Raw genomic sequence first — 57,198 nt, 5'->3', positions numbered from 1 at the left:
CACGCGCAAGAGATCTGACAGATGATGAATCTCGACGATTACAATGCCGCCTGTTGCAGCACGCGCAAGAGACCTGACAGATGATGAATCCTGACGATTACAAAGCCGGCTGTCACGCCGCGCACGCACGAGACCCGTCTTATATTATGTATGCATATACAGAACCACCTGAATCTGAAAGGAGGATATCAGATGAAATTCGGACACTTTGACGACGCGAACAAAGAGTACGTGATCAGCACTCCCCGTACTCCCCTTCCCTGGATCAATTATCTGGGTTCGCAGGATTTTTTCAGCCTGATTTCAAATACGGCTGGAGGATATTCCTTCTATAAAGACGCGAAGCTCCTGCGTCTAACCAGATATCGCTACAATAACTGTCCTCTCGATAACGGCGGACGTTATTACTATATTAAAGACGGGGATACCATCTGGAACCCCGGCTGGCAGCCGACACAGACTGAACTCGACAGCTATTCCTGCCGCCACGGTCTGGGATACACCATTATCACCGGCAGCAAAAATCAGATCGAGGCTACGCTTCAGGCATTTGTACCGATTCATGATAACTGTGAGATCAACCGCATCATTCTGACGAACAACTCCTCTTCCCAGCGGCATCTGGATCTGTTCAGCTTCGTAGAGTTCTGTCTCTGGAACGCACAGGATGACGCTTCAAATTTCCAGCGCAATTTTTCCACCGGTGAGGTGGAGGTACTCGGAAATACGATCTACCACAAGACCGAATATCGTGAACGCCGGAACCACTATGCCGTCTATTCTGTGAACCGCGATATCGACGGATTCGATACCAGCAGAGAGGCTTTCATCGGACTCTACAACGGCTTTGCCAATCCTGAGGCAGTGCTTGCAGGAAAAAGCAGGAACAGTATCGCACACGGCTGGCAGCCGGTCGGAAGTCACCATCTCAAGGTCGATCTCGCCCCGGGTGCCTCGGAGAGCTTTATTTTTGTTCTGGGATACTGTGAGAATCCGAAGGATCAGAAGTTCGAGGCCCCGAATGTCATCAACAAGAAGCCGGCAAATGAGCTTCTTGCAAAATATCAGACCGATGAACAGGTTGATCAGGCTTTTCAGGAACTGAAGGATTACTGGAACCGGCTGTTATCCACCTATACCGTGCACACCGATGATAAAAAGCTGAACCGCCTTGTGAACATCTGGAACCAGTATCAGTGCATGGTGACCTTCAATATGAGCCGCAGCGCCAGCTATTTCGAAAGCGGTCTCGGGAGAGGAATGGGATTCCGGGATTCCTGTCAGGATCTTCTGGGGTTCGTTCATCTGATCCCCGAAAGGGCACGTGAACGAATTATCGATATTGCGAATACTCAGTTCGAGGATGGCAGCACGTACCATCAGTATCAGCCTCTGACCAAAAAGGGAAACGCCGACATCGGCGGGGGCTTTAACGACGACCCTCTGTGGCTGATTGCCGCTGTCTGTGCATACATCCGCGAGACCGGCGATTTCTCAATTCTGGACGAAAAATGCGCCTTTGACTGCGATTTTTCCAGGGCCGTTCCGCTGATGGAGCACCTGAGAAGAAGCTTCCGCTTCACCTCAACGCACCGGGGGCCCCACAGCCTTCCGCTGATCGGCCGCGCAGACTGGAATGACTGCCTGAATCTGAATTGTTTCTCAGAGGAACCCGGCGAAAGCTTTCAGACCTTCGGTCCGAGCGAGGGACCGGTGGCAGAGTCTGTTTTTATCGCGGGAATGTATGTCAAATACGGAACGGAATATGCGGAACTGTGTGATCAGACCGGTCTTGATGAAGAAGCTGCGGAAGTCCGCAGGAATGTGAAGGAAATGGAGACCGCCATCGAAGATGCCGGATGGGACGGCAGCTGGTTTATCCGTGCATATGACGCATATGGCAAGCCTGTCGGGAGCCATACCTGTGAAGAGGGCCAGATCTATATCGAGCCTCAGGGCATGTGCGTAATGGCAGGTGTCGGAGTAGAGGACGGAAAGGCCGAAACCGCACTCAAAAGCGTTGAGCAGAAGCTCGAGACAAAATACGGCATCGTCCTGCTGCAGCCGGCTTACACAAAATATCATGTCGAGCTCGGTGAAATTTCCTCTTATCCTCCGGGGTATAAGGAAAACGCAGGGATCTTCTGTCACAACAACCCTTGGATTGCCTGTGCGGAGACCGTTCTCGGCCACGGCAACCGCGCCTTTGAGGTGTTCCGCAAGACCTGTCCGATCTACCTGGAAGATATCAGCGAGATTCACCGCACAGAACCATATGTGTACTGTCAGATGGTCGCCGGCATTGACGCGCCAACCTTCGGAGAGGGCAAAAACAGCTGGCTCACCGGCACCGCCGCGTGGACCTTCACGGCCATGAGTCAGTACATCCTCGGTGTTCAGCCTACCTTCCACGGATTGAAAATCGATCCGTGCATTCCTGACAACATGGAGGGATACACCATTGACCGCACCTTCCGCGGCGTCAGATACCACATCACCGTGGACAACTCCGCTCACGTACAGAAGGGTGTGAAATCCATGACGATAGATGGCAGTCCGGTCAAAGGCAACGTGATTCCGCCTGTTCAGGATAAAACTGACGTAAATGTCGTCGTGACACTCGGGTGAATTGTATATACCGTTTAAGCAGCGAAGGGGGAAATGCCTGTTCTGGCGGACGGTTTGGTGCACGGATGAATTTTATAAGGCTTTTAAGCAGCGAAAGGGCTGTCGCATCAGATGACGCGACAGCCCTTTCGCTGCATTGCAATTCATTTCACTGCCATGCATTGCTGTTAATTTTTACCAGGCATATTTATCACCGGATTTAATGCCTGAATTTTATCGATGGATCTGATTGTCTGATTTACGAGAAGTTTGTAACCAGAGATACAATCCTCAGGCAGAACAGAACGAATACCACCCACATTACCGGGCTGACATCCTTTGCCTTCTTCTCGAATACCTTCAGAATAACCCATGACAGGATACCGAACATGATACCTGTCGCGATGGAGTACGCCAGCGGCATCATCAGCATCGCCATGTACGCGGCTGCCGTATCGGCGATATCTCCGTCAAATTCAATCTTCTTCGCTGACGAGATCATCAGCATGCCGACATACAGAAGAGCCGGTGCTGTAGCAAAGCTCGGAATTGCAAGGAAGATCGGGCTCAGGAACAGGGACAGGATGAACATCACGCCGGTTGTAACCGCGGTCAGACCGGTGCGTCCGCCTGCAGCGACACCTGCGCTGGATTCTACGAAGGAAGTAATCGTGGATGTACCAAGGCAGGCACCTGCAACAGTACCAATAGCATCAGACAGAAGTACACGGCCTACACGGGGAAGATTTCCATCCTCATCCAGAAGTCCCGCCTTGTCTGCAACGCCGACAACCGTTCCAACGGTATCAAAAAGATCTACATACAGGAAGCTGAACATAATCGCGATGAACTGAATCAGATGCTGTCCTGCCCATGCGAAATTAAACTTGAACGCCGTGTTCGCGATGCCTCCGAGCTGAAGACCTGCGGAGAAGTTCGGGAATACACTGTAGACGCCCGCGTCAACGTCAACAACATACCAGCCGGCTGCCTGTGCGATCATTCCGAGAACCCAGGTAACGATAATGCCGATCAGTACAGAACCCTTTACATTGTAATGCACCAGGATCAGGATGATGATGAATCCGATCAGCGCCAGGGCGACATCCGGTTTGCTGAAGTCTCCAAGGCCAACCTTTGTGGAATCATTTGCAACGACGATGTTCGCGTTCTGAAGACCGATGAACGCTACGAACAGTCCGATACCTGCGGAGATACCGTTCTTCAGGTTTGCCGGGATTCCGTTGATGATCTGCTCACGTACCTTGAACAGGGACATGATGATAAAGATAATGCCCTCAATAAATACAGCAGTCAGACAGATTGTGAATGCATCTGCCTGTCCTCCAAGTTCGCCCAGACATACGGTATAAGCAAAATACGCGTTCAGTCCGAGACCTGCGGAAAGAGCAATCGGGTAATTTGCGAAGAATCCCATGATGAAGGTAGCGATCGCCGAAGCAAGAGCTGTTGCAACGAATACGCCGCTCCGATCCATAACCGTACCCAGAATATTCGGGTTGACGGCAAGGATGTAAGCCATCGTCAGGAAAGTTGTGAGACCAGCGATGATCTCAGTTCTCACGGTTGTGCCGTGCTCTTTGAGTTTGAAAATTTTCTCCATCTCCACTCGCCGGAATAACCGGCTCCTCCTTTTGAAAAAATTTTAAATAGTTGATTTATGATTCATCCGAAAGGCAGATTCTGCCTCTGCGGAACAATCATCCTGATTTATTAACCACTCAATCATATTCATCATTTATTCCGCGGCGCGCATCTCAGCAATCCACCGCATATACGCGTGCCTGCCGCATCAGAGTGAAAAATCAAACGCGTCGCTTCCGATCTCCTGATTCTTCCAGTTCATCAGCCAGAGCATCATTTCTCTCTCACCGGCTCTTTCGAGAGTTTTAATGCAGCCCTCAATATTTGCCGCATTGAAAAATCCCTCTTCCGCCAGAAGTTTCAGCACCGGGAGATTCCGGTCAGCCGCGAGATGACGCAGAATTTCCTCCAGCTTTTCATTGATTCTGCCGCGGTACTCCGCCGCCTTCTCCGGGGCGAGATCCTCCGGATATTTCAGACGCATCAGAATCATTTCCACTCTCCTGGAATCCATCCAGGTACGGTCGAGCACCCTGTCATAGACCGAGAAATCATACTCCTTCCCGTTTCTGCCGAACCCGGTGAGCAGATCATTCATCATGTAGGTATTCTCAACCGGAAACACAAGAATCGTGCCGGAATTCTGAAGTTTTATTCTGTCTGTCTCGTTTTCTCCCGCGCTACGTGCATATTTTAACAGAATTGCGTCTTTTTTTAAATACTTATCTATCGATACCATGCGCTATTCCAATCTGCTTCACAACACATTCACTTCCCGGCACCATTTTTTCTCGCATTGCATTCATTTTCCCGGTACCATTCTGCCTTAAATCGCATTCACTTCCCGGGAAAGTTCCTTTTCCCTCTCGGAAAGCATGAACTTTTTATGATAGCGGAAATATTCCTCATTCCCGTGCGCACTGAGAAAACGGACGCTGTAATCATTGACTGTAAGTTCTGTCACCAGGAGAAGCATTTCATTCCCGTCGCCAAAGGCGCGGCTGACAAAATCGAATACGTTGGAAATTTCCCTGCTGATCCGGGAGGTCTCCTCCTTCATAGAGCTGACGCGCCCCGCGAAAATTCTTTTTACAATTTCAAATTCCTTATCGGATCCCGCAGGCTTTTCCAGACGAAAATCCTTCAGACACTCCCCGGCAAAGGCGATGGGGTACTGCCTCCGGAGTCTCTCATCGTCTGTGATCCCGTTTGCCGCCGTCAGCTCCTCCAGCTTCTGCTCTTCTTTCTGCATAGCTTCTGTCAGAAGCTCCGAGACGGACCGCGCATTTTTTTCCTGTATCCCGGCACCGATCTCAGCCAGTCCGGCGTGCAAACCCTTCAGGCAGTCTTCCTCCCGCACGTTCTGCCGGATTTCCGGCAGAAGCGCCTCCGTCAGAAGCCCAAGAAGCGTGATTCTCTCATCAAAGGGTGCCTTCCCCGCTCTCGCCACGATCTGGCTCTCCGCGGTCCCGTCCAGAATGCGGCGGACCTGGTAGTCTTCCCGGTACTTCCGGTACAGCTGATAATACGTCGCAAATTCTGCGGCAATTCTCGGATGGTGCAGATACTGTCCGATCAGCATCTCATCAACCGGGAAACTCTGTTCCTCATAGAGAAAAATTGCCTCGGACAAATCTTCCCAGCCGCGCGCCGTCACATAGTTCTTGCCGTCAACCGTCGTCTCGATCGAATAGAAATCATCCGGATTGATATCCAGATAAGACTGAATCGCCTTGTGAATTCCCTGCTTTTCTGCATAGGTCTTCCATGTGGCATAGTCCGGCTCCGCCTTCAGGACCTTAAGGCGGTCCAGTGTGACGATATCAAACTCATGCACCGAGCGGTTGTACTCCGGCGGATTGCCGGCAGTTACCACGACCCAGCCCCGCGGAATCTGATGATTGCCGAAGGTCTTGTACTGTAAAAACTGAAGCATGGAAGGACCGAGCGTTTCCGATACACAGTTGATCTCATCCAGAAACAGGATGCCCTCCTTTTTCCCGGATTTCTCCATGTTTTCATACATGGAGGCGATAATCTCACTCATCGTATATTCGGAAACATTGCAGGCTTCGCCCTGATAGCTCTTGCGGGAGATAAACGGCAGACCGAGCGCGCTCTGTCTCGTGTGGTGTGTCATGGAATATGAGACGAGGGAGATATCAAGCTCCCTCGCGATCTGTTCCATGATTGCAGTTTTTCCGATTCCCGGCGCGCCGATCAGGAACACCGGTCTCTGCCTCTCCAGAGGAATTCTGTAATTTCCATATTCATCCTTCATCAGATAGATCATCACTGCCTGACGAATCTGTTCCTTTGCCTGCTGTATATTCATTCCTGACTCTTTCTGTATCTCTGACTCTTTCTGCGTCTCCGTTTGTGTTCCGGTTCGTCGCCCCGTCTGCGTCTCCGTTTGTATTACGTTTTCTTTTTCAGGGCCAGTTCCGCCAGCCTGTCAGCACGATTGCGATGCATGCCCGGCGGACGCGGCTTACTGCTCACGCATCTTCATCTTTGCTTCCGCTAACCAAGGTCTTCCGCGTCCAGAACGAGCCTCATCGCCCACGACGGCACCTTCGGAATCTCAAATCCCTCTCTGACAAAAATAAACGCCGTCTGATACTCTGGTTTCCGCAGTGGAAACGTCCCGTATCCGTCCGTGAAATAAAGGAGTCCCCGGAGATTTCTCAGTTCTCCGGAAGATCTCATCTGGTCTACCCGTTCAAACACGGGCCGGAAGTCCGTTCCTCCGGACCCGGAAATCTCAATGCTCTTCATGTACCGCTCAAACTCTTCATCGGAGGTTATCTTTCTGTCCTCCTGTATGTCGCTGTCACATTGTATAATATGAAGATTCATCCGTTCTGTAAAGCTTTCTGTCGTTTTCAGCACGGACCAAGTCTTGTGGAGAAAGTTCCGGATCGTCGATCCCTGGCAGGATCCAGAGGTATCCAGCGCGATGACAAAATCACGGATCTTCATGGTCTCCCGATATTCAAGCGGCTCGATCAGCGGCATATTCCGGTACAGCTGCATGCCATAGGTATAATAGATATAGTCAAATTCATCCGGGTTGACGTGAATCTCTTCCGCCGATCTCGCAAACTTCCGGAGAAACGACTCATACTCTCCGCTTTTCCGGTACTGCTCGTGAAAAACCTTTTTCAATCCACCCGGAACTCTTGCCTGGTTCTTCTCGAAGGATTCCATGTCCTTCTGCACGCCGCTGCTGATGGTCTGCCACTTCTGTCCCACCGAATCTCCGCCCCGGCGGATGATCATCTCCTTCCAGACATGATCTTCCATCAGCCATGGCTCGTGCAGATCAAAATGGAAAAGCTCACGGAGTTCCTCTGCTCCATTCTCTCTATGAGCATTGCCATCTCCCGAGGCCAGATTTTCTCCCGGAACATTACCATCCCTCGAGGCCAGATTCTCTCCCCGAACATTGCCATCCTTCGTGACCTGATTTTCTCCCGGAACATTGCCATCCTTTTCCGGTACGGATTCTCCAAGGAACAAACGATAAAGGCTCTCGGCGGTCATCTTCTCTGTGTATCTGCGCAGCTGGCGGATCCGGTTTCTGCGCTCCCAGTCTTCCGGGAGCTCCAGATCACGAAGGCCGCACTCCTCCACCGCGTTTTCCGCGGCGATATCGGCAGCCATGTCCCACAGCCCCGTCTCCAGTCTCGCATACCGGAACGGATGCCGAAAGAGACAGTGGAAAATCATGTGAAGGCAGGTTCGGATCAGTCGGATCCGATCCTCTCGAAACAACCGGATCACCGTTTCCGCGTCGCAGTATATGTAGCTGCCGTTGGTTCCGATGCCCGCAGGAAGATCCGCCAGACGGTACCCGCCGGCATCAATACCGAGCAGACTTCCGGCGAGCTTTTCCCCGATGGTCTTCTTTTCGTGATCGCCCTTCAGAGCCGGATTCGTCCTGTCTCCCGTCAGTTCGCCCTTCGGAGCCGGATTCGTCCTGTCTCCCGGTTCATCAGCTTTCTCTGCGGACGGTGTATAAAAGACCACCGGCATAGTCAGCAGCGCCCGGTTCAGATATGGCATCTCCGTGATCAGCTTGTCCCGCACGAACTGCAGAATCTGCCCGGCAAGCGCCTCCCGCGAATCCGGATACGCGGTTTTATCTCTTTCAGTTTTCTGCGTCTCATCTGTTATCATTCACTTACTCTTCTTCGCACAGTCCTGCATGCTGCGCCGGTTCGTTTGTTTGTTTTCTGAACGCTCTGTTTGGGTTTGTTTATTTTCTGAGCGTTCTGAACGCGCTATTCTGGTCTGTTTATTTTCTGAGCGTTCTGTCAGCTTATACCAGTTCTGCCAGCTCGCAGATCAGCTTCTCGGACTTCTCCCAGCCAAGGCAGGGATCTGTGATTGATTTTCCATAGATACCCTCACCGATCTTCTGGTTTCCATCTTCCAGATAGCTCTCGATCATGAGTCCCTTCACCATCCTGTGAATGTCTTCAGATACATGCATGCTGTGAAGAACGTCCTTGGCAATACGGATCTGCTCAATGTATTTTTTGCCGGAATTCGCATGATTGCAGTCCACGATCACCGCCGGGTTCTTCAGATCCCGCTCCGCATAGAGCTCGCAGACATTCCGAAGGTCCTCATAATGATAATTTGGCATACTGTTGTTAAATTTGTCAACATATCCGCGGAGAATAGCATGTGCCATCGGATTTCCGGTTGTCTGAACCTCCCATCCCCTGTAAAGGAACTTCTGTCTGGACTGAGCCGCTGTGATGGAATTCATCATAACCGTCAGATCGCCGGAGGTCGGATTCTTCATTCCTGCAGGGATGCCGATGCCGCTCGCCACGAGGCGGTGCAGCTGATCCTCCACGGAGCGCGCGCCGACCGCCACATAGGACAGCAGATCCGACAGATATCGGTGATTCTCCGGATAGAGCATCTCCTCCGCGCAGGTGAAGCCGGTCTCCCGGATCACTCTCGTGTGCATATCCCGGATCGCGATGATGCCCGCGAGCATATCCTCCTTGCCCTCGGGATCCGGCTGATGCAGCATTCCCTTATATCCGGTGCCGAGCGTTCTCGGTTTATTCGTATAGACACGGGGAATGATGAAGATTCTGTCCTTCACCTTTTCCTGTACTTTTGCCAGACGGTTCATATAATCCAGAACAGCATCTTCATTGTCCGCCGAGCAGGGGCCGATAATCAGAAGGAAGCGGTCATCCTTCCCGGTAAAGATAGCTTCGATCTCCTGGTCTCTCTGCTCTTTGATATCCTTCAGCCTCTGGTCAAGCGGAAACTCCGCCTTCAGCTCCTGCGGTGTCGGAAGTTTCCGGATAAAATTCATCTGCATTTCCATAGTGTCTTTTCTCCTTGTTTCATGATCGGATCGTTCCGAATCTATTTTCACGCTTTAAAGTGTAAAAGAAGCGTGTCTTTATATGATACCATAAATACACATCAAATCAACCCGGCACGATATTTTTTTCACATCCTGCCAGATATTTCACATTTTCACCCTGTTGTCGCACACATATGACCAAATTTTCTCTCCGCCCCTGGCTCAAGTCACCTTGACCTGCGTTCCATGTTGCTGAACAGAACCATTCATCCTTTGAAAAAAATCCCTCCGGATACATTCCTTTCAGATATCTTTTCCTGTACAATAGAGCTGTAGAAATTCGATATCCTTCAGATTACGAATCGAAGGAAGCAAACGAACGAGGAGAACCGCCATGACTGAAAACAAAATATTTACCAGAAGAAATATGTTCTCTCTGGGCGCCATGATTCTTTCCTCTTTTATCATGGCCTGCGGCAACAACCTGCTGATTGAAGAAGCCAACCTGCTCCCGGGCGGAGTCATGGGCATCTCCCGTCTGACACATGTCATCGCCGGCTTGTTCCATGTAAATATTCCCCTGATCGTTGTGTATCTGGGGCTGAATATTCCGGTTGCGCTTTTCTGCATCCGCCATATATCAAAGCGATTTGTACTGCTGTCCCTGATCCAGATTCTGATGCTGTCTCTATTCATGCATCTGTTCCCTCACTACCGGATCTTCGACCAGGAAATTCTCAATGTAATCTTTGGCGGTGTGATCTGGGGTGCGGGCACCACGATTGCCCTTCAGGGCGGCGGTTCCACCGGAGGAACAGATTTCATCGCCCTCTATGTATCAAACAAGACGGGGAATGAGATCTGGATGCAGGTCTTCTTCTTCAACTGCCTGCAGCTGGCGATCTTCGGATCGGTCGCAGGATGGGGCCAGGCCGGCTATTCGATTATCTTCCAGTTTATATCCACCCGGATGATTAATACCTTCCACAACCGCTACAAACGGGTCGTGCTTCAGATATTCACCAAGCACAAGACCGATGTCACAAACGCCTATCTCCGGCGCTTCGACCATGGCGTCACCATTCTGGACGGCACCGGAGGCTATACCGGTGAAAAGACCAGTCTCCTGCTTGCCGTCACATCCAGCTACGAGGCGAGCGAGGCAATTGAAGTGATTCGCCGGGCAGATCCACACGCCATCATAAATGTCGTGAAATCCGAAAAGCTCGTCGGCAACTTCAAGCAGCCCCGGCTATGATTCGAAACGAGATAAAACACGCTGCGCGAGTTTTATCTCGCTATCGCGACGCTCGCCGCACACGAATACTTCGCATTCGGCTGCGGCTCTCTGTTCGCGTAAATCAGACCTGCTCCGGGATTTTTTCCCGGCCGCAGTTGCCGCAGTGTAGTATTCTCCCAAAAAAATTGAAATTCATTCACGTTTCGTATATAATCATGGAAGTGTTTTCCGCGTTAAACTGTTGCGCTGTAAACCAGCGCAATCACCAAACTACTGCGCTGTAAACCGGTGCAATCACTAAACTGTTGCGCTGTAAACCGGCGCAGTCACTAAACTGTTGCGCTGTAAACCGGCGCAATCACCGTTTTCAGTAAACTGCCATGCGATACTCAATCGACCGAAATTCCAGACAGCCCGCCTATATGCAGCTCTATCTGCAGATGCGGGAGGACATTGTGACAGGAGCCTATCCCTACGGTACGAAACTGCCCTCCAAACGACTGGTCACCTCCGAGGTAGGAGTCAGCATCATCACCGTCGAGCACAGCTACGCGATCCTGTGTGACGAGGGCTATGTTGAGTCGAGAGAGCGAAGCGGCTATTATGTCTGCTACCGGGAAGCGGACGTCGTTCCTGTGGCGGGAATGTCAGCCCGCGAAGGTGGTGCCGGAGGGCATGCGCATCCGTATCCGCCACGTTTTTCCGAGAAACGACTGAAACGCCAGGAACGTGATGTGCTGGATGAGACGACACGCTCCGGAGTTTCGGACAGCTCTGACGGCATTCCGTACAGCATCCTTGCGCGGACCATGCGCAGGGTTCTGACCTGTCAGGGAGAGAAGGTTCTGGTCAAGTCTCCGGGAAGCGGCGTCCCCGAGCTGCGGATTGCGATCGCATCCTATCTGGCCAGAAGCCGCGGCATCCGCATCGAACCGTCTCAGGTCATCATCGGATCCGGAGCGGAATACCTGTACAGCCTGATCGTTCAGCTGCTCGGCCATGACCGGATCTACGCTCTCGAAGATCCCTCTTATGAGAAAATCCGCCGCATGTACGCGGCGAACGGTGTCGTCTGCGATATGCTCAAAATGGGACCCGAGGGTATCCTGAGCACCGAGCTCGCGGCCACAAGGGCCACCGTTCTTCATGTGACGCCCTTCAACAGTTTCCCGAGCGGCATCACAGCTTCTGCCTCCAAGCGGAGGGAATACATCCGGTGGGCGGCAGACAGAAACGGAACCATCATCGAGGATGATTTTGATTCGGAATTCACGGTATCCTCCAAGGCCGAAGACACGCTCTTCTCCCTGGAGCCCATGAAGACCGTGATCTATCTGAACACTTTTTCCAAAACCGTCTCACCCTCCATCCGTATCGGATACATGATCCTGCCGGAGGAGCTTGTGGGACAGTTTCAGACGAAGGTCGGCTTCTATTCAAGCACCGTCCCCACCTTTGAGCAGTATGTCCTGACAGACCTGATCAACAGCGGAGACTTCGAACGGCATATTAACAGTGTGCGCAGAAAACGCCGGAAGGAAAGGGAAACAACTGAACTTCTATAATTTTATCATTTACACTTTGGGGGAAATATGGAAAAAAGAGAAACGCTTGGATCCAGACTTGGATTCATTCTGCTGTCGGCGGGCTGTGCCATCGGAATCGGCAATGTGTGGCGATTCCCCTACATAACCGGTAAGTACGGCGGCGGATTTTTTGTGCTGATTTACATCGTCTTTCTGCTGATTCTCGGAATTCCGATCATGACCATGGAATACTCCATGGGCCGGGCCAGCCGCAGAAGTATTCTTCCCGCGTACCGCATGCTCGAGAAAAAAGGAACGAAATGGCATCTGATGGGCTATCTGTCCATGGCAGGAAACTATGTGCTTCTGATGTTCTACTCCGTCGTATCGGGATGGATCCTCTACTATGCGGTGCAGATGGCCGCCGGGCGCTTTGATGGAAAGAGCACCGTGGAGATCACATCCGTCTACGCCCACATGATCTCCTCACCGGCGATTCTGACGGGCTTTATGCTCATCATTGTTCTTATAACCGCCGTGGTCTGCAGCAACGGGCTTCAGGGCAGTGTTGAAAAAATCACGAAAATCATGATGATCGCCCTGATCCTGATCATGATCGTTCTCGGAATCCGCAGTCTGACTCTTCCCGGCGCCGGCAAGGGCTTTTCCTTCTATCTGAAGCCGAGCATCAGCAACATCAAGAAGGCGGGCGTGTGGAACGTCATGTACGCCGCGCTGAATCAGAGCTTCTTCACGCTGAGCATCGGTATGGGTGGCATGGAAATCTTCGGAAGCTACATCGACAAGACCAAGCGCCTCGCAGGGGAAGCCGTCATCGTGACATGCCTGGACACCTTTGTCGCCATCACGGCGGGTCTGATCATCTTCCCGGCATGCTTTGCCTACGGCATCTCTCCGGACGCCGGTCCGAGCCTGATCTTCCTGACCCTGCCGAGAGTCTTCTCCTCGATGGCTCTGGGCAGACTGTGGGGAACACTGTTCTTCATCTTCCTGTTCTTCGCGGCGCTCTCCACGATGATCGGTGTGTTCGAGAACCTTCAGGCATTCGCCATCGATCTGCACCACACGCCCCGCAAAAAAGCCGGACTGATCAACGGAATCATTATTGCGCTGGGCTCGATTCCCTGCGCACTCGGCTTCAACCTCTGGAGCAGCTTCCAGCCGCTGCGGGCAGGCAACACAATCATGGACATGGAGGACTTCTTCGTCAGCAACATCTGTCTTCCGGTCGGCTCCTTTGTCATCATTCTCTTCTGTACCTGGAAATACGGATGGGGCTTTGAGAATTACCTCAGCGAGGTCAACGAGGGCTCCGGCATCCCGGTTTCCGGAAAACTTAAGTGGTACTTCAAGTATGTGCTTCCGGTGATCGTCGGATTCCTGGTTGTGTACGGTATCGTGACCTACTTCTGAAATTTAAACGAGATAAAACACGCTGCGCGAGTTTTATCTCGCTATCGCGACGCTCGCCGCACACGAATACTTCGCATTCGGCTGCGGCTCACTATTCGCGTAAATAAGCAGTTCGCCATTCGCGAACATCAAATAGCCAGCGTCTTTTTCAGAGGCGCTGGCTATAATGTATTTTACATATATATGTTTAATCCTTCAATGATGCCGGAAGAGATCCCCTGTCAAGCCTGTCCGGTAGTCTGCTTCTCTTACCTGTCAGATCTTCATCGAAAGTCCGATCCGTTTTTTCTCGAGATCTACGCTGATGACCTTGACCTCCACGACATCTCCCACGGAAACCACGTCGAGCGGATGTTTAACGAACTTGTGATCGGACATCTCGGAGATGTGCACCAGACCGTCTTGATGGACGCCGATATCTACAAACGCGCCGAAATCGATGACATTCCGGACGGTTCCCTTGAGAACCATTCCGACCTTCAGATCTTCCATGCCGAGGACATCGCTCCGGAGGATCGGCTTCGGCATATCTTCACGTGGATCCCTTCCCGGCGCATTCAGCTCCTTTACAATATCGCGCAGGGTCGGCTCGCCGATTCCGAGCTTTTCCGCCATGGAAGGATAATCCTTTACGACCACCTTCTGTCCGGATTTCCGGGTCTGTCCGGCTCCGGTAACCGCGGTCGACGCAAAGAGTTCTTCCTTGTTCAGACCGAGCTCGTCCACAAGGGCGTCCGCCGCGCCGTAGCTCTCCGGATGAACACCGGTATTGTCCAGCGGCTCGCTGCCTCCCGCAATCCGCATAAAGCCCGCGCACTGCTCGAAAGCCTTCGGTCCGAGCTTCGGAACCTTCAGCAGCTCCCTTCGGCTGACGAAACGGCCGTTCTGCTCACGGAACTCAACGATATTTTTTGCCAGCGTCTTGCTGACGCCGGACACATGCTCCAGAAGAGGAGCAGATGCGGTATTCAGATCCACGCCCACGCGGTTCACACAGTCCTCGACCACGCCGCCGAGCGCCTCTCCGAGCCGCTTCTGATTCATGTCATGCTGATACTGTCCCACTCCGATCGCCTTCGGATCGATCTTGACAAGCTCCGCCAGCGGGTCCTGCACACGTCTTGCCATGGAAGCTGCGCCTCTCTGTTCCACGTCAAAATCCGGGAACTCCTCGGCCGCCAGCTTGCTGGCGGAGTATACGGACGCGCCCGCCTCATTTGTGATCATGTACTGCACCTTGCAGTCCGGAATCTCTTTCAGAAGATCCACAATGACCTGCTCGGACTCTCTGGACGCGGTTCCGTTTCCCAGTGAAATCAATGTGACATGATACTTCTGGATCCAGTTCTTGACCAGCTTTTTCGCCTCCTCCAGCTTCCGCTGATTCGGCTTCATGTTTGATGAAGGCGGAACCGGATAGATGATCGCCGTATCCAGCACTTTTCCGGTTTCATCCACAACCGCCAGCTTACAGCCGTGCGCATATCCGGGATCCCAGCCGAGAACGACCTGTCCGGCAATCGGAGGCTGCATCAGAAGCTGCTCCAGGTTTTTGTCAAAGACCTTGATCGCGCCGTCCTCTGCTTTTTCCGTCAGCTCACTGCGGATCTCCCGCTCAATTGCCGGCCCGATCAGTCTCTTGTAACTGTCCTGCATGGCCGAGATCAGAACCGGCATCGTATACTGGTTGTTGCTTTTGATCAGCGTATGACCGATGAAGAGGATGATTTTCCTCACATCCACCTCGATTCGGACGGTCAGAATGTTCTCCTTCTCTCCGCGGTTGATTGCGAGTACACGATACCCCGTAATCTTCGACACCGGTTCCTGAAAATCGTAATACATCTCGTAAACCGACTTCACCTCCGGATCCTTCGCCTGAGAAACAAGGATACCTGTCTTTCTCGTGAAGTTGCGGATTCCGGTGCGGAAATCCGCATTGTCGGAGATCATCTCCGCGATGATGTCTGAAGCGCCGGCAATTGCCTCCGCAGCGGTTTTCACACCTTTTTCCTCGCTGATAAAGGCCTTCGCCTCTTCCTCAACCGGCCGGGTAATCTTCTGCTCCAGGATGATCTGCGCCAGAGGCTCCAGTCCCTTCTCCTTCGCGACTACCGCGCGCGTCCGGCGCTTCTGCTTATATGGCCGGTAGATATCCTCAAGAGACACCAGCGTTTCCGCGCCGTCAATCGCCTTTGACAGCTCGTCCGTCATCTTGCCCTGCTCTTCAATGGAAGACCGTACAGCTGCCTTTCTGTCCTCCAGATTTCGCAGATACCCCAGTCTCTCGCTCAGATTACGAATCTGCTCGTCATTCAGCTCCCCGTGCTTTTCCTTCCGGTAGCGGGCGATAAAAGGGATGGTGTTCCCCTCGTCAATCAGGCTGATCACCGCCTCCACCTGCCACGGCTCAATCTCCAGTTCCTTCGCAATCTGCTTTGCAATATCCATCGGTTCAATACTCCAATACTATTTTTTACTTTCTTTACATGATACGCCTGTCAAAAGCATCACTGCTGACAGAACAATCCTCAACATACCTTACTAGAAAACTCAGCGGTCGGCAAGTCCCTTACCGGATTCCTTCTACGGCAATCCAGTTCTCCCCGTCCTTTGTGTGAATCAGAACATCGGAGAAGCCGGCGTTACGGAACAGCGTCCGGTACTCTTCTGCCGTCGGGACTGTCATCTGATACCTGCGGATGTTTTCCTTCGCGCTTTCCGGCAGTTTTCCATTGTCGTAGATGTCCGCGATCAGCATAAAGTGACCTCCCTGCTTCAGCACTCGTCTGACCTCCTTCAGACTCTCCTGCGGATCCGGCCAGAAATAGAAGCTTTCCACCGTTGTAATCACATCAAAAAATTCATCATCAAAAGGAAGTTCCTCCACAGACGCCTGCAGCACACACATTTTTCCATCAGAGACGTCTTCCTGATTCAGCTCCAGCGACTGATGCACAGACACCGCCGAATAGTCCACGCCCACGACATAACCGGCTCCTCTCACCGAAAGCCTGTGCAGCGTGGCCCCGCCCCCGCAGCCGATATCCATGACAACGTCCCGGGACTGCAACGTCAAAAAGTCCAGACCCCAGTTTGTCACGGCGTCATGACTTTCATTCATCCGGTGCAGCATCTGCGCCCCGGCCTTGCCCGAAGGCTTCGCCGGATTGCCCTCCTCCGTAATTCTCTGCTCCTCTATACTTTTTCCCTGATCCTCACTGTATTGCTTATTGTCTTCCACTATCATTCATCTGACCTTCTTTACATCGCTTATAATGTTTGTGTTTGCTCTTGATACGTTCTGGAATCGCATATGCTCTCCCGGGACGTTTTCTCCCGGAACACTCTGATTTACATCATCCTCTGCCGGTCTCCCGGCGGCACCCTGATTTGCATCATCTGCAATGAGACCGGCTTCTTCCCTGCCTTGCAGGGTATTTATCAGACCATCACCACATTGTACTGCCTGTTCGTGATCATCAGGGCAAGGCACTCTTCGTCATCTGTGCGGAATCTTTCATTGACATAACGCGGTGGAAACCAGATGAAATCTCCCTTCGTGCACACACCGAAGGAGGTCACCAGTCTCCCCCGGATGATGTAAAGCCCGTAAGCACAGGTGTATCTGTGGGCAGGTCTCTCAAAATCCGCCGGGAACCGGATATATTCCACGGTCATCCCGGTCTCGTGATCGATCAGAAGCGGCTTTGCGTAGAACCGGCTGCCGATCGGCTCCTCCTTTTCACACCAGATCTCGCTGTCGAAGGCAGGAAAAACTCTCAGCTGATTTTCCTTCTTATTCAGCTCCTGGATGACACGTTCCCTCCGGGATTCCTCTTCTCCCAGAAACTCGATGTCAAACGGCCGGTTTGCCACAAACAGAAAATGACAGTCCTTTCCCGGTGCCGCCCCGTGGCCGCACGGATAACCGGCAGGATTCCAGATAAAGGTCTCCGGCTTAAAAACAGACTCACCCATCTGGAGGGCTCCGTCGATCACATAGATCCCGTGAGCACAATTGTGCCTGTGATCCGGCTTCCAGTACCCTTCCGGGTAATGTGAGAACCAGATCACCGCGCCGTTCAGCGTATCATTGATCATCGGATTGTACTCTGATCTGCAGCCGTCTCTGTCATCGCGGACAGTCCAGCCCTCCCTGTCATACACATTAAAAACCTTCGGTGATAATAATTGCATCGTTCTGCGCGCCATAATGTCTGATCTTCCCCTTGCATCGCCCCTGCGGGCTTACTGCCTATTCTACAAATAGCCTGCGTGCTTACTATTCTTTCGATAATATAATCTGCGTGGTTACTGTTCTTTCTATAACATAGCCTGCGGGCTTACTGTTCTTTCTATAACATAGCCTGCGGGCTTACTGTTCTTTCCATAATTATAAGTATAAAACTCCCGGCGCCTCATTACAATCCATTGCTTTCATACGAAATATCGCGCGCGGAACAGACTTCACAGTTTTTTCACAGTTGCATGCACAAAAGAACACATATTTTTTTTACTCTTTTTCATGGTGTGAAAATCGGCCTGTCTTCTCCCGCACAGAGAAACAGAGCCCGTTTCACGCATACACGACAATATGAAGGGAGTTACGAGATGATTGAAGTTGAACATCTGACGCGGCGCTTCGGCGATCACATTGCGGTAAATGACCTGAGCTTCACAGCGGAAAAGGGCACCATTTACGGCTTTCTCGGTCCGAACGGCGCGGGAAAATCCACGACCATGAATATGATGACCGGCTATCTGGCGCCGTCGTCCGGAACCGTTAAGATCGACGGTTTCGACATTCTGAAGCAGCCGGAGGACGCCAAGAAAAGAATCGGCTACCTGCCCGAGATTCCTCCGGTTTATCCGGATATGACGGTGAAGGAATACCTCTTTTTCGCGGCTGAACTGAAGGAGGTCCCGAAGGCGGACCGCGCGGGCGCCGTGGAGAACGCCATGCAGAAGACAGGCACAAAGGGCATGCAGAACCGCCTGATCAAAAACCTGTCAAAGGGATATAAGCAGCGTGTCGGACTGGCGCAGGCCATCATCAACAATCCGGAGATCATCATTCTGGACGAGCCGACCGTCGGACTTGATCCCGAGCAGCAGAAGGAGATGTTCGACTATGTCAGAACGCTCCGGAAGGATCACATCATCATCCTGAGTTCTCACATTCTCTCCGATGTCAGCAGTCTCTGCGATTACGTATGGATTATCAACAAGGGCCAGCTTGTCGCGAGTGATAAGCCGGAGAATCTCCGCACGGCCATGAGCCATAAACAGGAGGTCATCATCGACGTTCTCGGAGACAATGAGCAGACCCTGGGCGACGCGCTTCGCCGCATTGATCTGGTATCCGGCGTAAACGTCTCTGTCGCAAAAGATCCCGGAAAGGGCGCACCTCTCCAGCTTCACGCGGTCATTCACTCGGAACAGACGCTGGATATCCGTCCGGCCATTTCCCAGGCTGTCTTCGGCGCTGGAATGTATTTCCTGTCCATGAATCAGAGCGAACGCTCTCTGGAAGATGTCTTCCTGTCTCTTACCAGTGATGACGCACGCCCCGCTTCTGATCGCAAGCGCACCGGAAAGCACAGCCCGGATTCCGACGCTTCGGATGACAAGAGTGCCGCGAAGCACAGCCAGGATTCCGGCGCTTCGGATGACAAGAGTGCCGCAAAGCACAGCCCGGATCCTGCGGATTCTGATCACAAGGAGGTGTCTGACTGATGAAGGCAATTGCAAAGAAAGATTTTCAATCAAACTTTCATTCCATAACGGGCTGGCTTTTTATCGCCGTATTCTGGGCCTTCCTGTCATTTTTTGTATCGAACTATAATTTTCTGAGCCTGAGCTCTGACATCACGGGAACCATCAGCACCGTCGAGATCATTTTTCTGATCCTGATGCCGATCCTCTGCATGCGTTCCTTCTCTGAGGAGCAGCGCCAGAAGACGGACCAGATTCTCTTCACCGCCCCGGTATCCGTGGGACAGGTCGTATTCCAGAAATTCCTGGCTCTGGCGGAAATCTACACGATTCCTACTCTGATGACCTGCATCTATCCTCTGATCCTGTCGGCATTCGGAAATGTATCCTTTGGATCGGATTATATCGCCATCCTCGGCATGTGGCTCTACGGACTGGCCTGCATCGCGATCTGTGTTTTTGCATCCTCTCTGACAGAAAACCCGATCATTGCGGCCGTTCTGTCTTTCCTCTTCCTCTTCGTGATGTATCTGATCCCGACCATTCAGAACATGGTCTCCTCCAATACCGTACTCACGAAATTCCTGACCGCCATCGATGTCCGGGGCCAGTTTGAGAACTTCCTCTCCGGAAGTCTGAACATTACCGCGATCATCTATATGGCGACCGTTATCTTCCTCTTCCTGTTCCTGACTACGCAGATTATCCAGAAGAGAAGGTATTCTATTTCGAAAAAAACGATCTCCTTCGGAGCGTACAGCTCGGTCATGATCGTCGTTGTTCTCGCCATCACCGTTATCGTGAACCTGGCAGTCACAAAGCTTCCGGATTCCATGCAGAATATTGACGTCACCTCCAGCCGTCTCTACTCCCTCACCGACGATACGAAGAATCTCGTCTCCGGCCTGAAGGACGATGTCACGATCTATGTGCTTGACAAGGAAAGTGCATCCGACAAGACCCTGAATAAAACACTGAAGAGTTATGAGGCTTTGTCGAAGCATATCAAGGTCAGCTACGTCGATCCTGCGGAAAATCCAACCTTTATCCAGAAGTACACTGATGATTCTTCCAATGTCTATATGAACTCTCTGATCGTCACCTGCGGTGACAAGAGCAAGATTGTCAATTTCAGCGATGTGTATGAGACCTCCACGGATTACACCACCTATTCCCAGAAAACTACGGGATATGACGGTGAAGGTCAGATCACCTCTGCCATTGACTATGTCACAAGCGACAGCAATCCGGTCATCTACACACTGACCGGGCACAACGAAACCGCCCTGTCCAGTACTTTCACCGATGCCGTAAGCAAAATGAACATCACGGTACAGGATCTGGATTTCATGCAGAACGACAGTGTCCCGGATGACGCACAGGCAGTCATCATCAACGCGCCGACCTCTGACCTGTCCTCTGACGATCTGAAGAAACTCGAGGATTACTTCAATAAAGGAGGAAATGTCATCGCGGTCACAAACTATGAGGCGACCGGCGATATGACGAATTACAAGGCTCTTCTATCCTACTTTGGAATCACGCTGAATGACGGCGTTGTTCTGGACAGCGACAGCAGCCGCTACTATCAGTATCCCTCCTACCTTCTCCCGAATGTGGAGAGCGACGATATCACCTCCGGTATCACAAACGGATACATCATGTCGCCGTTTTCTCAGGAGATCACCTACGACAGCTCCAACAGCCAGGTTGCATACACACCTCTTCTGCAAACCTCAGAGAGCGCGTATGTGCACAGCAGTGTTTCAAGCGAGTCCGACATGGAGCAAACCGACAGCGATCAGCTTGCCGCGCGAATCGTCGGTCTGAAGGCAGTCAAGACAATCAGCGGTTCAGATGGAAGCGCCGCAGACAACACCGTGACCAGCTCATCGACAGCGAACGGCGTATCCGGAACCTCGTCATCCTCGGAATCGGTATCCGCAAGCTCGGCGGCGGAAAGCGTATCCAGCAGTTCCTCGGCGGACAGCAGCACAGATACCATTACCTCAACGGCGGTCGTGTATACGTCCCCGTACATCTTCAACGATAACGCAAACCAGATGGTCTCCGGCTCCAACCTGTCGCTCTTCAGCGGCTCGATCAGCGCTGTGACCTCCGACACGACGACGATTTCCATCCCGTCCAAGTCCATGGACAACACTACCATCACCATGGCCACACGCACCGCTGTCCTTCTCACCATCCTGTTTGTCATCCTGATCCCGGTTGTTCTTCTGGCCTTCGGAATCACAATCTGGGTTATCCGAAGGAAAAAATAAAACGCTTACGTTCCTGCCCTGCATCTCTCCCCGATGGAGAGAAAAAGCAGGACAGGACCCGGTTGTATATACAGCCAGGCTGGAGACAGCAGCGACTGGATGCAGCACCGGCTGAATACAGCACGGACTGGATACAGCACGGACCGGATACAGCACTGACAGCAGACAACAGCAGACAAGACATTATGATTAGAACGGATAAGATAAAATGAAAAAACAAAAAATTCAGCTGATTACTCTTCTGGTCATTCTGGGGTGCGCCATTGGCGCGTATTTCGCCGCAAAGGCTTACAGCGCCCACAAGGAAGCAACTGAAAAGAGTACCTCCTATACCGCACTCTCCCTCTCGGACGATGATATCTCCGGAATTAAGAACATTACCGCAACCAATGACGCCGGCGGATTCAACGTCAATCATGACGCTGATGCCGACACCTGGAGTTTTGCCGACTTCCCGGATGAAAAGGTGGATACCACACAGATCAAGACCATGACCGATGCGCTCTCGGATCTCAGCTCGGACAACGAAATCACAGATGTGACAGACTTCACGCAGTATGGTCTCGACAGTCCGGTCATGACAATCACGATTACCCTTTCGGACGGCTCAACGCATAAGCTCGAGGTCGGCGACTACAACAGCCAGATCTCTGAGTACTATCTGCGCGTCGATGACGCGGATACGGTCTACACCATATCCTCGACGATCTACAGTGACTTTAACCTGACGACCTCGAATCTTGTGGCCTCCACATCTTCCTCTTCGAGCGAAGATACACCAACGGAAGCTGTCTCGGGATCATCCGCTGCCGGCACTTCAGCCACGTCGACATCCGCATCCAGCTAAAATCCTTCGGCTGCGCTGATATCTCTATGGATAAAATCTGCGGCTGCGCCGACACCTCTATAAAATCTGCCGCGCCGCGGATAGCTCTGTTTCATTTAATCTGCGGCTGCGCCGATATCTGTATCTGAGGGAATGATCCTTCGGCTGCAGTCTGAAAAAGCTCCCGGGATACCGGCAATTCTGCCGGCGCCGGGAGCTTTTTCGGTTTTACATCGGATTTTCACCCTGTGTTCACTTATTTTTCACGTTTGTTTTCTATCATTAAACCATTAGATGTAACAGACATACCACAGATATTGAAATTAAACGGATGCACGAAAATTATCTGTATCCGATTGAAGGGAGACATGAATCATGTATGATGACCAGAATAATAATGAGATGAATCAGAACAACACAGGCAGCCAGAGCAATAACGCAATGGGGCAGGACAGCAGCGAAACAAACCATAATAACGCGAATGGCGCTGCAGATTCGTCCGCGCAGAACAACGGAACAAACCAGGGCAATCCCAATCCATGGGGAAGTCAGAACTCTGACACTTCCTCCGGAAGCCGCAATCCGTGGAGCAATAACGGAAACGCCAACCCCTACGTTGGAAACGGCGGCAGCTCCTGGAGCAGTAACGGAAACAGCAATGGGTCTACGGGAAACGGCCCATGGAACGGCAATGCCGGCAATGGTTCCGCCGGAAACGGCCCCTGGAACGGCAATGGCAGTAATGGTTCCGCCGGAAACGGCCCCTGGAACGGCAATGGCAGTAATGGTTCTGCCGGAAATGGCCCATGGAACAACAATGCCGGCAATGGTCCCTGGAACAGCAATCCCTACGCCAATGGAGGATGCAGACACCACAGCGGCACCGGGAAGAAAATCGGATTCACCGTTCTCACCGGAGCCATCGCAGGTGTTGTGGCAGCGGGGATCCTGTCTCTGACAATTCCGGCTGCCATCAGCAGCTCAATGGACAGGGCAGCGTCAAAGATCGAGAAATCCATCGAATCGGATCTTTCCGATAACCTGCCTGATTTCAGTCAGGACAACGGAGGCTTCCAGCTTCCGGGACAAAACAACTCCGGAAACAACGGTAATGACAATGATTCCGACAGCGGCAATTCCGATCAGAACAGCGTGGACAGCAGTTCCGACGATTCCTCCTCGGTAAATGAAAACGCCGGCTTCCTTGGAATAACCTGCGCGGACATTGATTCCCTGACCGATGTCGATACCTCCGGTTATCCGGACGGCGTATATGTCAAGACCGTCCTCTCCGGAAGCCCCGCATCTCTCGCAGGCCTTAAGGAGGGAGATATCATCACGGCTGTTGATGGTACCTCGGTCAGCTCCTATGACGAACTCAAAAAAATCATCTCCGGACATTCCTCCGGTGACAAGATCAAGCTCACCATCGAGCGTCAGGCCGGCGATGATTGGAAGACCTCCACGCACGATGCCACACTGATCTCCTACGCGGAAGCACAGGGAGAATCACAGGGCTAACCTCTTGGAAACGCAGACCAGGCTCGTCACACACGAAGCTTATCTAAGAGACCGAATGCGATTTCGGAGACAGCAGGTATCAGAGAGACTGGATCCGATTTCGAACTCTGCAGGTATCAGAGAAACCGGATCCGATCTCGAAGTCAGCAGGTGCCTGAAAAACCGGATCCGATCTCGAAGTCAGCAGGTATCAGAGACCGGATCCGATTTCGAACTCAGCAGGTATAATGAAGAAGCGGGAGCACGCGGTATCTGACCGGCGTGCTCCCGCCCCTGTTAAATATATATATTTTGTACGAAGTACCCTCTTCATGCCGCGCAGCCGGTGTCGTGCTCTTCTGTCATAAGGCGAACCTTCATCCGGCTTCCTCCCTTCAATGACTGCGCGTCCGCACCACGGATCCATTTTGGATAGACGTGGCTGTATCAGATCTTCCGTCCCATCGTCGATATTACAGACCCATTGCAAGTGCTTCTTTGATGGACTCCTCGAAGATCTCAAGTCCTTTCTTCGTCTGCTCATCTGTCATTACGAGCGGTGCCAGGAAACGAACAATGTTGCTTGCTGTTCCTGCATTTTCAATCAGAAGTCCCTTCTGAAGCGCGCACTGAATCAGGTTTGCAGTGAACTTTGTAGCAGGCTCCTTTGTCTCCGGATCTCTTACGAACTCGATACCGATCATCGCTCCAAGACCACGCACATCGCCGATCACCGGATATTTCTTCTGAAGCTCCTTGTATCCTCCCATAATCATCTCGCCGATATGTCTTGCCTTTGCCGGGAAGTCATCTCTCAGATAGATCTCCATTACCTTGTTGCCTGCAGCGACAGAAACCGGGTTGCCGCAATAGGTGCCGCCGATGGTTCCTGCCGGAACAGCGTCCATGATCTCTGCTCTTGCGGTGATTGCGCTGAGCGGCATGCCTGCAGCGATGGATTTCGCGGTTGTAACGATATCCGGAGCAGCTCCCGCCTCAGCCCAGTACTCGGACGCGAAATATTTTCCGGTACGGCAGTTTCCGCACTGAACCTCATCAGCGATCAGCAGGATTCCATTGTCATCGCAGATCTTGCGGACCGCCTTTACCCATTCAATCGGAGCCGGGATGAATCCGCCCTCGCCCTGAAGAGGCTCAACAATCATACATGCAACTTCATTTGCCGGGATTCCTTCGTCGAATACCTTTTTCAATCCGTTCAGATAGTACTCGATCGCCTCTTCCTCGCTGTATCCCTTTGGTGCGCGGTACAGGTACGGATACGGCGCACGATAGATCTCAGCCGGGAAGGGTCCCATGCCCTGTGCGAATGCCTTCTTCGCGGTCAGTGCCATCGTCAGGTTTGTACGTCCATGGAAAGCACCGGTGAAGCAGATCACGCCTCCGCGGTGTGTATAGGATTTCGCAACCTTGATTGCGTTCTCATCACACTCGGCACCGGAGTTTGCAAAATAGGTCTTCTTCACATCTCCGCGGCACGGGATCAGCTTGTTCAGTCCCTCAGCCAGCTTTATATATCCTTCATGACAGATGACGTTGAAGATTGTGTGGAAATATTTCTCGGACTGCTCCTTGACCGCTTCGATGACTTCCGGATGAGAATATCCGATGTTCAGTACGCCCACGCCGCCGATCCAGTCAAGGAACTCGTTGCCGTCAACATCCTTCACAATCGGGCCTGCGCCGCGCTCGATAACGACCGGATAAGTCTGGCCGCACAGAGCCTTTGGAACCGCCGCATCTCTTCTGTCCAGAATAGCCTTTGCCTTCGGTCCCGGAACCTGACCAGTTACAATCTTCGGTAAATCTTCTGCTAATGCCATTTTCTTTTCCTCCTGTACAAAAAAATATTTAACATATATATCTGGTATGGAGCACGGGATCTCTGGAAATTCCACTGTCCCGTGTCCGTGCCTTCTTAAAATAAGATAAATACCGCTCCCGTTTGTTTCAGGCGGTGCGTGCGAGTTTCAGCGACTCTCCGTGAAGGGCTCTCCGGTAAATCTCCGCCACATCCTCCTCGGCGAGCATTGTCGGGTTATTATCGATGTTTGCCTTTGATACCTTGAAGCAGTTCTGTGTCAGCCACGGTATATCTCCCTCGGTGACGCCCAGATCCTCCAGTGTGATGTTCAGATCAAGCTCCCTGAGCAGGGTGCGCACTTTCTCGGCACAATCCTCTGCCGTGTAGCCCCCGAGCATTCTCGAAAGCTTTCCATATTTGAAACGGTTTCCCTCCCAGGAAGCTGCAATCGCATAAGGCGTGATGGCAGCAAGTCCTGCGCCGTGTGTTACATTTTTCAAACCGCTGACCGGATGCTCCATCGCATGGGCAAGGGTGACTCCGGCGGTGTTGATGACCATTCCGCCGATGGTGCTGGCGATGGACATTGCCTCCCATGCTTCTCTGCTTTCCTTTCCCTGATACAGATCCACCAGATTCCCGACAATCAGCGGGATCGCGTACATGCAGAGCGCATCGGTAAAGGGCTGTGCTTTTCGGGCTGTATAAGCCTCCATGCAGTGACACAGGGCATCAAATCCGACAGAAGCAAGCACCTTCTTCGGCATCGTCATCATATTCTCAGGATCTACAATCGATGCCTTTGCAACGATCGCCGGGCTGCGGAGCGACTTCTTGTCTCCGGTTTCCGGGTTCGTGAACACCGCGAAACCATTTCCCTCGGATCCTGTTCCGCATGTTGTGGGGATCAGCACGAGCGGCAGTGCCTGATCACTCGACCTCCGATTGTAGATGTAATCGTCAAACGCGCCGTCATTGACTGCCATGAATGCCATGCCCTTGGCGGCATCCATGATGCTTCCTCCGCCGATGCCGACAACCACATCGCAGCCTTCCTGCTTTGCAAGGTCCGCGCCCTCCTGTGCCGTTGTGGTGAGCGGGTTCGAGGTAACCTTGTCATACAGAACTGTCTCCAGGCCGGCTTCCTGCAGGCTGCCACGGACTCTGTCAAGCAGTCCGGATTTCTTCGCGCTGGAACGTCCCGTGACGATCAGTGCCTTATGTCCATACTTCCCGGCCAGCGCTCCGGCCTCCTTTGTTTTTCCATATCCGAACACGAGGTTCACCGGCAGGAAATACTGGAAGGTATCCGGAATTGCTGAAGCATCCCGAAGCATTTCGGCTCCGGCTGCATTGACTGCTTTTGCTTTCGCGAAATCCGGAGAAATGGTCTTTGATGCCATCGCCGGCGCCGGCTCTGCGCCCGCCTCTGCGGCTGCGATTCCAGCCGCTGCCTGACGTTCTCTCGCCGCCTCGGCATCCAGCTCATCATTTGCCACATCGACAAGAGTTCCGAACTTCTCGCCGTACTTCACCTTGCAGACCGCATACAGAACAACTCCGAACGCTCCCCATCCTCCTGCGATTACCCACTCGGGAAGAGAAAGCGTAGCGCCGGTTCCCGGAAGGATGTACATCAGCACCATGAAACCGGAAAGAACAATGGCGAAAAAGCCGACAACCTTGTAGTGCTTTACCTTATAGGGTCTCGGCATTTCCGGAGATTTTTTCCGCAGAATCACGAAGGACATCGCAACCATGCAGTAAGCAAGACAGCAGGCGAGGTTTCCCGCGTCAACGATCCACACCAGCATCTTTCTTCCCGCGAAAGGTGCCAGGCAGCTGAGTACGCCGATCAGAACCAGAGAGGTAATCGGGGTCTTGTATTTCTCATGAAGCTTCCCGAAAAACTTCGGGATCATATAGGACTCCGCCATGGAATACATCGCACGGCTTCCACCGATCAGGAAAGAGTTCCAGCTCGTTACAATTCCGCACATTCCGCCGACGATCAGTACCTTCGCCATCACCGATGTCTTGAACGCCGCTGCCATCGCATCCGCTGTCACCAGACCGGATCCGCTGGAGGCAGAAGCGGCGATCGCGCCGGAATTCATGACGTAGCCGACTGCAAAGATCACCAGAGCATAGAACGCAACGGCAAGTACGATAGAAAGCAGAAGCATCTTCGCGATTTTTTTCAGCGGAACATTGATCTCCTCCGCAGCCTGCGGGATGACGTCAAAACCGATGAAATAGAAGGGGCTCATCATGGCCACGCGCAGAATATTCCGCGCGATTCCGCTTCCGGATCCCACAAACATCTGACCTTCCAGATTGGCCTGGCTTCCGGTAATAACCGAAGCCACAATCAGGAGAATTCCCGCACCTCCGATGATAACGGTGAGGACCGTCTGCAGGACGGCTGCTGTTTTCGCGCCGCGGATATTGATATAGGTAATGAAAATCGACATCGCGACCGCAACCGCAAGCCAGGATGCATATACCTTGAAACCACCGACCGTATACAGATAACCCTTCAGGAATCCGGGATATATGTAGGTGATGATCGTCGGAAGGGCGCACGCCTCAAAGCATACGACGCTGACATATCCGAGAATGATCGCCCAACTGCATACAAATGATCCATTGGCTCCCATTGCCTTGAAGCTGAACACGTGCTCACCGCCGCACTCAGGCATCGCGGGCGTCAGCTCCGCATAAGTAAGGCCGATGAAGAATATCATCACGCCGCCGAGAACAAATCCAAGAACGGCGCCAAGCACTCCGCCTCTCTCGATCCAGTCACCGGTAGAGACTACCCAGCCCCAGCCAATCATCGCACCGAATGCAATAACCAGAATATCCCATGCGCTGAAAACCTTTGTAAATTCCGATTCTTTTTTGCTCTCCATACCTGCCTCCTTTTCTTTCCGGATTCATTGTGCTGTCCGAATACAGGGAAAGGCGCCCAGACAGACACATATCTGTCCGGACGCCCTTGTCCATCTTCCATAGATTGAATTCGTATGCTCTGCAAGCGGATCGCAGCCTGGTTTGACGGCGATATTCAGGCTTTCACTCATGAAGCATCTCTATGAACATCAGAAGGTATTTCGCGGTTTTTTCCCAGCCGAGTCTGCTGCTGTCGATCATCAGATCTCTTCCGCGTCTGTCGCCTCTGTATGTACCGGTAATGTACTTATGCCTCGAATGATTCATCTCATCGTAATAATCGATCTCTGCTTCCGCCTTGTCGCTTGAAACATGATCCTGTTCCATGATCGAACCGATTCTCACATCCTTCGGAGCATAGATAAAGAAATTCAGAACATCATCCCTGTCCTTCAAAATGTAGTTCGCGCTCCTGCCGATGATCACACAGGAGGATTTCTCCGCCATATTGTGAAGGACCTCGTACTGCGTGTAGATCACGCGATTGGTAAGGTTCGCGTATCTCGGCCCCAGGCTTGTCTCAAAGCTGTACTTGACATTTGCCTTGGTATCTGCCTCTTTTACCAGCTCCTTGTCCACGCCCAGCTGATCGACAACCTTATCGATCAGATCCCTGTCGTAATATTCGATATTCAGAGCTTCCGCAAGCATCTTGCCGATCTGGGGACCGCCGGCGCCGTACTCACATCCTATTGTGACAACCAAATGGTTCATCAGCCGCCTCCTTATCCAAAATCTCAGGCCGGAGCAACGAATAGAGAACTAATAAAAAACAAGCAGAAATCTAAAAAATGTATAAAAACAAAAGCGCCTCGCACATGACCATGTCATAAGCAAGACGCCCTTGTCTTAATATCCGCACCTGATTTATTTGACAGTAAGAAACATAACACTTAAAGATACGGATCTCAATAATTAATTTTCAGTAGATTGAGTCTCTTCGCATATACCACGAATTAACCGGCAGTTTCCGGTCAGCCGACGTACTTCCTCGTAAGACTCATCAGAAGATCCCTCTCCATCCGATACTGCTGCAGATGCAGCTCGAGTTCCGTGTCCTCTTCAGCAGCTTCTCTTCCAACACCGGAATACTTTCTGAGATCCTCGACAACCGCGGCCACCGCACGGTAGAAGGGTGTCAGGCTGAGGTTGGCGGAGGCGCCCTTGAGGCTGTGGGCGATGCCGAAAGCAGCCTTTCTGTCACCACGGTCGAGAGCAGCCTCCAGTGTCTCAAACTCAGGTGAATCCGCGAACTTCAGGACGAGCATCCGGTAGAATTCCTCGTCATTCATCACCCTCTGAATGCCTCCGTCCGTATCCGCTCCCCAGTTTCTTAATTCTTCAATCAGCTTATCCATACCATCACCTCCCGCCGGACAGAACCGCACGTCAGGTCTGTTCCCTGCGGCCCATTACATCCGGGATCACCATCTCCCGCCGGACAGAACCGCACATCAGACCTGTTCCCTGCGGCCCATTACATCCGACATCACCATGATCAGACGCTCGGGCTCGATCGGTTTCACAAGATGAGCATCCATTCCGGCATTGAAGCTTTCTTCAAAATTCTCGCGGAAGGCATTTGCCGTCATCGCGATGATCGGGACATGAGCCGCGCCCGGAATATCGCGCATCGCCCGGATCTTACGGGTGGCCTCCAGGCCATCCATAACCGGCATCAGAATGTCCATCAGAATCAGATCATAACGGCCATTTTCCCTGCGGAACAGGTCCACGGCCTCCTGCCCGTTCTTTGCGCTGACAACCTCGATGTTCCTGCTGTACAGAATCTTCCGCACAATCTCCAGATTGATTTCGTTGTCATCTACCACCAACACTCTCTTTCCGCTGAAATCCATCTCCTGTGAATCCGGGCGCTCGTCATACTGCTCCTCCGCCAGCGGAACCGTAAGAGTGACAGAGATACGGGTACCTCTGGAAGCGTCCGACTCGGCCGTAAGCGTATCCGTGCCCATGGCGCGCACATAGCTCTTCAGGATAATCAGATCGATATCCAGGGAACCGATATGGGAATCGATTTTGCTCTTCAGATAATCATATGGCTGGAACAATACCTTCAGCCGCTCCTGATCAATGACAATTCCCCGGTCTCTCACCGAGAACTCCAGCGTAACCATCTCCTGCGTCCGGAACAGCTCCCTGACATCCAGATCAATTCTTCCGCCCTGAATGGTATAATTGATCGCGCTCTGCAGAAGCTTCAGCTGAATCTGCTGCAGGCAGTGATGATCCGCCATGACCGTCAGATCTGACACGTTCTCCGTGTTCATCCGGAAGATCAGGCCCTTCTCATACATGGACGGAGCGATCATCCGCTGTATCTCCTCAAAAAACGGCTTGAGATAAATTTCCTCCTCTTTCAGGACGATCTCATTTCTCGAGATTCTCCGGAGATCCAGCACGTCATTGATGGTCTCGTTCATGTAGGTTCCGGACATGGACACCTTGTGCAGATAATCGTCAAAGGCAGTATTGCTTCCGAGATCCGACTCGGCAGCCCTGGTGAGCCCCATAATGGAGTAGAGCGGCGTGCGTACATTTCTGCTCAGCAGCGTCAGGAACGTATTCTTCTCGTCACTCTCCTTATCCGCCTTCTGCAGTGCCCTCTCAAGCTTCCGGATATGTGCGCTGACATCATTGAAACCACCGGTCGCGTCACGGATCCCCAGATAAATGATGTCTCCGTCTCCGCGGAAGAACGTGAATCCGCACACCCGCAGATGTCCTTCCTTTCCGTGCACGGTATTGTACACCTCATATACCGGACTCTCCTGCAGCTTCGCAGAGACATTCTCCAGCTTCAGCTCGTTCAATGTCTTCATAGGGTCCGCATCCGCCGACACGTCGAGAATGTACGTGTAGATGATCTTCTCAAAATTGAACCGCATACCGGTGCTGGCCTTCCAGGCACTATCCTTTGCGGCAAGTGTCACCCCGTCTCCGGTCAGAAGATCAATCTTTAGAAAAACCTGATAAATATTCTTAAAGATGCTGTCAAAAAGATTCTGTTTTTCCTTGTCTGTAATACCCGGATTCATATTTATCCCCCTTGCCCCATAGCCGATCTGTATGTGTCCCGAAAACCGCTGTCAAACGGAACCATGTATGATGTCAGACTCCGCAAAGCGGTACAGAGTCAGCAGAGGATCCAGCAAAAAAATACAATAAATTGTGCCACATGATGTGAACAGCGCCACACTCTGTATCAGCTGCGGATTGCTCCGTGCTTCGCACTCCTTATGCAGCAAAATCATCGGTCTCTGTGGATATTTCCGTTATTTTTTTATTTAATCTATTATATCACATGAATAAATGTGAAGTAAATCCACAGCTTACACACTTTCCGCACCCGTCTGTCCGATATGTCAGAGCGGATTTATGGTTTCCATGAGCGTCGCAAGCAGCTTATCCGCGTCCAGCGGCTTGGTGATGAAGGAATTCATCCCACAGGAAATCGCCCGGTTGACGGACTCCTCAAAGATATCCGCAGACATCGCAATAATCGGAATCGTCCTCAGATCCTGTCGGCTGGAGGAACGGATTCGCTCCGCAGCCTCATAGCCGCCCATCGTCGGCATCATGAGATCGAGAATCACCGCTGCGTAATACCCCGGCGATGAGCCTTCCGCCATCTCCACAGCCTCTCTGCCATTCCCCGCGCAGTCCGCCCGGATACCGGCACGGCTCATCATGCGCAGCGCGATTTCCCGGTTGATTTCATTATCCTCGGCAAGCAGGACTCTCTTTCCCTTCAAAGCAGAAAAATCACGTTCCTCCCGTCCGTCACTGAAAGCCGTGTTCTGTTCCTCCTTACCCGTACTGTCATTCTCCCCCGCATTTTTCTTCAGGAGTCCGAGCATGAGTGTCACCGTAAATACCGATCCGACGCCTTCCTCGCTGGAAACGGTAATCCCTCCTCCCATCTGCTCTGCCAGAGTCTTCGAGATCGAAAGGCCAAGCCCGGTACCCGAGCCATACTTGACCGGGTCCCGGTTTTCCTGAATAAAGGGCTGAAAGATTCGTTTCAGAAAATCCCGGCTCATTCCGCATCCGTTGTCCGAGACAACGATCTTAAGCTTCACCTTCCCGCCTGCTTCCTGATCGGAAATCTCCACACGTACCATCCCGTCTTCATCCGTAAACTTCACGGCATTATTCATCAGATTTATCACGATCTGCTGCACACGCATACGGTCACAGATAACATCCGGAATCTGAACACCACTGAAATCATAGGCCAGATTTACTTTTTTCCGGTTGGCAATGGGGCGGATGATTGTATCCGCGGCAGTAATGATATCCGCGAGACGGGTCTGCTTCTCCGACAGACGGAACTTGCCGCTGTCGATTTTTCCGATATCGAGCACGTCGTTGATAATGCCGAGCAGATACTGCCCGGACATATTGATCTTGTGCAGACAGTCCACTGCCTCGTCCACATCCTTTGCCTTCATGCCAAGACTCGAAAGGCCGATCACCGCATTCATGGGCGTGCGCATCTCATGGCTCATTCTGGACATGAACATGTTCAGATTCTCATTTGTCTTCTTCTCCGCCTGAAGCGCGTTCTTCAATTCATCCCCGAGCCGCTCGATCTGCTTTCGCTGATTGTAATCCTCGGTCACATCGATAAAACTTCCCACCAGACCGATAATCGTGTCCCCGTCGTAGATCGGCGCCTTGGTCGCGAGGATATCCCTCTCCTCGCCGCGGATTCTGCACTTCCCGTGCACCAGAAGCGTGCTTTCCCCGTGAAGGACTCTCTCCTCATCCCTGCGGAACGGATCCGGATCCTGGTGCCATCCCATCTCCTCATCGGTCTTGCCGATCAGCGCCTCGTCAGAGGGAAAACCGTAGAACTCCAGAAAAGCGCGGTTGACGCCGACGAAACGCCTGTCCGTATCCTTCCAGAAGATACAGTCCTGCGTCGTCTCCAGGACCTTATTCACCAGAAGCTTCCGCATCTTCTCAGCAGATGATTTCTGACGGCGGCGTTCCCCGTTCACATTCGTATCCACCAGACTGCAGTATACCAGGATTCCCTTTTCTCCCAGATTTCTGCCGAAAATTTCTGCCGGGTACCAGCGATAATCCGAATCCTTCTTCCGTTTCAGCCGGACACGGTAAACATATTTCTGCTCCGTGTAATTTTTCATCCCCGCAAACAGATGATCAATCCGTTTCCGGTCATCCGGATGCATCCACCCGCACTCATCGGGAAAATCATCCAGACCGGCAAAGGATGTCTCCGCACTCTCTCTGTCGATCTGAAGAAATTCCAGAAGCTTGTCCGTGACCGCCTCACAGCACATCCTGTCCGGCTGCAGCCGGAGAATGATCATCTGCACCGGTATCTTCTCCAGTTCCCTTCTGGTATCATCCGAAAAAAATCTTCTCTGCTCTCCCATGTCTACCACCCCGCTGTTCCATACTCCGGATCCCGTCCAGAAAATCACTCATTGATGTCTCTCCAAAACCACTGTTGTATGTCCCTGCAGAATCTTCGCTTGATATCATCACGGATCATCACGGAATCTGCTGTGCGCCGCCGCAGCGAGATAAAACACGCTGCGCGAGTTTTATCTCGCTATCGCGACGCTCGCCGCACACGAATACTTCGCATTCGGCTGCGGCTCACTGTTCGCGTAAAAAAATACCGCGGTGATCCGGGCACCAGACACGAAGCCCGGAACCCCGCGGAAAAAGCCTCACCGGATTTCCGGCAGCTTCTCCTCAAAGAAATATTTCGAAAACATTGCCAGATACTGCGGATCTCTGGCGCCCGCCGTCTCATAGGACGAATGCATGGCCAGCTGTGCCAGGCCGATGTCCACCGTATTCATAGACACCTGCGTATTGGAAATGTTGCCGAGCGTCGAACCTCCGCGCATATCCGACCGGTTCACAAATCCCTGACACGGAATTTTATGAGCCTCGCACAGACAGCGGAAAATCGCCTCGGACACCCCGTCGGTTGTGTACAGCTGATTGGCATGATTTTTGATGACGATTCCCTGATTCATGCGCGGACGCAGAACCGGATCCGCCTTATCCGGAAAATTCGGATGCACCGCATGCGCGTTGTCCGCCGATACCATAAAGCTGTTCGCAAGGATACGATGGCAATCCTCACGTCCGAGACCGAGGCCGTCCATGATCCGGTCGAGCGTATCACGCAGAAACGTTGATTCCGCGCCCTGCTTGCTTCTGCTCCCCGTCTCCTCATTATCAAAGACACAATGCATGCCAAGGATTCCTGTCCCGCTTCCGGCCTCCATTCCCGAATCCACAAATCCGAGGAAGGAGCTGTAGCAGCATTCCAGGTCATCCAGCTTCGGACTCGAGATAAACTCACAGTCCGCACCCCAGACCGACTGCGGTGTGCGGTTCACGAGGAAGAGATCCTCTCCGAGGATTTTTTCTCCCTTCTCCTCATCAACGCCCGCGGCATCGGCGATCAGCTTCCGGAACCCTTCCCGGTCGCCGTTCTGACTAAACAGCGGAAGCATATCCTTCTGCACATTATAGGCAGTGCCGTCATTGGCATTCCGGTTCATGTGAATCGCCAGAGACGGAATCATCAGAAGGTCCCGGTCAATATTCACCAGTCTCTGTTCGATCCGGAATGCAGGAAAATTCTCAGCTTGTCCTTCCGCTGCCTCTTCGTCCCTGCTCCCTTCAATCCCTGATGCAGAAGATCTTCCTTCTGCTCCCGGTACCAGGACCAGCACTCGTCCGGCGACGGAAAGCGGACGGTCAAACCATGTACTGCACAGCATCCCGCCGTATTTTTCAATATTCAGCTTGATCTCATCTGCGTTTACACAGATCTCCGGCGATGGCTTCACCTTGAATGTCGGAGAATCACTGTGACTTGCAATGATATGGACACTTCTGATCCCGCCCTCCGACAGATCCGGAAGCCGGAAAGAGAGAATGGACGAGCCGTTCCGCGTCACAAAATATCTGCCGCCCGGCTTCAGATTCCAGCTTTCTTCCTCCCTCAGCTCCTCATAATCGTGCTCGAGAAGCTCGTTCTTCAGATTTTCAACAACATGAAAACAGCTCGGTGACCGCCGGATGAAGTCCAGCACCCGGTCAGACGCATTGTCAAACATTTATTCTTCCTCTTTCTTTCTCTGGTAATAATTCAGATGCTTCGAATTTCCCATGCGGGCATCGTGCGCAAGAGCATTCCGTTCCGTCTCATCCAGCTTGTATTCGGGGATGTGTATCTCATCTTCCTCCGGCCTGAGTTCTTCCGGGTTCCGGATAATATGTGTGCCCTCATGTTCTTCCACATCCTGCACGTCCTGACGCAAACCCATCCGCTGCGCGTAATTTCTGTTTTCCACATCCGCCGCGCGCTGTGCATAGTATCTGCTCTCCGCGTCCGCCACGCGCTGCGCATAGTTTCTATTCTCCGCATCCGCCGCGCTCTGCGCATAATATCTGCTCTCCGCGTCCGCCGCGCGCCGCGCATAGTATCTGCTCTCCGCGTTTCCCATCCGCTGCGCGTAATTCAGATGTGACTCCGGCTCTGTCCGATGAGCGCTGCCGTCATATCCGCGCAGATCCCGATTTCCGGCGGCTTCCGCCATCCGCTGCGCGTAGTTTCTGTTCTCCGCGTCCGCCGCGCGATGCGCATAGTATCTGCTCTCCGCATTTCCCATCCGCTGCGCGTAATTCCTGTTCTCCACATCCGCCGCGCGCTGTGCATAGTTTCTGTTCTCCATGTCCGCCGCGCGCTGCGCACCTGCTCTGCGGCTTGCCGCCTGCGCGTCGCGAAGCGCCGCATCCTTGTCCGCGTCTGACGGAATAAAGAAACGCAGAAGCCTGGTCTTGTGCATGACAAAAATGCACAGGTCCATGAACAAATGGGCAATCAGCGTACTCACGATCACCCCGTTCGACTTCAGGAGAAAATTCACCTTAAAACCGTACCAGCATACAATCGCGGAATACCCTGCCATCAACCCCAGAAGCGGCAGGTTTCTCCACAGACCGGCGACTGTCTCCTTGAACCAGTCCCAGGTAAAATCGAAATACAGGAAACGGCCAGCTGCCAGCAGGAGAAAATACTGGATCAGCGTGTCGTAGTTGTCGTCCTGGTAGATCACCTTGATATAGAGCAGAATCAGAATGATGTAGAACGAGCTTAAAAGCCGGATACAGGCCTTCTGTTCCGACTTGATATGCGTAAGATGGACAAGAGCCACATCAAACCAGCTCGTAACCAGAACCGAGAGCAGGATGAAGACCAGCAGCAGTATATCTCTGTACTTGAACCAGTACTGTGACAACGGCGACCAGTACTCGTCCAGTAAATAGTATACGCTCAGGAAGAGCAGCACAGCCGTACTCGAGAACACCATCTCATAAAAACTCTCAATCAGAGAAAAATGCGTTTTCCGGACAGCTTTCAGCGTCCGGGTATCCATATTCACGGCGTCCTTCCTGCCATGATAACCGGTCTGCGCGCGCGCCGCGACCAGAATGACAGCCAGAACTCCGGCCAGACACAGAAACGAGACCAGAAAAAAGGGTCCCGCATTCTTAAAATCAAAGTAATGCGACAGATAAAAAGAATTCATGACAAACGCTTCCCTTCAAAAATATTACCGAAGCAGCGGTGCCAGCCCCTCCCGCGCCCTGTTCATTCTCCGGTCAAACTGCACATAGAAATCCGTCCCGGCCTGATACGGCATCACATAGAAGATCTGAAGCACATACCGCGTCACCTGGTCCCTGCTCCGGTCCGTAAGCATGCCGATCCTTGCACTCAAATCCTTCAGGAAAAAATGCCAGGTATTGATATATGCCTCATATCGCCCCGTCTCCTCCTCCGGCACGCCGATCCAGTCACATACCTTCACCATGGAAGAACCGCCCTTTGTGCACTCCCCCTTCTGCACAAAATAACGGAAGCTCCGGTCCTCATCCCGATAATATCTCCCCAGCGGGAACAGCCGGCAGAACCCGGGTCTTATCTCGTGAATTCCGCAGCGTCCGCTGCTGTCCAGAAACGGACACCCGTCCTCCCTGGACGGATCCGATTCGTCATGCTCCATGATATTCGGAAGGATCATCCCGTCCACAATGCGGATTTCAATTTCCTTCTCGATCATATCCTCAAAGCTTCTGCCCAGTCCGCAGGTCAGACGGTACATGTCCAGCGGATCGAGAACGATCGAATCCCCGGTCATACGGCAGCAGTCTGAACACCCGCTGCAATCCCCGCATCCGACCGGGGCCTCATCCTCCGCCCGGTAAAACCGTCCGTCCCAGATATCCTCAATGTCAACCTCACGGATCATATATGTTATCCACCTGATTTTGTACTTTTTCTGTGGATAATCCGAAATTGATGTTCATAACTCCAATATTTATCCACAATGTCCACAAGTTATCCACAAAATGTGAACGTTCACTCAGCCATAGCCTTCCGGATTGCCTGAAGAAGATCACTGTATTCCTCAAAAGCCGGAATCTCCGGATGGTCCGCTTTGATCTTCTCCGTGCTGCGGAACAGGAATCCGGCCTTGCTGGCCTGAATCATTCCCAGATCGTTATAGCTGTCTCCGCTCGCGATCGTATCAAATCCGATGGACTGCAGTGCCTTCACAGTAGTCAGCTTGGACTGCTCGCAGCGCATGCGGAAGCCGGTGATTTCCCCGTTATCCGCCACATCCAGCGTGTTGCAGAACAGTGTCGGATTGCCCAGCTTCTTCATCAGAGGTGCCGCAAACTGCTCAAACGTATCCGAAATCAGAATGACCTGCGTAAAGGAACGCAGCTCGTCCAGAAACTCACGCGCCCCCTCCAGCGGATTTATGGTCGCGATGACATCCTGTATTTCCTTAAGACCCAGGCCGTGCTCCTTCAGAATTCCAAGTCTCCAGTTCATCAGCTTATTGTAATCCGGCTCATCCCGGGTCGTTCTCTTCAGCTCCGGAATCCCGCTCGCCTTTGAAAAAGCGATCCAGATCTCCGGCACCAGTACTCCTTCTACATCAAGACATGTGATATACATGATTCATTTCCTCCTGTTATACGGTATATTTTTTCAGCCGAGTGAAAAATCAAGCAGATCAAACTGCCCTTTCCCCTCAAAAGCCAGATAAAGCGGTGCGGTTCCCGCCTCCTGTTCCCAGGAGGTACTGTGTTTTCTCCACTCTCCGCTTCCGCTCACCTCAATCTCCGCCACAGCATCTCCGTCGTCGCCCGTAATCACGTACAGGATGCCGTCTCCGCGTCCCCGCATCGTAACGGTGATCGTAACCTCCTCACCATCGAACTGAAAATATTTGTAACCGATGATCGTATTGTCGCTGATCCGGCCAACATACGTTTCCTGCTCCTTTCCCTTCGTCCCGGGAATTCTGCTGCACATGATTCTCGGCGCGTGATAGTCCATGCCGGCATTCGAGCCGTGCCGCATTCTCCCGTTTGTCAGATTGCAGCAGATCGCCGCTGGATAGGTGCCCTCCGCCTTCAGCGGACCACCGTTCAGACCGCAGCTGGTCATCTCCACCTGACAGATCGTGCCGTCCTCCAGAACCTCAATCGGCTCCGCACATCCCTGCCGGCTGTAATCGCTCATATTCGTCAGCCGGTGATAGAAGACATACCACTGCCCGTTGATGTACTCGATGCCTCCATGATTCGTTCCCGTATGGTTAAGCCTTTTGGACGGCTTCCTTCCATCCAGGTAGATATCGCCGTTTGAAATAATCGTCCCGCGGAACGTAAAGCCATGATCCGGATATTCGCTGGTGGCATAGCACAGCTCGTGATTCTGTCTCGAAGAATATACAAAAATGTACATCTTCCGGATCTCATAATCCGGGTCTCGAACCGTTTTTCCGCTTTTGTTCCTCACTTCGGTCTCTTCCGCTTGGGACAGTTCATCCGCCGGCGTCTGTTTTCCTACCGACAGCTGTTCTTCCGCCGGCGTCTCTTTTCCCGCCGATGTATCTTCTTCAACCCTCACCCGGTATTTCACACGGCGGATTGAGCTTCCCTCAAAAAACGGATGCCCGCTCTTCGCAAACTCATCTGGGACAATCTTCACAGGCTCCGTCCTGGCCGTGAGCATGTCGTCCTCCAGTTCCACCATGCAGGCGCCGTCAACCTCGCCCTTTACCGCGCGGATTTCCTCTGCCGTGCGCCCGAACAGCTTCTCCATGATTTTCCGCGCCGCCACAGGCGGCATTCTGTGCGCAAAGCCATAATATGTTCCGTAATACAGGCGGATCACGCCGTCGTCATTCAGAACCGCCGGATCAAAGCAGACATATTTTGTCAGAGGATTTCCCTCCCTGTCGCGGACGATGCCCAGATACTCGTAGTGTCCGTTCGGCTCATCCGCCACGGCAACACTGACCGGGTTGCTGTAGCCACCCTTTCCGCGGTAGCCTGCCATGCAGTAATACAGATAATATCTGCCATCCTTTCCGCGGACGCAGTCCGGTGCGTACATGTACGCCATTTTCCCTGCATTGTACAGCGGATCCTGTTTCGCGCTGTAGATCGTCCCCGCGCAGGTCCAGTTTCCGAGGTCATCAACGGGAGCCGACCACCCGACATAGTCCCTGGCACAAAAGGTGGCGGCATTTGCCCTGTCATGGGAACCGAAAACATACACGCGGTCTCCGAATACATGCGGCTCACCGTCCGGGACATATTCATCCAGTGGTAAATACGGGTTAAATGCCTGTTTCGTCATTTTTTCCTCCGTTCGCTCAGCCCTTTGACATCGCGATAACGCCGGTCCGCTGAAGCTCAAGAATTCCTCCGCTTTGCTCAGCCCTTCGACATCGCGATGACGCCGGTCCGCTGAAGCTCAAGAATTCCAAAGCTTCTCACCAGTTCAATGAATTCATTGATGGTATCCGGCTCGTCTGTAATCAGAATCACCATGTTTTTCGGCGCTACGTGACGAATCTTTGCTCCCATTACACTGCAGATCTCAATGAGAGAAGACCGGTTGGTCTGTGAATAGGAGACCTTGATCAGCATGGTCTCAAGCTCCACACACCTCGGCTCGTCCAGCCGGCGCACCTTGATGACATCCACCTTTTTGTTCAGATGCTTCTCAATCTGGTCAATCGTTCTCTGATCTCCGGTAGACACAATTGTCATACTGGAGACATCCTTCCTCTCCGTCTCACCTACGGCAAGGCTGTCTATATTATAGCCCCTTCTCGCGAACAGACCGGAAATTCCGGAGAGTACGCCGTCCTTATTCTCTACCAGTACGGAAAAAATACCTTTCATTTTTCGCGCCCTCCTTAATTTGTGTTGTTCGCGGAGTCAATTTCACAAACCATGATGCACGCCCCCGGGCACGCCAGGAATCGGTCAAGCTCACTGTCCAGGGTCTCATTGGAATCCGCATAAAAATAATCCATGTCGTAGGCTTCCGCAAGCTTGTCATAATGCGGATATTTATGCAGCTGCACTCCCGAGTAACGCTTATGGTACTTCTTCTCCTGGTGCTCGCGGACCAGACCCAGGTATGTGTTGCGCATCACCAGAATCTTCACCGGAATCTTATTCACGGCGATCGTCCCCAGTTCAAACATCGACATCTGAAAATCACCGTCACCGCATACGGCAACCACCTGCCGGGACGGGTCGACAAGCTTGGCACCGATCGCAGCCGGAATGGAATATCCCATCGTTCCCATTCCGCCGGTCGTCAGGAAACGGCCGTTCTTCATGATATAGTTGTCCGCCGACCAGAGCTGATTCTGGCCGACATCCGCGATATAAATCGCGTCGTCGTCCATTTTTTCCGACAGATGCTGCACCAGCGTCATCGGATTCACAAGAGCATCACTGAACTTCCGATGATCAACCGTGTGGTGCTTGATTTCCTCCAGCTGCTCCAGCCACGCACTCGTGTCTACATGAATGTCCGCGTCCAGAAGTGCCTGAAATACAAGCCGCACATCCGCCACAAGCGGAATCGTCGGGCCAAGATTCTTGCCGATCTCGGCAGAATCGATATCAATGTGAATGATATTGACCTGTTTTTCCAGGTTTTCCGGCTTCGGAACCGCGCGGTCGGCGATTCTGGCCCCGACCACGATCAGAAGATCACTGTTCGATACCGCGCGGTTCGCGTACGGCTTGCCATTGTTGCCCAGCATACCGAAGTACAGCGGATGCGCCTTTGGAAGGACTCCCATTCCCATCATGGTATGCACAAGCGGAATCTGATTCTTCTCACAGAAAGCCCGCACCAGCTCCTCCCCGTTTCCGAGGATTACTCCGCCGCCTACACAGATCAGCGGTTTTTTCGCCTTATTGATGGCTGTCACCACCTTCGAGAGCTGCTGCGCGTTCACCTTCGTGTTCGGCTTATACCCCCGGAGATTTACCTCCTCGGGATACACAAATTCCTTCTTTAAGGCCGCGCTCTGTACGTCACATGGAATATCAATCAGTACCGGACCCTTGCGCCCGCTGGACGCGATATAGAAAGCCTCCTTGAAGATACGCGGAATGTCGTCCGCATTCTTGACGAGGTAGCTGTATTTTACAAAAGATTCAGTGGCGCCTCTCATATCCGCCTCCTGGAACACATCTCTTCCCAGAAGAGCGCTGTTCACCTGCCCGGTGATCGCCACGATCGGAATGCTGTCCGCATACGCAGTCGCAAGCGCCGTGATCAGATTCGTCGCTCCGGGACCAGAAGAGGTCACACAGACCGCTGTCTTCCTGGACACGCGGGCATACCCGCTCGCCTCATGACCGGCCGCTTGCTCCTGACGCACCAGAATGTGCTCAATCGACGGCGCATCATAGAGCGCATCGTAAAAAGGCGCAATCGCGACTCCCGGAATTCCGAAAATCTTGGTAACGCCCTCCGCTTCCAGACACTTCACCATTGCCTCTGCACCATTCATTCTTCTTCCTCCAATCTTGTAAAAAACTAACCCATAGTGTCCGGAAGGCATCGTCTGCCTCCCGTTCATCCTATGCGCCATTGCATTTTTACTGCATGAGCTCTTCGAAAACGCAGACAGGATCGTCACGCGCGAAGCGTGTGTAAGAGACTGGATGCGATTTCGAAGGCAACAGGTATGAGGATGAAGCGCGAACGCGCGAAATCCGAATACCTGTAGGATTGCGGGAGTGCGAAGCACGGAGCAATCCGTAGCTTATGCATATTGTGGTGCCCGCCTGCGGGGCACGGAGCATCTCCGCACTCCGTGCCCCCATTTTAGCATTATTGACTCTGTTTGAAAACCATCGGTTAGCATTATTGGCTTTGTCTGAAAATCATCGGTTAGCATTATTGGCTTTGTCTGAAAATCATCGGATTCACAAATCCGATGCGCAATTCCGTTCGGAAAGCCGGACAAACCACAACGAGATAAAACACGCTGCGCGAGTTTTATCTCGCTATCGCGACGCTCGCCGCACACGAATACTTCGCATTCGGCTGCGGATCACTGTTCGCGTAAAAAAAGTTCCAGAGGCCCCTGCAGGCTTCTGGAACTTTTTTCTATTTGGCCTCATGCCGCATCAAATGATTCAGCCCCCGAACGGAAATCCGAATCCATAGCTGTACCCGCCGTTTCCGGAATTATCTGAGCTGTCGGAATCGGAACTGCTTCCCGAGTTATCCGTGCTTCCCGATCCGGAATCTCCGGTAAGAGCTTCCACATCGCTCTTGCTTCCCAGAGTAACCTTGACAGAACCCTCGGTATACTTTCCGTTATCCGATCTCTGATAGGTGATGGTCACGGTGTCGCCCGATTTATGATATCTAAGCTGCGTTGTCAGATCGTCTGTTGTGGAGACGGATGTTCCGTCAATCGCTGTGATGACGTCCCCCTTCTGCAGTCCTGCCTTTGCCGCCGGGCTTCCGTCCGGAACACTCGTCAGACAGATGCCTTCCGGCATGCTGTATACCTGAGCGTACTGTTCGGTTACATCCGCCGTGGAAACGCCGAGATATCCTCTCTTATCATCACTGTAAGTCGTCTTTGTGGTTTCATTCATGAGCTTTTCAAGAATCGACTCCGCCTTTGCCGTCGGGATTGCGTATCCCATGTTGTCGACGGAAGCTTCCCCGCTCGAGGAAGAACTCTTCGCCTCATTGATACCGATCAGCTCACCCTTCATATTCAGAAGAGCACCGCCGGAGTTGCCCGCGTTGATCGCGGCATCGGTCTGAATCAGACCGGTTGACTGCGTCGTCGTGCTTCCGTCCGAGAAGCTGAGATCACGGTTCAGGGCGCTCACATATCCGGAGGTTACAGACTGTCCATATCCGAGAGCATTACCGATGGCGACAACCTGATCGCCAAGCTGTACATCATCGGAATCGCCGATGGTAATCGCCTTGATCTGTCCGAGAGTATCATCACTCAGATCACTCTTTTTGACTGCTACCAGTGCGAGATCATTGTCCGAATCCGTGCCCTTGATCTGGCCTTCCACAACAGAATCATCGGAGAATCCTACAGAAATCGTCGTCGCGCCGTCGATGACGTGGTTATTGGTAGCAATCAGAACCTCATCATCCGTAATTCCGACGATGACACCTGTTCCTGCGCCTTCCACCTCATACTGCTGCGATCCGCCGAAGAAGCTCTGCATCTGTTCTACCGACATGGTTGAAATCGTAACCATGGAAGGCATCGCCTTTGCCGCCACCTCCGAGACAGTCAGATCTCCACTTGAAGAGGAGGATGACGATGTGCTGCTCTCGCCGGAATCCGAAGCCTTTGTCAGTGTAGCGGTCTGTGTCGCAGCCGATGCCGAGGTTGAAGAAGAAGTTGTATTCAATGCCGAGGCTCCGGCATTTACACCATAGGTCACGGTTCCGGCGATCAGTCCAAAGACAAGCGCGCTGGCGATTACTGTTCCCCATCTGTGTCCGCTCCCGTTCTTCTTTGCCGCTCTTGCCAGCCTGCGGCGTTCCTTACGGTTCAGCTTCTTATCCTCGTTCCCGTTCTGCTGAAAATCATTCTGTCCATTGTTGTTGCTGTTATTGTCGTAATAGCCGTTATTGAATTCACTCATAATATTCACCCTTTCACCATTCTCCGCCGCCTGGTCCGCAGAGCTTTTGAATTCCTGCCTGATTTCTTCGTTTCGATATTCATAGGATTCGATATTCATTCGATTCGATGTCCATTCGATGTCCATTCGATTCCATATCCATTCGATTCGATGTCCATTCGATATTCAGCCGCTTCGTATCAAACCCTGCGACGTTGAAATTTCCCTTTGTTCTGTATATCTTCCTTACGATTTATATAGTATCGAAACTCTGTGATCTAATTTTGTGAATTCTGTGTCTCATTTTTGATGAGATTGTGATGAAAGTGTGATGCTTGCCATATGTGCATTTTCTGTCCCGGACCGCAACGCACCGATTCGGTCCCGGCAGCTTTTCCGGTTCAGGTTCAACTGATAATAAACGTATAGTACGAGGCCGGATCATTCACGTTCACCGGACCGTGCTATAAAAAACAGCCTGACTTATTACAAGCCAGACTGATCTCTGTTATTTATCCACTGACAGGACATTTTCCCTGCACATCCGCTCAATAAGTCGTTAAGTAAGATGTCGGAGAGGAGAAAGTATCCTGGCTTAAGATCCCTGCGCCGCGCAGCCTTCCCGGTCTCCCAGTGGCATTCTGCACAGCACTCCCTTCTACAGTGGCGATACCGCATCAGCTTTTACTGATTTCCATATCAACCAATCCGCAATTATTCTATTTTCGATGGACAGATGTCTCTTCTTAACAAGACATGCCTCTTTTTAGAGGTATTTCCATACAATTCAGACAAATCCGTCTTTGAAAGAGTACCATAGATTACTCTCGCTAAAAAGCTTATCATATTGATATCCAGTCATCAATTTTTTTGATGGCTGCTTCTAGACATCTGGCGCGCTTGAGCGAAGCAAGAGCCCTTGTCTGACTAGTTTTCAGTCCGACAAGGGCTCTTGCAAACAGTCAGGAGTTTGCTTTTCTTAACCAAAAATTGCCAACTCCCAATCATTTATTTTATTTCCAACAGGTATTTGCTGTACTTCCAGGTGCTGGCGCTCCTTTTAAAACCATCACAGTTTCCAGCGCTTCCCCTCTAAGACTGAGCCCGGTAGAGCCACAATCTTCTCCATTCTTTGCCCATCCTGTCCAGCCTTTGTTCTGGACATGAACTCTGTAATAAATATCATACTTTTCGGCTATATTTCCTGTCAGCTTGATTCTGACTGCCTCCAGCCTTCTTTTCTGGCCGGTAGTTCCGGAGATCTGCCCATTCGTCTTCCATGATCGTTCCCATCCGATATTCTGAAGATGGCTCTGATATGCAATGCCGCCTTCACTCTGTGGCAGGTTCAACGTAAGCTTAACAGCCTCCATCCGCAGCTTCTTTCCGGTTGTTCCGGCAATTTTTCCATCACTGACCGAAGTCATCCAGCCTTTATTCTGTACATGAGTCTGATAACAAACCAGAGGCTCAACATAGGATCCATCAGTGCTTCCTGGTGCCGCTGAACCTTTGGAAAGTATTCTGACACGAATTGCTTCCATGCGGAGACCTTTTCCGGTTGTCCCGGCAGAAGCACCGTTTTTTGCCCATCCAAGCCATCCGTAATTTTGCACATGTACCTGATACCAGATGTCATACTTATCAGCATCGCTGCCTGTAAGACGGATCTGAACAGCCTCCATTCGAAGTTTCTTCCCTGTTGTTCCGGAGATCTGTCCTTCTTTTGTCCAGCCGTTTTCCCATCCACTGTTCTGAATGTGGCTCCGATATTCTGCCTGTACGTCTGCATCGCCAGTGGTACTGAGCTTAATTGCTTCCATCTGCAGGGCTTTTCCAACGGTTCCGGCTTCTGTTCCATCCGTCACATTTGCCTGCCAACCAATATTCTGTACATGAGCAGAATAAGACAATCCGATAGTTTTCAGCTCTTCTTTTTTCTCTTTTTTCAGAATTACTGTATGCTCTGTTTCTGTTCCATCCGGCGCATATGTAAATGTCTGTGTCTCATACCCATCAGCACCTGCTTCTACCGTATAAGCGGTATCCTTTACTAATGTATAGGCTGAATCACTGTCTGGATTAATTTGTGTGTCTTTGCGTTTTACTGTAAAGGATGCACCTTCGACAGTATTCCCTTCTTCATCCACCGCACGGAATTTGATCTGCTCCGTGACAGGATCGATCTTCAGTGTTTTCGCTGTTTTACTGATGGTGACTTTTCTTTCAACCCAGTTGCCGCTGCTTGTTCCTCGGAAGGAAACAACAACGGGCTGTTCCAGATAATCCTTTGTAATATTTCCGCCAAAGGACCCCTCTCTCACAGCTACGGTAAAGGTATTCGCATCATCCAGACGGGTTGTCTCACCCTTTGTTTCCGCTTCCGCCGCATCTTCCTTTGACCCGATATAGAGTCGGTCGTAGCTGCCATTCTGCATAATCAGTTTCAGGGTTTCGCTGTATCCGTTACTGTTTGGTCCTCCGATCGTCTCCAGCTTTGCATCCGGTTTCTTCATCATGATCCCATCTGCAAGGGTAACCGCCAGACTGGCTTCGCTGGTAAAATCACCCGTAACCAGTGTCTTTGCGCTTTCATTTACCTGAATCTTGCGGGGATAAAAGGCACGTTTAAGATCATTGTTCCCGTTCAGGTATTTGCCGTAATAGGTGTTTGACACCGCTACCAGCGGAATATCTGTTCCGTTCAGCTCCCCCTCTGTCAGAGAAATGGAGAACTCCCATCTTTTTTCGCTGTTCTGATACCCGTGTACCCAGCTATCGTTTCCTTTGTCCTTCGATCCATCACCATTGGAAACAGCTTCCTCATAAGTTCCTTTGTACAGCTCATGATAGCCGCTTCCGCTTAAATCCATAACCAGGTATGTCTGATCTCCCTGCTTCTCCAGCCTTGCATTAACAGCCTTAAACATACCTGTATTATTTGTTATTGTCAAAGCAGTTGCTGCCGACTCATCAATCTCAGTTGTGACAGAATAACCGATCTCGGTTCCCATTGATGAAGAATATGCAGCAATATAAAAGGTGCTGTTCAGATCAATCGGCACATTCTGAAATGTAGTTACTTTATTTTCCCCTGTGCCAGATGCCGTTCCTTTATAAGTTTCCCCATTTGTCCGAAGAGTTGTGTATGTTCCGCTGTCTACCTGAATGGTAGCTACGGCTTTTCCCTGACCGTCAACCGTTACTTCAGTAACTGTCCAGGTTCTGATTCTACTAGAAGAACTTTTTCCCTTGGATGATGAAGACGTAAGAGCTGGAGTCGTACTCGCACTATACGTTCCCTGAGGCAGAGTCGTGCTGTTATCCACTTTTTTTAAGACTTCCAGTCCCCATAAGGCGCTCTCCAGAACACGGCCATAAGATTGCTCTTTTGTTTCCGGTCTATTTTTCGGATCATCCAACGTCGCTTTGTCCGCATCACTAAGCGCATTATAGGCAGACTCGGCTTCTTTAATTTGCGCTTCATTATCTGCCGTTACATCTTTAATATCAGGAAGAGCAGCGATCAGTTCCTTGACATGCTCAATTCCTTCTGAATTAGAATCTGTATTTTCTGTATTTTCTGTATTTTCTGTATTTTGAGACTGCACACCGGTAGAAATCTCTTCAGGTTCTCCCGAACCAGATGTCTCCTGTCCCTCATCCGAATCAGATGATCCTCTGGATGCCGGGGTTTCCTCTTCAGTCTCTACGCTTGGAGTTTGATTGTCAGAAGCTTCTTCTTTCTGTACGTATGTTCCTGTCTCCGTCTCGTTGGTTTCTGCACCAAATGATGAGGTATTTACCTCCGTCTCCTGCTCAGATGTTTCATACGCATTTTGTGTCTGCACCTGTCCATCATCGGCCATAACTGTAATTGGTGTTAATGCCATGGATGCAGCCAGAAAAAGAGTCATCAGCATCTTCATTCGTTTTTTCATAGACCTTTTCCTCCTTAAGAAACACTTCAAACATATATATTGATGTCAAAACGATTAGGATAAGCTATGACGCTACTTTGGAGAGGAATGTCATCTGCGACTCGTCACCTCCGGTCAGCATCAGATGAACATCAGTGATAAACTGCCCAACGGTGTCGGTAGACTGATACATGGCTTTTCCCACCTGCCAGACATTACCATCCTTAACCGCCTTGAAATCAGCAAAGGTATCGCTTTTTTCCACAAGATCCTGCACTGAGCTCAGTCCATTTTCGATGGCTCCGTTGTAAATCAGATAATCCGCGCTGTTGGCTTTGTTGTAAAACTCTTCCATAGACAGGCTGACGGAGACACTGGATCCCTCTCCGTTGTCCAAATCCTTAAAAATATAGACGCCGCCGCCCTCTTTGATCATGTTGGCGATATAATCCTTTCCTGACCGTACGGTTACTGTTCCATCTGTCCCTACTGAGAAGAAGGCTACGGTTTTCCCGGTACTCTGTTCTCCCGCTAAATCCGAAATGACCTTTGTCTGCTCTGCAAAATGAGCAAACGCCGCATCCTCTTTATTTACCATCGCTCCGTAGAGTTTAATCCATTCTGTGCGACCCAGCGCCTCTGATTCATAGCTGGAACGGTCGATAAACACCGGAATACCGATGCTCTCTATCATTTCCTGCACTTCCGGGTTATGCAGAATCATCGTGGATTCAATAGCAAGATCACAATTCTTTTCTACCATGATCTCATAATCCGGCTCGCTGTATTTTCCGGCAAAGACAATAGAGCCATCCTCCATAGCTTTCCTGGCTGCATCAATAGTCCAGTTATCCGCCTCAATCCCGCACATGGTAACAACATCCAGGCTGTCCAGCGCGCAGAACAGCGACATGGCCGAAGTCGCCGCCAGATAGATATTATGCGGCTGCTTGATGACCGTAATATCCTTGGACAGCCCGTCCGGAGCTTCTTTTCCGTCGGGCACCAGAAGGTAATCCCCACTTTTCGGAACGGACAACAGCTTATAGCCATCTTCATAGTAATAAACGTTAAAGCACGTCGCATACTGAAGGACCATAGTCCCGGTGTACGTCAGACCTTTTATTTTAGGGGCATTGTCCGGGTCGTTGACCGTCTCCAGGGTAGTTTCCGCCTCCGCTTCTGACGCTTTTGAAGAAGCGGTTCCCGCTGAAGACGTATTGACAGCCTCTGAGGAAGAAGCGGTCGAAACCGTTTCTCCTGTCTCTCCTGCGGAACCGGAGGTAATGTTTTCTGAATTTTCCGCTGTTTCAGAAATGGAACTGCTCTGTGCTGTTCCGGAAGATGCGGACATTGCAGCCCCGGAGGATGCGCCACATCCGGATATCAATACTGAAGCCGACAGCAGAACCGGGATCCATTGTTTCCAGAATCTATTTCTTTTTTTCATTTCTTCACGCTCTTTTCCGCTGTCAGTGCCTCAACAGCCTCTTTTTTCTCCTGCTCCGATGCGCTGTCCGTTACTTTTTTATACAGATCTTCTGCCTGATCCTGTGCATCGAAAATGATTCCGTATACCTTGTACCATTCTGCCTTTGCCAGATCATTCTTCTCATCTGCGCTTCTGTCCACAAACATGGCCATGTTCATCTGAACCGCCTGAGAGGCGAGCTTTTCAAAGGATTTCATATCCTCATCCGCGTTCTTTTCTTCCTTCGGGAGGATCTTCGAGGACTCTATCGTGAAATTCGTTTCCTGCTTAATCAGTGTTTTCAGATCCCATTTATCATAGGTGCCCGCCTGATAGATCTTTCCATCCTCACCGTCTTCTTTTTCCAGCGCAGAACGGACGGATCCATCTTCGATATCGTTATCTTCCACACCCAGGGCTTTAATATCCTCTGTTTTGCCAAGCTCTGACAGTATTTTCAACGCCTCCGGAGACGTGACAAAGGTCTTGTCCGCAGGCTGACGGATGATGATTACATCCTTCTCCAATCCGGCAGGAATTTCCTGGCTCTCAGGAACAACAAGATACTTTACAATAGGATTGGTGTAAAGCTTCTCCTCTTTCTCTTTCGGACTCGCCGCAGAAGAGGTGGAGCTTACGGATTCTTCCACGTTATCTGTCTCTGCATCGGCAGATTTCTCTGAGGAATCTGTCGATTTTGTCTTCCCGCTCTCCGAAGTGCTCTCATCTGTCTGTTCTGCCTCGTCAGAGGTATCGGTCCTTGCAGTGTCCGCAATCAGATTTACCTCAATCAGATAGATGTCATTTTCATAATTAAAAACTTTTAGTTTATTGGAATAAGTAATTTTCGTCTCGCCGGTACTCTTGATTCCTGTTATCTCAGGTGCCTTCTCATCCAGTGCTTTTGTGGAATCCTTAACAGAAGTTCCGGTCTCGCTGCTGCCGGATTCCCCGATATACAGGGTATAATCAATCCAATGCTCCGCCGACATGGCTGATGTCAGAGCACTGATTGCTGTATTTCCATTCAGATTCACCGGTATGGTAAATGTGTTGGAGCCGTTATAGGTTCTTCCTCCCACACGGACTGCCGTGTAGCTGGACGTTCCTCCGTTTGCTCTGGAGAAGGTAATCGTCGCATATGCCTGTCCGTTTACGATCTCTACTTTACTGCAGGAGATAACTGCTCTGCCGGAACCTCCAGAGTAAGAGAAGCGGTACTTACCCACTGCATTTCCGCCGCTGGTTGCACCCTTTGCGCTTTCTGCTGTTTTTGTTGTGCTGCCGAATGAAGTATTCTTTCCACTGCCTGAGCCGCCCTGGCTGCCGCTTCCTCCCTGTTGCTTTCCGGTTCCGTCCGTTACCGGCTTATAAGGATCCGACTGCCAGTCCATAGCCTCACAGGAAATAGTCATATTCGACTGATCCAGCGTAATCGTCCGCGCATACCATGCGTTCCTGTTTTTGGAAAGCGCTGCCAGAGAAAATATTCCGTCTTTTTCTGTCACAGGAATTACAAACTCGTATTTTCCGCTCTGATTCACAGAATAACCGATTCTGGCTGCGCTGTCTGATTTTGCCGCATCCGCCTGAGATCCCCTGAACAACTGCGTATAGGATGTTCCGTTCAGCGCAATTCTGAGCTTCCGATTATTCTCCGTTCCTTCCAGTGAAGCAGAGACGATCTTAAACATTGCAGGGGTCTTTTTAATTGTCAGCGCTCCTCTCCTGAATCCGCTTCCCTGCGTTTTTTTCTTCAAGGTAAGAATAACCTTATCTTCTGTAGTGTCCGCCGCCGTGTAGGAAACACTGGAAGATTCATACCCGTCCGCGGATGCGGAAATGGTGTAAGCAGCTCCTACGGTCAACGAATATTTTCCCTCCTTCGCAGAGAATGTCTGGCTTCCTTCCGCAACGGTAACATCCGCGGGAATGGCGTTACCATTCTCATCCTGCACGGAGACGGAGAGATTCATCTTTTTATCTTCAGTGCAGAAAGTAATATCTTTATAAGTTTTCCAAATAACCCTCCCTTCCATACCGGTGTTTCTGCCGGAAAATGTCATGGGCGTATTCAGCTTTACCGGAATCCAGGCCGCACTTACAGTGGAACCATCGATTACCTCCAGGCTTGTCGGAATTGTCCTGACCTTGTCATTCAGGAGATTGGCGAGCTCCTTCTTCACTTTCCCAGGATCTATTGTATTTTGCTCATAACCGGCCGCCGCGCCGATATATACGTGAGTATATTTCGAGCTGGTAAAGTAAATATGCGCTTTTGCCTTTCCATCCTTTACGACAATCTGGTCATAGTAAACTTTTTTTCCATTCGCTGATATAGAAATCGGTTCATTACTTCCCGGATAATCTCCGTCCGGCAAAGTTGTGGTGTTATCAAATTCCGGCTGTGCTGTATTTTCCAGATTAACTGTAAAGCTATAAGAAAACCATTTTCCCATCGAAGGGTTATAAGCGGAAAATGTCATTTCCGAATTCAGCGCAACCGGAACTGTTACCTGTCCTCCGCTGAATTTATAGAATCCTGCCGAAGTATTCTCCGTCTCCGCGTCCGCTTTTCCCGATGCAGTTCCGTCATAGTAGGTAGTAAATCCGGAAGTTGCGGTCAGTATCACATACGCCTTTCCGCTATTCACCAGAATCTTATCGCAGGAAAGTATTTGCTTTCCCTTGCGGTTCTTCGGCATTTTCTGGTCTGCAGGCTGATACGTCCCATCTGCAAGCGCTGTACTGTTATTATAGGAAGCCCGTACATAACTGCTTTCTCCATCTGAAGTGGCCTTTTCCGATGCAGATCCCTGTTTTCCGCCATCTGCCGCAGAAGAATTCTCTTTGGCAGCCTGCACCGTTACAAGCAGAGATGCACTGCGCCCGCCGTCTGTGGTCGTTACAGTAATCTTTGCAGTACCTTCTCTGCCTGCAGTCAGTTTTCCGTCTGCATCTACTTTTACTACGGATTCGTCCTCAGATTTCCATGTGACCGTATGATCGGCTGCATCCGCTGGCGTGATCTCAGCGGTCAGCTGATCCTGTTCAGCATCTCCTGCTACCAGAAGAAGCGCATCTTTTCCCTCTTTATTTTTAGCTATCTTATTCCGGCTGTCCTTAATTGCAACAGCAGTCACGGAAATTCTACCTGTATTCTGGCCGGAGTCCTCCGTACTTTCAGCTGCTTTTGTGTTCTTTTCCTCAGCCTGCGCATCAGTTCCTGTTGCCGCGCTGTCTGCAGCAGCCGTGTCAGAACTTCCTGCTGACGAAGCAGGAACCTCTGCTGCAGAAGAAGGTGTATCTGTCACAGAATTCTCCACTGTCTGTGCATTTTCAGACTGCTTCTGTACGGTATTCACGACTTCCGCAGAAACACTCTGTTCCTCTGCAGTCTGCTCTGCCTGCGCCTGTACCGGCTGGCTTTCCTCTTCCCTGTGATTGTCCTGTTCTGCCGGTACCTGATTATTTTCCGCTTCTTGTGTTGCAGCAGTTGTACTGTCTGGTACTCCTTCGTCAGCAAGTACAGGTGACGTCATAGAAAGCGCCATGGACGCAGAAAGAATAAAGGTCAGTAATCTGCTTCGTAATTTCATACAACTTTTCCTCCTCAAAAAAAAGCATGCACCGGGAAAGCGCATGCCAAAAAGAAATATTCTGAAAACGAACGCTCTGTTCGTCCGGAAAATTTCTCTGAAGATTCTGCTTTCCCTGGAAGCACAATCGGGTTCTATGGATTATCAGCAGGTTTCCTGGCTTGCAGTTCAGACACTTCCCGCGCCTTCTCGCATTCCCTTATGCAATGCAATGACATTCAGCGGTTAGCTCGCTGCTTACAGTGACCGGATCGCTCAGGTTTTCCACCTGATTTCCTATTGTCCGTCAAAGAGACGGCACTGATAATCATCTGCCTGTTTTCTTATTATAGCGGATTACTGATAAATTACAACCGGTAAAAAAGTCTATGCCGCAAATATATAAATCAGTATCCGACATAAATGATACATCCGACGCAGAACAGCCAGACAGGATCAAATACCTGTCTGGCTGTTAATAAATACTCCACTCGAAATAGATATCTCTATGGATCTTCATGCTCCAGAGAGTACGATGCGTGATGAATGAGATTAATAGATCATTCTGCGAATGGTAACGATCGGCTCGAATGCCGGATTGCTCTGAGTGATGATTCCGAGAGACTCATCCGCCGCATGAACGATCATGTTGTTTCCAATATAGATTGAGGTATGGCTTCCGTAGTTGATAACGTCGCCGGGCTGCATCTCACTATAAGATACGGCAATACCCTCATTCGCCTGTGTATAGGTCGTGCGGCTCAGTGAAATGCCGAAGTGTGCGTATACCTGCTGAACAAATCCGGAGCAGTCACATCCGTTTGTCAGTGAAGTTCCGCCCCATACATATGGATTTCCCACGAACTGAAGCGCATAATTTACAACATCCTGACCGCTTACTCCACTCGCTGTCGAGGCCGAAGAGGAGGTGCCGGATGAAACAGACGATGAAGCAGAAGAACCATTGTCATAGGAGGTACTGCTGTCTGCAGTACTTGTGTCTGTTGTAGTTGAACTACTCGTGTCTGCAGCACTTGTATCCGCAGTACTTGTATCTGCAGCGCCTGCATCTGCAGAAGAGCTGTCTGTTCCCGCAGAAGTATTCGCGGATGATCCGCCGGCTTCCGCAGAGGCATTTGCTGTCTGAGAAGCCGCCTGCTGTGCCGCTGCCTGCTGTGCTGCTGCCTGTTCAGCCGCAGCCTTCTGCGCTGCTTCTGCAGCTGCTTTTTGCTGGGCCTCCTGCTCAGCCTTCGCATTCTGTGCTGCTTCTTTCTGAGACTGCAGTTCGGAAATCTGAGCGTTCTGTTCCTGAATCAGGGAATAATACTCATCCGCCCTGTTCTGAGCATCCGAAAGCAGGGAATCCAGATCCTCTCCCTTTGCTTCCGCGTCCGACTTCAGAGATTCCAGGTTCTCCTTAGCGCCTTCCAGCTCCTGTTTGGAAGCTTCCAGAGAAGATTTCTGAGAAGTTTCCTGTGCCTTCAGCGTCTTTACCTTTGATACAGTCTCGGTATATGCCTCAAGCTCCTCTCTGTCGTACTTATACAGGGACTTTGTATTATCTACATTATCAAGGCCCTCCGAAAGACTGAGACTTCCGATCATGACGCTTGCCCAACCGCTGTCTCCGCCCTCCTCATAGAGATACTGTATCCGCTTCTTCATGGCCTGATACTGTGTGTCCTGATCCTTCTCTGCCTCCTCAAGATCAGTCGTTGTCTGCTCCAGCTCTTTCGTCTTCTGCTCGATCTGATCATCAAGAGAAGAGATAGACGCCATCGTAATCACAAGCTCCTGATCATATCCATCGATCTGTGAAAGGATCTGCTGCTTGTCGGATTCCATGCTGGAGATAGAATTCTGGATGTCTGTAAGATTCTGATTCGTCTCTGCCTGCTGATTCTGCAGATCACTGATTGCATTGTCCGCATTCTGAATCTGAGTGTCGAAATCATCCGCACTTACAGGCAACGGCTGTGCGCCAAGCATGGCAGCTGCAATTCCAATTGTAAGTAAACGCTTAAATCTGACCTTCAAAAATATAACCTCCCTGCGCTTAAAACTTCAGGCGCATTTTTGTAATCTTCTTGTTACACTTTCCGTAATCTTTTACAATACTATCACAGGACATCCAAAATTGCAACGGCGTGATGGGAATTTTTTACATTTTTGTTACAAAGTATTGTCTTGTCTTATGCTTAACCCAAAACCCATCCTTCACCCGCACCCTGACAGAATGACGAAAGCCCCGGCGATTTGCCGGGGCTTGTAATCAACTATGCCTTCCTGTAAAAAGAATTTTCTGTACTTCCAGGTGCCGCTTGTCCCTTTGGCACGAGCTTGATCTGAATTGCTTCCAAGCGGTAAGAATACCCTGCCGTGCCGGCAGCGTCTCCATTCTTTGCCCATCCCATCCAGCCGAAATTTTGCGCATGCACTCTGTAATAAATATCATAATGTTTCGCCATCTCTCCCGTCAGTTGAATCCGAATCGCCTCAAGACGTTTGGACTGTCCTTCCGTTCCGGACATCTTTCCATTTGATACCCAATTATTCCATCCATACGTCTGTACGTGTGTCTGATACTGAATACTTCCGCTATAATCCGGATTTGTAAGCTCGATCCAGATGCCTTCCAATCGTTTGGACTCACCCTGTGTGCCAGAGGATGCTCCATCAGAAACCCAATTCTGATTGCCATAACTCTGTACATGTGTCCGATATCTGACACCGCTCGGTTTCTGATAGAAAGCATTCTCCGTTGATCCCGGTGCTTTTCCTCCTTTTTCCACTAATTGTACCTGAATTGCTTCTAATCGGTAAGAATACCCTGCCGTGCCGGCCTGCTCGCCGTTCTTCGCCCAACCGAGCCAACCGAAATTCTGCGCGTGAACTCTGTAGTATACATCATAATGCTCCGCCATTTCTCCAGTCAGACAAATCTGAATCGCCTCGAGACGTTTGGACTGTCCTTCTGTTCCGGACATCTTTCCATTTGATACCCAATTATTCCATCCATAGGTCTGCACATGTGTCCGATACTGAATGTCTCCAGGATATGTCTGATCAACAAGCTCAAGATAAATCGCCTCCATACGTTTGGATTCTCCCTGAGTGCCGCTGATCTTCCCTCCAGTGACCCATCCCTGGCTTTCTCCATATGTCTGTACATGTGTCTTATATCTAACATTCGTTGTATTCTTATTAACGTCTGCTGCCTTTGCCCATACAGCATACAGTGTCATATCTGAATCGGGCGTCACTGAAGACAGTTCCTCAGCCGTCCATTCCGGCTCCGTCGCATTCTGGTCTGTACTCCATCCCTT

34 protein-coding genes, 1 pseudogene and 2 riboswitches are annotated in these 57,198 nt (G+C 51.2%); of the genes and pseudogenes, 8 read left to right on the top strand and 27 right to left on the bottom strand.

The genetic code is table 11. The features are described 5' to 3' along the window. Positions 1–192 precede the first annotated feature (192 nt). Positions 193–2,628, top strand: coding sequence for a GH36-type glycosyl hydrolase domain-containing protein (locus ACTQZS_RS12440; RefSeq protein ID WP_441476096.1), 2,436 nt, complete (start codon positions 193–195; stop codon positions 2,626–2,628). A gap of 238 nt (positions 2,629–2,866) precedes the next feature. On the opposite strand, the gene ACTQZS_RS12435 is transcribed toward ACTQZS_RS12440, so the two are convergent. From ACTQZS_RS12435 to ACTQZS_RS12415, 5 genes are all read right to left on the bottom strand, one after another. Then, a complete protein-coding gene (locus ACTQZS_RS12435) occupies positions 2,867–4,231 on the bottom strand; it encodes an NCS2 family permease (RefSeq protein WP_441476095.1) in 1,365 nt (454 codons plus the stop codon). Positions 4,232–4,420: 189 nt separating this feature from the next. Then, positions 4,421–4,951, bottom strand: a complete 531-nt coding sequence (locus ACTQZS_RS12430) for a hypothetical protein (protein ID WP_441476094.1) — start codon at positions 4,949–4,951, stop codon at positions 4,421–4,423. Positions 4,952–5,038: 87 nt separating this feature from the next. Continuing rightward, a complete protein-coding gene (locus tag ACTQZS_RS12425) occupies positions 5,039–6,547 on the bottom strand; it encodes an ATP-binding protein (protein ID WP_441476093.1) in 1,509 nt (502 codons plus the stop codon). Between the two features lie 188 nt (positions 6,548–6,735). Further along, positions 6,736–8,394, bottom strand: a complete 1,659-nt coding sequence (locus ACTQZS_RS12420) for a vWA domain-containing protein (protein WP_441476092.1) — start codon at positions 8,392–8,394, stop codon at positions 6,736–6,738. Positions 8,395–8,536: 142 nt separating this feature from the next. Beyond that, complete coding sequence (locus tag ACTQZS_RS12415) at positions 8,537–9,571, bottom strand: 3-deoxy-7-phosphoheptulonate synthase (RefSeq protein WP_441100446.1); 1,035 nt, start codon at positions 9,569–9,571, stop codon at positions 8,537–8,539. 376 nt (positions 9,572–9,947) lie between these two features. Between ACTQZS_RS12415 and ACTQZS_RS12410 the strand changes: the two genes are divergently transcribed. From ACTQZS_RS12410 to ACTQZS_RS12400, 3 genes are all read left to right on the top strand, one after another. After that, the gene (locus ACTQZS_RS12410) at positions 9,948–10,811 is read left to right on the top strand and encodes a YitT family protein (RefSeq protein WP_441476091.1); all 864 of its coding nucleotides are present in this window, start codon (positions 9,948–9,950) and stop codon (positions 10,809–10,811) included. 362 nt (positions 10,812–11,173) lie between these two features. Next, complete coding sequence (pdxR, locus tag ACTQZS_RS12405; protein ID WP_441476090.1) at positions 11,174–12,358, top strand: MocR-like pyridoxine biosynthesis transcription factor PdxR; 1,185 nt, start codon at positions 11,174–11,176, stop codon at positions 12,356–12,358. Between the two features lie 27 nt (positions 12,359–12,385). Next, positions 12,386–13,753 (top strand): sodium-dependent transporter, encoded by a 1,368-nt coding sequence (locus ACTQZS_RS12400; protein WP_441476089.1) that lies wholly within the window; start codon positions 12,386–12,388, stop codon positions 13,751–13,753. 255 nt (positions 13,754–14,008) lie between these two features. Here ACTQZS_RS12400 and ACTQZS_RS12395 read toward each other — a convergent pair whose 3' ends face one another. From ACTQZS_RS12395 to ACTQZS_RS12385, 3 genes are all read right to left on the bottom strand, one after another. Further along, a complete protein-coding gene (locus tag ACTQZS_RS12395; protein WP_441101327.1) occupies positions 14,009–16,204 on the bottom strand; it encodes a Tex family protein in 2,196 nt (731 codons plus the stop codon). 121 nt (positions 16,205–16,325) lie between these two features. Continuing rightward, positions 16,326–17,003 carry a class I SAM-dependent methyltransferase gene (locus ACTQZS_RS12390; protein ID WP_441476088.1) on the bottom strand — a complete coding sequence of 226 codons (678 nt, stop codon included), beginning with the start codon at positions 17,001–17,003 and terminating at the stop codon, positions 16,326–16,328. Positions 17,004–17,197: 194 nt separating this feature from the next. Next, positions 17,198–17,923: a hypothetical protein gene (locus tag ACTQZS_RS12385; protein ID WP_441476087.1), complete on the bottom strand. Its 726-nt coding sequence runs from the start codon at positions 17,921–17,923 to the stop codon at positions 17,198–17,200. A gap of 444 nt (positions 17,924–18,367) precedes the next feature. Between ACTQZS_RS12385 and ACTQZS_RS12380 the strand changes: the two genes are divergently transcribed. From ACTQZS_RS12380 to ACTQZS_RS12365, 4 genes are all read left to right on the top strand, one after another. Next, positions 18,368–19,492: an ABC transporter ATP-binding protein gene (locus ACTQZS_RS12380; RefSeq protein ID WP_441476086.1), complete on the top strand. Its 1,125-nt coding sequence runs from the start codon at positions 18,368–18,370 to the stop codon at positions 19,490–19,492. Then, positions 19,492–21,753 (top strand): Gldg family protein, encoded by a 2,262-nt coding sequence (locus tag ACTQZS_RS12375; protein ID WP_441476085.1) that lies wholly within the window; start codon positions 19,492–19,494, stop codon positions 21,751–21,753. Before ACTQZS_RS12380 ends, ACTQZS_RS12375 begins: the two co-directional genes overlap by 1 nt. Positions 21,754–21,961: 208 nt before the next feature. Beyond that, complete coding sequence (locus ACTQZS_RS12370) at positions 21,962–22,600, top strand: DUF4340 domain-containing protein (protein WP_441476084.1); 639 nt, start codon at positions 21,962–21,964, stop codon at positions 22,598–22,600. A 354-nt stretch (positions 22,601–22,954) separates the two neighbouring features. Then, positions 22,955–24,100, top strand: a complete 1,146-nt coding sequence (locus tag ACTQZS_RS12365; RefSeq protein ID WP_441476083.1) for a PDZ domain-containing protein — start codon at positions 22,955–22,957, stop codon at positions 24,098–24,100. A 452-nt stretch (positions 24,101–24,552) separates the two neighbouring features. Here the strand turns inward: ACTQZS_RS12365 and ACTQZS_RS12360 are convergent, their stop codons facing one another. The 19 genes and pseudogenes from ACTQZS_RS12360 to ACTQZS_RS12270 form a co-directional block, all read right to left on the bottom strand. Then, positions 24,553–25,923, bottom strand: a complete 1,371-nt coding sequence (locus ACTQZS_RS12360; protein WP_441101334.1) for an aspartate aminotransferase family protein — start codon at positions 25,921–25,923, stop codon at positions 24,553–24,555. A gap of 127 nt (positions 25,924–26,050) precedes the next feature. Further along, positions 26,051–28,819, bottom strand: coding sequence for a bifunctional amino acid transporter/iron-containing alcohol dehydrogenase (locus tag ACTQZS_RS12355; RefSeq protein ID WP_441476082.1), 2,769 nt, complete (start codon positions 28,817–28,819; stop codon positions 26,051–26,053). Positions 28,820–28,982: 163 nt separating this feature from the next. Then, positions 28,983–29,573 carry an AAA family ATPase gene (locus ACTQZS_RS12350; protein ID WP_441476081.1) on the bottom strand — a complete coding sequence of 197 codons (591 nt, stop codon included), beginning with the start codon at positions 29,571–29,573 and terminating at the stop codon, positions 28,983–28,985. Positions 29,574–29,833: 260 nt separating this feature from the next. Next, positions 29,834–30,217, bottom strand: coding sequence for an Hpt domain-containing protein (locus ACTQZS_RS12345; RefSeq protein ID WP_441476080.1), 384 nt, complete (start codon positions 30,215–30,217; stop codon positions 29,834–29,836). A gap of 96 nt (positions 30,218–30,313) precedes the next feature. After that, the gene (locus ACTQZS_RS12340; protein WP_441476079.1) at positions 30,314–31,918 is read right to left on the bottom strand and encodes a hybrid sensor histidine kinase/response regulator; all 1,605 of its coding nucleotides are present in this window, start codon (positions 31,916–31,918) and stop codon (positions 30,314–30,316) included. Positions 31,919–32,245: 327 nt separating this feature from the next. Beyond that, the gene (locus tag ACTQZS_RS12335) at positions 32,246–34,336 is read right to left on the bottom strand and encodes a PAS domain-containing hybrid sensor histidine kinase/response regulator (protein WP_441476078.1); all 2,091 of its coding nucleotides are present in this window, start codon (positions 34,334–34,336) and stop codon (positions 32,246–32,248) included. Positions 34,337–34,588: 252 nt separating this feature from the next. After that, positions 34,589–35,998 (bottom strand): M18 family aminopeptidase, encoded by a 1,410-nt coding sequence (locus ACTQZS_RS12330; protein WP_441476077.1) that lies wholly within the window; start codon positions 35,996–35,998, stop codon positions 34,589–34,591. Then, positions 35,999–37,474 carry a hypothetical protein gene (locus ACTQZS_RS12325; RefSeq protein WP_441476076.1) on the bottom strand — a complete coding sequence of 492 codons (1,476 nt, stop codon included), beginning with the start codon at positions 37,472–37,474 and terminating at the stop codon, positions 35,999–36,001. A gap of 24 nt (positions 37,475–37,498) precedes the next feature. Further along, positions 37,499–38,197: a YkgJ family cysteine cluster protein gene (locus ACTQZS_RS12320; protein ID WP_441476075.1), complete on the bottom strand. Its 699-nt coding sequence runs from the start codon at positions 38,195–38,197 to the stop codon at positions 37,499–37,501. A 110-nt stretch (positions 38,198–38,307) separates the two neighbouring features. Beyond that, positions 38,308–38,913 (bottom strand): bifunctional phosphoserine phosphatase/homoserine phosphotransferase ThrH, encoded by a 606-nt coding sequence (gene thrH / locus ACTQZS_RS12315; protein WP_441476074.1) that lies wholly within the window; start codon positions 38,911–38,913, stop codon positions 38,308–38,310. Positions 38,914–38,946: 33 nt separating this feature from the next. Next, positions 38,947–40,608, bottom strand: a complete 1,662-nt coding sequence (locus ACTQZS_RS12310) for a family 43 glycosylhydrolase (RefSeq protein WP_441476073.1) — start codon at positions 40,606–40,608, stop codon at positions 38,947–38,949. A 77-nt stretch (positions 40,609–40,685) separates the two neighbouring features. Further along, positions 40,686–41,159: an acetolactate synthase small subunit gene (ilvN, locus tag ACTQZS_RS12305; protein WP_441101345.1), complete on the bottom strand. Its 474-nt coding sequence runs from the start codon at positions 41,157–41,159 to the stop codon at positions 40,686–40,688. 14 nt (positions 41,160–41,173) lie between these two features. Beyond that, entirely contained in the window at positions 41,174–42,796 is a 1,623-nt protein-coding gene (gene ilvB, locus ACTQZS_RS12300; protein WP_441476072.1) for a biosynthetic-type acetolactate synthase large subunit, read from the bottom strand. A gap of 631 nt (positions 42,797–43,427) precedes the next feature. Beyond that, positions 43,428–45,050 (bottom strand): S1C family serine protease, encoded by a 1,623-nt coding sequence (locus tag ACTQZS_RS12295; protein ID WP_441476071.1) that lies wholly within the window; start codon positions 45,048–45,050, stop codon positions 43,428–43,430. Between the two features lie 416 nt (positions 45,051–45,466). Further along, a riboswitch (cobalamin riboswitch) is annotated at positions 45,467–45,663 on the bottom strand. Between the two features lie 253 nt (positions 45,664–45,916). Then, complete coding sequence (locus ACTQZS_RS12290) at positions 45,917–48,844, bottom strand: hypothetical protein (RefSeq protein WP_441476070.1); 2,928 nt, start codon at positions 48,842–48,844, stop codon at positions 45,917–45,919. A gap of 64 nt (positions 48,845–48,908) precedes the next feature. Beyond that, the gene (locus ACTQZS_RS12285; RefSeq protein WP_441476069.1) at positions 48,909–50,273 is read right to left on the bottom strand and encodes an ABC transporter substrate-binding protein; all 1,365 of its coding nucleotides are present in this window, start codon (positions 50,271–50,273) and stop codon (positions 48,909–48,911) included. Next, entirely contained in the window at positions 50,270–53,893 is a 3,624-nt protein-coding gene (locus ACTQZS_RS12280) for an Ig-like domain-containing protein (RefSeq protein ID WP_441476068.1), read from the bottom strand. The genes ACTQZS_RS12285 and ACTQZS_RS12280 overlap by 4 nt, the downstream gene beginning before the upstream one ends. 129 nt (positions 53,894–54,022) lie before the next feature. Next, a riboswitch (cobalamin riboswitch) is annotated at positions 54,023–54,213 on the bottom strand. A gap of 211 nt (positions 54,214–54,424) precedes the next feature. Next, entirely contained in the window at positions 54,425–55,909 is a 1,485-nt protein-coding gene (locus ACTQZS_RS12275; RefSeq protein ID WP_441476067.1) for a C40 family peptidase, read from the bottom strand. Positions 55,910–56,148: 239 nt separating this feature from the next. Beyond that, positions 56,149–57,198, bottom strand: a pseudogene (locus ACTQZS_RS12270) (hypothetical protein); the annotation flags it as partial.

This window comes from Bilifractor sp. LCP19S3_H10, from assembly GCF_052119185.1.
GTDB lineage: Bacteria > Bacillota > Clostridia > Lachnospirales > Lachnospiraceae > Bilifractor.
The sequence above is the reverse complement of the archived record's forward strand: the minus strand, read 5'-3'. Positions and strand labels throughout refer to the sequence as shown.

Coding starts and splice junctions, on each gene's coding strand:
- ACTQZS_RS12440 (WP_441476096.1), top strand. CDS start 193: ATGAAATTCGGACACTTTGACGACGCGAACAAAGAGTACGTGATCAGC.
- ACTQZS_RS12435 (WP_441476095.1), bottom strand. CDS start 4,231: ATGGAGAAAATTTTCAAACTCAAAGAGCACGGCACAACCGTGAGAACT.
- ACTQZS_RS12430 (WP_441476094.1), bottom strand. CDS start 4,951: ATGGTATCGATAGATAAGTATTTAAAAAAAGACGCAATTCTGTTAAAA.
- ACTQZS_RS12425 (WP_441476093.1), bottom strand. CDS start 6,547: ATGAATATACAGCAGGCAAAGGAACAGATTCGTCAGGCAGTGATGATC.
- ACTQZS_RS12420 (WP_441476092.1), bottom strand. CDS start 8,394: ATGATAACAGATGAGACGCAGAAAACTGAAAGAGATAAAACCGCGTAT.
- ACTQZS_RS12415 (WP_441100446.1), bottom strand. CDS start 9,571: ATGGAAATGCAGATGAATTTTATCCGGAAACTTCCGACACCGCAGGAG.
- ACTQZS_RS12410 (WP_441476091.1), top strand. CDS start 9,948: ATGACTGAAAACAAAATATTTACCAGAAGAAATATGTTCTCTCTGGGC.
- pdxR (WP_441476090.1), top strand. CDS start 11,174: ATGCGATACTCAATCGACCGAAATTCCAGACAGCCCGCCTATATGCAG.
- ACTQZS_RS12400 (WP_441476089.1), top strand. CDS start 12,386: ATGGAAAAAAGAGAAACGCTTGGATCCAGACTTGGATTCATTCTGCTG.
- ACTQZS_RS12395 (WP_441101327.1), bottom strand. CDS start 16,204: ATGGATATTGCAAAGCAGATTGCGAAGGAACTGGAGATTGAGCCGTGG.
- ACTQZS_RS12390 (WP_441476088.1), bottom strand. CDS start 17,003: ATGATAGTGGAAGACAATAAGCAATACAGTGAGGATCAGGGAAAAAGT.
- ACTQZS_RS12380 (WP_441476086.1), top strand. CDS start 18,368: ATGATTGAAGTTGAACATCTGACGCGGCGCTTCGGCGATCACATTGCG.
- ACTQZS_RS12375 (WP_441476085.1), top strand. CDS start 19,492: ATGAAGGCAATTGCAAAGAAAGATTTTCAATCAAACTTTCATTCCATA.
- ACTQZS_RS12370 (WP_441476084.1), top strand. CDS start 21,962: ATGAAAAAACAAAAAATTCAGCTGATTACTCTTCTGGTCATTCTGGGG.
- ACTQZS_RS12365 (WP_441476083.1), top strand. CDS start 22,955: ATGTATGATGACCAGAATAATAATGAGATGAATCAGAACAACACAGGC.
- ACTQZS_RS12360 (WP_441101334.1), bottom strand. CDS start 25,923: ATGGCATTAGCAGAAGATTTACCGAAGATTGTAACTGGTCAGGTTCCG.
- ACTQZS_RS12355 (WP_441476082.1), bottom strand. CDS start 28,819: ATGGAGAGCAAAAAAGAATCGGAATTTACAAAGGTTTTCAGCGCATGG.
- ACTQZS_RS12350 (WP_441476081.1), bottom strand. CDS start 29,573: ATGAACCATTTGGTTGTCACAATAGGATGTGAGTACGGCGCCGGCGGT.
- ACTQZS_RS12345 (WP_441476080.1), bottom strand. CDS start 30,217: ATGGATAAGCTGATTGAAGAATTAAGAAACTGGGGAGCGGATACGGAC.
- ACTQZS_RS12340 (WP_441476079.1), bottom strand. CDS start 31,918: ATGAATCCGGGTATTACAGACAAGGAAAAACAGAATCTTTTTGACAGC.
- ACTQZS_RS12330 (WP_441476077.1), bottom strand. CDS start 35,998: ATGTTTGACAATGCGTCTGACCGGGTGCTGGACTTCATCCGGCGGTCA.
- ACTQZS_RS12325 (WP_441476076.1), bottom strand. CDS start 37,474: ATGAATTCTTTTTATCTGTCGCATTACTTTGATTTTAAGAATGCGGGA.
- ACTQZS_RS12320 (WP_441476075.1), bottom strand. CDS start 38,197: ATGATCCGTGAGGTTGACATTGAGGATATCTGGGACGGACGGTTTTAC.
- thrH (WP_441476074.1), bottom strand. CDS start 38,913: ATGTATATCACATGTCTTGATGTAGAAGGAGTACTGGTGCCGGAGATC.
- ACTQZS_RS12310 (WP_441476073.1), bottom strand. CDS start 40,608: ATGACGAAACAGGCATTTAACCCGTATTTACCACTGGATGAATATGTC.
- ilvN (WP_441101345.1), bottom strand. CDS start 41,159: ATGAAAGGTATTTTTTCCGTACTGGTAGAGAATAAGGACGGCGTACTC.
- ilvB (WP_441476072.1), bottom strand. CDS start 42,796: ATGAATGGTGCAGAGGCAATGGTGAAGTGTCTGGAAGCGGAGGGCGTT.
- ACTQZS_RS12295 (WP_441476071.1), bottom strand. CDS start 45,050: ATGGACATCGAATGGACATCGAATCGAATGAATATCGAATCCTATGAA.
- ACTQZS_RS12290 (WP_441476070.1), bottom strand. CDS start 48,844: ATGAAAAAACGAATGAAGATGCTGATGACTCTTTTTCTGGCTGCATCC.
- ACTQZS_RS12285 (WP_441476069.1), bottom strand. CDS start 50,273: ATGAAAAAAAGAAATAGATTCTGGAAACAATGGATCCCGGTTCTGCTG.
- ACTQZS_RS12280 (WP_441476068.1), bottom strand. CDS start 53,893: ATGAAATTACGAAGCAGATTACTGACCTTTATTCTTTCTGCGTCCATG.